This window comes from Agrobacterium sp. CMT1, from assembly GCF_037203725.1.
GTDB lineage: Bacteria > Pseudomonadota > Alphaproteobacteria > Rhizobiales > Rhizobiaceae > Agrobacterium > Agrobacterium pusense.
Genome location: NZ_JBBCAR010000011.1, coordinates 115,344 through 173,014, shown reverse-complemented (window position 1 = coordinate 173,014; position 57,671 = coordinate 115,344). Strand labels below are relative to the sequence as shown.

Annotated in this window: 50 protein-coding genes, 1 pseudogene and 1 riboswitch (2 of these 52 cut by a window edge); of the genes and pseudogenes, 38 read left to right on the top strand and 13 right to left on the bottom strand. The window is 60.3% G+C overall.

Annotation, left to right across the window (positions count from 1 at the left end; genetic code table 11):
- The 3 genes in view from WA845_RS14780 to WA845_RS14770 are tightly spaced (at most 3 nt apart) and all read left to right on the top strand, a layout consistent with a single transcriptional unit that may run on beyond the window.
- Positions 1-650, top strand: partial view of an NAD-dependent epimerase/dehydratase family protein gene (locus WA845_RS14780; RefSeq protein WP_044459759.1) — the 3' portion only. The gene continues 331 nt to the left of window position 1, outside the view; 650 of the gene's 981 nt are visible here — the last part of the coding sequence; its start codon lies beyond the left edge, outside the window; it ends in the stop codon at positions 648-650.
- A complete protein-coding gene (locus WA845_RS14775) occupies positions 578-2,329 on the top strand; it encodes an SMP-30/gluconolactonase/LRE family protein (RefSeq protein WP_174151624.1) in 1,752 nt (583 codons plus the stop codon). The genes WA845_RS14780 and WA845_RS14775 overlap by 73 nt, the downstream gene beginning before the upstream one ends.
- 3 nt (positions 2,330-2,332) lie before the next feature.
- Positions 2,333-3,094, top strand: coding sequence for an SDR family NAD(P)-dependent oxidoreductase (locus WA845_RS14770; protein WP_034498395.1), 762 nt, complete (start codon positions 2,333-2,335; stop codon positions 3,092-3,094).
- 93 nt (positions 3,095-3,187) lie between these two features.
- Here WA845_RS14770 and WA845_RS14765 read toward each other — a convergent pair whose 3' ends face one another.
- Positions 3,188-4,414: an MFS transporter gene (locus tag WA845_RS14765; RefSeq protein WP_112555489.1), complete on the bottom strand. Its 1,227-nt coding sequence runs from the start codon at positions 4,412-4,414 to the stop codon at positions 3,188-3,190.
- 120 nt (positions 4,415-4,534) lie between these two features.
- Here WA845_RS14765 and WA845_RS14760 point away from each other — a divergent pair, with 120 nt between their 5' ends.
- A complete protein-coding gene (locus WA845_RS14760; RefSeq protein ID WP_004438189.1) occupies positions 4,535-5,128 on the top strand; it encodes a TetR/AcrR family transcriptional regulator in 594 nt (197 codons plus the stop codon).
- 39 nt (positions 5,129-5,167) lie between these two features.
- Here WA845_RS14760 and WA845_RS14755 read toward each other — a convergent pair whose 3' ends face one another.
- Both WA845_RS14755 and WA845_RS14750 read right to left on the bottom strand, forming a co-directional pair.
- Entirely contained in the window at positions 5,168-7,276 is a 2,109-nt protein-coding gene (locus WA845_RS14755) for a sensor histidine kinase (RefSeq protein WP_112555490.1), read from the bottom strand.
- The gene (locus WA845_RS14750) at positions 7,273-8,013 is read right to left on the bottom strand and encodes a response regulator transcription factor (RefSeq protein WP_112555492.1); all 741 of its coding nucleotides are present in this window, start codon (positions 8,011-8,013) and stop codon (positions 7,273-7,275) included. The genes WA845_RS14755 and WA845_RS14750 overlap by 4 nt, the downstream gene beginning before the upstream one ends.
- Positions 8,014-8,252: 239 nt before the next feature.
- On the opposite strand from WA845_RS14750, the gene WA845_RS14745 reads away from it, so the two are divergent.
- The 12 genes from WA845_RS14745 (at position 8,253) to WA845_RS14690 (ending at position 23,171) form a co-directional block, all read left to right on the top strand.
- Positions 8,253-9,251, top strand: coding sequence for an ABC transporter substrate-binding protein (locus tag WA845_RS14745; RefSeq protein WP_037091000.1), 999 nt, complete (start codon positions 8,253-8,255; stop codon positions 9,249-9,251).
- 114 nt (positions 9,252-9,365) lie between these two features.
- Positions 9,366-10,391: an ABC transporter substrate-binding protein gene (locus WA845_RS14740; protein WP_003503939.1), complete on the top strand. Its 1,026-nt coding sequence runs from the start codon at positions 9,366-9,368 to the stop codon at positions 10,389-10,391.
- 85 nt (positions 10,392-10,476) lie between these two features.
- A complete protein-coding gene (locus tag WA845_RS14735) occupies positions 10,477-12,708 on the top strand; it encodes an ABC transporter permease (RefSeq protein ID WP_006698675.1) in 2,232 nt (743 codons plus the stop codon).
- Complete coding sequence (locus WA845_RS14730) at positions 12,705-13,766, top strand: ABC transporter ATP-binding protein (protein WP_034498388.1); 1,062 nt, start codon at positions 12,705-12,707, stop codon at positions 13,764-13,766. Before WA845_RS14735 ends, WA845_RS14730 begins: the two co-directional genes overlap by 4 nt.
- Positions 13,767-14,072: 306 nt before the next feature.
- Entirely contained in the window at positions 14,073-15,110 is a 1,038-nt protein-coding gene (locus WA845_RS14725; protein ID WP_004438202.1) for an NAD(P)-dependent alcohol dehydrogenase, read from the top strand.
- 374 nt (positions 15,111-15,484) lie between these two features.
- Positions 15,485-16,369, top strand: a complete 885-nt coding sequence (locus WA845_RS14720) for an AraC family transcriptional regulator (protein ID WP_004438205.1) — start codon at positions 15,485-15,487, stop codon at positions 16,367-16,369.
- 97 nt (positions 16,370-16,466) lie between these two features.
- Complete coding sequence (locus tag WA845_RS14715; RefSeq protein WP_004438208.1) at positions 16,467-17,378, top strand: ABC transporter substrate-binding protein; 912 nt, start codon at positions 16,467-16,469, stop codon at positions 17,376-17,378.
- A gap of 71 nt (positions 17,379-17,449) precedes the next feature.
- Positions 17,450-18,952: a sugar ABC transporter ATP-binding protein gene (locus tag WA845_RS14710; protein WP_112555494.1), complete on the top strand. Its 1,503-nt coding sequence runs from the start codon at positions 17,450-17,452 to the stop codon at positions 18,950-18,952.
- Positions 18,942-19,919 carry an ABC transporter permease gene (locus WA845_RS14705; RefSeq protein ID WP_004438211.1) on the top strand — a complete coding sequence of 326 codons (978 nt, stop codon included), beginning with the start codon at positions 18,942-18,944 and terminating at the stop codon, positions 19,917-19,919. The genes WA845_RS14710 and WA845_RS14705 overlap by 11 nt, the downstream gene beginning before the upstream one ends.
- Positions 19,920-19,958: 39 nt before the next feature.
- On the top strand, positions 19,959-20,690 hold the full coding sequence (locus tag WA845_RS14700; RefSeq protein WP_004438213.1) for an SDR family oxidoreductase: 732 nt from the start codon (positions 19,959-19,961) through the stop codon (positions 20,688-20,690).
- Positions 20,691-20,778: 88 nt separating this feature from the next.
- Complete coding sequence (locus WA845_RS14695; protein WP_112555495.1) at positions 20,779-22,389, top strand: FGGY-family carbohydrate kinase; 1,611 nt, start codon at positions 20,779-20,781, stop codon at positions 22,387-22,389.
- A gap of 56 nt (positions 22,390-22,445) precedes the next feature.
- Complete coding sequence (locus WA845_RS14690) at positions 22,446-23,171, top strand: SDR family oxidoreductase (protein WP_337322436.1); 726 nt, start codon at positions 22,446-22,448, stop codon at positions 23,169-23,171.
- A 104-nt stretch (positions 23,172-23,275) separates the two neighbouring features.
- On the opposite strand, the gene proP is transcribed toward WA845_RS14690, so the two are convergent.
- Both proP and WA845_RS14680 read right to left on the bottom strand, forming a co-directional pair.
- Complete coding sequence (gene proP / locus WA845_RS14685) at positions 23,276-24,796, bottom strand: glycine betaine/L-proline transporter ProP (protein WP_004438219.1); 1,521 nt, start codon at positions 24,794-24,796, stop codon at positions 23,276-23,278.
- Positions 24,797-24,960: 164 nt separating this feature from the next.
- Complete coding sequence (locus WA845_RS14680; RefSeq protein ID WP_004438228.1) at positions 24,961-25,257, bottom strand: PRC-barrel domain-containing protein; 297 nt, start codon at positions 25,255-25,257, stop codon at positions 24,961-24,963.
- Positions 25,258-25,489: 232 nt separating this feature from the next.
- Here WA845_RS14680 and WA845_RS14675 point away from each other — a divergent pair, with 232 nt between their 5' ends.
- The 4 genes from WA845_RS14675 (at position 25,490) to WA845_RS14660 (ending at position 30,391) form a co-directional block, all read left to right on the top strand.
- The gene (locus tag WA845_RS14675; protein WP_035208568.1) at positions 25,490-26,329 is read left to right on the top strand and encodes an inositol monophosphatase family protein; all 840 of its coding nucleotides are present in this window, start codon (positions 25,490-25,492) and stop codon (positions 26,327-26,329) included.
- A gap of 48 nt (positions 26,330-26,377) precedes the next feature.
- A complete protein-coding gene (locus tag WA845_RS14670; RefSeq protein WP_006698666.1) occupies positions 26,378-26,986 on the top strand; it encodes a dual specificity protein phosphatase family protein in 609 nt (202 codons plus the stop codon).
- Complete coding sequence (locus WA845_RS14665; protein ID WP_112555497.1) at positions 26,980-28,665, top strand: metallophosphoesterase family protein; 1,686 nt, start codon at positions 26,980-26,982, stop codon at positions 28,663-28,665. Before WA845_RS14670 ends, WA845_RS14665 begins: the two co-directional genes overlap by 7 nt.
- An 82-nt stretch (positions 28,666-28,747) precedes the next feature.
- Positions 28,748-30,391: a Na/Pi cotransporter family protein gene (locus WA845_RS14660; protein ID WP_112555499.1), complete on the top strand. Its 1,644-nt coding sequence runs from the start codon at positions 28,748-28,750 to the stop codon at positions 30,389-30,391.
- On the opposite strand, the gene WA845_RS14655 is transcribed toward WA845_RS14660, so the two are convergent.
- The gene (locus WA845_RS14655) at positions 30,388-31,374 is read right to left on the bottom strand and encodes a LacI family DNA-binding transcriptional regulator (protein WP_044459769.1); all 987 of its coding nucleotides are present in this window, start codon (positions 31,372-31,374) and stop codon (positions 30,388-30,390) included. The two genes, WA845_RS14660 and WA845_RS14655, sit on opposite strands and share 4 nt — an antisense overlap.
- 504 nt (positions 31,375-31,878) lie before the next feature.
- Here WA845_RS14655 and WA845_RS14650 point away from each other — a divergent pair.
- The 7 genes from WA845_RS14650 (at position 31,879) to WA845_RS14620 (ending at position 40,008) form a co-directional block, all read left to right on the top strand.
- Complete coding sequence (locus WA845_RS14650; protein ID WP_112555501.1) at positions 31,879-33,732, top strand: ABC transporter permease; 1,854 nt, start codon at positions 31,879-31,881, stop codon at positions 33,730-33,732.
- The gene (locus WA845_RS14645) at positions 33,732-34,865 is read left to right on the top strand and encodes an ABC transporter ATP-binding protein (RefSeq protein WP_035208474.1); all 1,134 of its coding nucleotides are present in this window, start codon (positions 33,732-33,734) and stop codon (positions 34,863-34,865) included. Before WA845_RS14650 ends, WA845_RS14645 begins: the two co-directional genes overlap by 1 nt.
- A gap of 33 nt (positions 34,866-34,898) precedes the next feature.
- On the top strand, positions 34,899-36,023 hold the full coding sequence (locus WA845_RS14640; RefSeq protein ID WP_086132794.1) for an ABC transporter substrate-binding protein: 1,125 nt from the start codon (positions 34,899-34,901) through the stop codon (positions 36,021-36,023).
- Positions 36,024-36,046: 23 nt separating this feature from the next.
- The gene (locus WA845_RS14635; protein ID WP_113381957.1) at positions 36,047-37,186 is read left to right on the top strand and encodes an ABC transporter substrate-binding protein; all 1,140 of its coding nucleotides are present in this window, start codon (positions 36,047-36,049) and stop codon (positions 37,184-37,186) included.
- 83 nt (positions 37,187-37,269) lie between these two features.
- Complete coding sequence (locus WA845_RS14630; protein ID WP_161794453.1) at positions 37,270-38,358, top strand: ABC transporter substrate-binding protein; 1,089 nt, start codon at positions 37,270-37,272, stop codon at positions 38,356-38,358.
- A 61-nt stretch (positions 38,359-38,419) separates the two neighbouring features.
- Positions 38,420-39,349 carry an inositol monophosphatase family protein gene (locus WA845_RS14625; protein WP_162719230.1) on the top strand — a complete coding sequence of 310 codons (930 nt, stop codon included), beginning with the start codon at positions 38,420-38,422 and terminating at the stop codon, positions 39,347-39,349.
- Positions 39,350-39,381: 32 nt separating this feature from the next.
- A complete protein-coding gene (locus WA845_RS14620; RefSeq protein ID WP_006698657.1) occupies positions 39,382-40,008 on the top strand; it encodes a dual specificity protein phosphatase family protein in 627 nt (208 codons plus the stop codon).
- 115 nt (positions 40,009-40,123) lie between these two features.
- Here the strand turns inward: WA845_RS14620 and WA845_RS14615 are convergent, their stop codons facing one another.
- The 6 genes from WA845_RS14615 to argE all read right to left on the bottom strand — a co-directional run bounded on the left by WA845_RS14615 (position 40,124) and on the right by argE (position 46,765).
- A complete protein-coding gene (locus WA845_RS14615) occupies positions 40,124-41,581 on the bottom strand; it encodes an NAD-dependent succinate-semialdehyde dehydrogenase (RefSeq protein WP_112555505.1) in 1,458 nt (485 codons plus the stop codon).
- Positions 41,582-41,596: 15 nt separating this feature from the next.
- The gene (locus WA845_RS14610) at positions 41,597-42,640 is read right to left on the bottom strand and encodes a tartrate dehydrogenase (RefSeq protein WP_111813441.1); all 1,044 of its coding nucleotides are present in this window, start codon (positions 42,638-42,640) and stop codon (positions 41,597-41,599) included.
- 13 nt (positions 42,641-42,653) lie between these two features.
- Positions 42,654-44,117 carry an aldehyde dehydrogenase family protein gene (locus WA845_RS14605; RefSeq protein WP_035208479.1) on the bottom strand — a complete coding sequence of 488 codons (1,464 nt, stop codon included), beginning with the start codon at positions 44,115-44,117 and terminating at the stop codon, positions 42,654-42,656.
- A gap of 191 nt (positions 44,118-44,308) precedes the next feature.
- Positions 44,309-44,665 carry a cupin domain-containing protein gene (locus WA845_RS14600; protein WP_004438300.1) on the bottom strand — a complete coding sequence of 119 codons (357 nt, stop codon included), beginning with the start codon at positions 44,663-44,665 and terminating at the stop codon, positions 44,309-44,311.
- A 30-nt stretch (positions 44,666-44,695) separates the two neighbouring features.
- The gene (locus WA845_RS14595; protein WP_112555507.1) at positions 44,696-45,619 is read right to left on the bottom strand and encodes a 2-hydroxyacid dehydrogenase; all 924 of its coding nucleotides are present in this window, start codon (positions 45,617-45,619) and stop codon (positions 44,696-44,698) included.
- A 21-nt stretch (positions 45,620-45,640) separates the two neighbouring features.
- Entirely contained in the window at positions 45,641-46,765 is a 1,125-nt protein-coding gene (argE, locus tag WA845_RS14590) for an acetylornithine deacetylase (protein WP_035208573.1), read from the bottom strand.
- 224 nt (positions 46,766-46,989) lie between these two features.
- On the opposite strand from argE, the gene WA845_RS14585 reads away from it, so the two are divergent.
- From WA845_RS14585 to WA845_RS14565, 5 genes are all read left to right on the top strand, one after another.
- Positions 46,990-47,868, top strand: a complete 879-nt coding sequence (locus WA845_RS14585; protein WP_337322435.1) for a GNAT family N-acetyltransferase — start codon at positions 46,990-46,992, stop codon at positions 47,866-47,868.
- A gap of 125 nt (positions 47,869-47,993) precedes the next feature.
- Positions 47,994-48,227, top strand: a riboswitch (cobalamin riboswitch).
- 159 nt (positions 48,228-48,386) lie between these two features.
- Positions 48,387-49,418, top strand: a complete 1,032-nt coding sequence (locus WA845_RS14580) for an ABC transporter substrate-binding protein (protein ID WP_112636668.1) — start codon at positions 48,387-48,389, stop codon at positions 49,416-49,418.
- Positions 49,415-50,443 (top strand): FecCD family ABC transporter permease, encoded by a 1,029-nt coding sequence (locus WA845_RS14575; RefSeq protein ID WP_004438311.1) that lies wholly within the window; start codon positions 49,415-49,417, stop codon positions 50,441-50,443. Before WA845_RS14580 ends, WA845_RS14575 begins: the two co-directional genes overlap by 4 nt.
- Complete coding sequence (locus WA845_RS14570; RefSeq protein WP_112555511.1) at positions 50,440-51,237, top strand: ABC transporter ATP-binding protein; 798 nt, start codon at positions 50,440-50,442, stop codon at positions 51,235-51,237. Before WA845_RS14575 ends, WA845_RS14570 begins: the two co-directional genes overlap by 4 nt.
- Positions 51,234-51,686 (top strand): pseudoazurin, encoded by a 453-nt coding sequence (locus WA845_RS14565; protein WP_006698648.1) that lies wholly within the window; start codon positions 51,234-51,236, stop codon positions 51,684-51,686. The genes WA845_RS14570 and WA845_RS14565 overlap by 4 nt, the downstream gene beginning before the upstream one ends.
- Positions 51,687-51,831: 145 nt before the next feature.
- On the opposite strand, the gene WA845_RS14560 is transcribed toward WA845_RS14565, so the two are convergent.
- Positions 51,832-52,656: a class I SAM-dependent methyltransferase gene (locus tag WA845_RS14560; protein ID WP_112555513.1), complete on the bottom strand. Its 825-nt coding sequence runs from the start codon at positions 52,654-52,656 to the stop codon at positions 51,832-51,834.
- 113 nt (positions 52,657-52,769) lie between these two features.
- Here WA845_RS14560 and WA845_RS14555 point away from each other — a divergent pair, with 113 nt between their 5' ends.
- From WA845_RS14555 to WA845_RS14530, 6 genes and pseudogenes are all read left to right on the top strand, one after another.
- Positions 52,770-53,903 (top strand): ABC transporter substrate-binding protein, encoded by a 1,134-nt coding sequence (locus tag WA845_RS14555; RefSeq protein ID WP_111813432.1) that lies wholly within the window; start codon positions 52,770-52,772, stop codon positions 53,901-53,903.
- 98 nt (positions 53,904-54,001) lie between these two features.
- Entirely contained in the window at positions 54,002-55,141 is a 1,140-nt protein-coding gene (locus tag WA845_RS14550) for an ABC transporter substrate-binding protein (protein WP_112555515.1), read from the top strand.
- Entirely contained in the window at positions 55,138-56,205 is a 1,068-nt protein-coding gene (locus WA845_RS14545; protein WP_113731641.1) for a FecCD family ABC transporter permease, read from the top strand. Before WA845_RS14550 ends, WA845_RS14545 begins: the two co-directional genes overlap by 4 nt.
- A complete protein-coding gene (locus tag WA845_RS14540) occupies positions 56,199-56,951 on the top strand; it encodes an ABC transporter ATP-binding protein (RefSeq protein WP_174151621.1) in 753 nt (250 codons plus the stop codon). The genes WA845_RS14545 and WA845_RS14540 overlap by 7 nt, the downstream gene beginning before the upstream one ends.
- Positions 56,952-57,031: 80 nt before the next feature.
- Positions 57,032-57,238 (top strand): annotated as a pseudogene (locus tag WA845_RS14535) (hypothetical protein); the annotation flags it as partial.
- A 14-nt stretch (positions 57,239-57,252) separates the two neighbouring features.
- Positions 57,253-57,671: the 5' end (the start) of a type I secretion system permease/ATPase gene (locus WA845_RS14530; protein ID WP_174151620.1), read on the top strand. The gene runs 1,429 nt beyond the window's last position; 419 of the gene's 1,848 nt are visible here — the first part of the coding sequence; its start codon is at positions 57,253-57,255; its stop codon lies off the right edge, out of view.

Genomic DNA, 57,671 nt, shown 5'->3' with positions numbered 1-57,671 from the left:
CGGAAAACCGCCCCGAATTCCTGCCGGTCACCGAGGATCATCCGCTTCGCCCCAGTTCGCCCTATGGCCTGACCAAGCTTCTGGGCGAGGAACTGGTTCGCTTTCACCAGCGGACTGGCAGCATGGAAACCGTGATCCTGCGCTTTTCTCATACGCAGGATGCGGCTGAGCTGCTGGATCAAGACAGCTTCTTCTCCGGCCCGCGTTTTTTCCTGCGACCGCGCATTCGGCAGCAGCGGAATTTCGGGAACGTTGCGATTGCCGAACTGCTACAGTCCCGGGATATCGGCGAAGCGTCACATATATTGGCGCGTAATGAAAACGGCCGGCCATACCGCATGCACATAACCGATACACGCGATATGGTGGCCGGGATCCTGCTCGCCCTCGATCACCCTGACGCGGCGGGCTGCATCTTCAATCTCGGCGCGGATGAGCCATCCGATTTCGCCGAGCTTCTGCCGAAAATGGCCGCGGTGACCGGCCTCCCCATCGTGACTGTCGATTTTCCCGGCGACGGCGTTTATTACCATACGTCTAACGCGCGGATCAAAAACACCCTGGGGTTTGAGGCACAATGGACGATGGACCGGATGCTGGAAGAGGCGGCCGCCGCAAGGCGGCAGCGTCTCGCGAAGGAGACGCGATGAAACCCGAGACACCGGGCGGCACCGCTGCGCTGGCGAAGGGGTTGACCCTTCTCGACATGGTGGCCGATGCGCCGGAGCCGCCGCGTTTTGCGGAACTGTTGCGCGCATCCGGCCTGCCCAAGCCGACTTTTGCCCGCATCCTGCGCACCCTCATAGCCTATGGGCTCGTCCGTCAGGATGAGGCGCGTGGAACCTATGTTCTGGGCCAGCGCTTTCTCGAAATGTCCCACAAAGTCTGGGAGAGCTTCGATCTGGTATCGGCCGCGACACCCGAACTCGAGAGGTTGGCTGCCGAACTGGGCGAGACCGTAGCGCTCTGCCGGCTGGACGGCATCATGACGCAATATCTTGCGGAACGTTCTCCAAACGGTCTCTCCGTGCGGGTAGAAGTGGGACGCCGGGTTCCTTTGCATTGTACCGCGCCGGGCAAGGCGCTGCTTGCCTTTCAGGACCCCGCTGTCGGCCGTTCCCTGCTCGATCGGCTGACGCTGGATGCGCAGACGCCGCGGACGATTACCACGCTCGATGCACTTCAGGCCGATCTGACGCTGACGCGGGCGAGGGGTTACTCGATCTCCTATGAGGAGCACCTGCCAGGGGTGAATTCCGTTGCCGCACCCGTCATGGGCCGTGACAATACGCCGATGGGTGTGCTTGTCGCGCTCGGGCCGTCGTCGCGGCTCGATGCGTCCAACATTCATCCTGCCGGGCGCGAACTGATTGCCGCTGCACGCCGGATTACCGGCGCCGCCGGGGCTGTCGCCATCAGCTCGCGGCCACGACCGCGTTCGGTAACAGGACGCCCCAGCGCCGAACTCAGCTGCATTCTTCCCTGGGGGGCGCAGCTTGGGGAAAGCCCGGTCTGGCATGAAGGCGAAAACGCGCTCTACTGGGTGGATATTCTGCACCCCGCCGTCCATCGTTTCGATCCCGCCACCGGCCGTAACGAAACCTGCGAGACAGGTAAGCTGGTCAGTGCCGTCATTCCAGTCTCCGGAGGGCGATTGCTGGTGGCGTCGCAGGATGGCGTCGAATGGCTGGACTTCACTTCGGGCCGGCTGACACCCTTCGTCAGCCCGGAGGCTGGCATTGGCGATAACCGCTTGAACGATGCCAAATGCGGGCCGGACGGCGCCATCTGGGTCGGGTCGATGCGCATCGATGCCTCCAAGCCCACCGGCGCGCTTTATCGGATCAATGCCGATGGGGCATTCGAACGCAAGGAAGGCGGCATCGTCGTCTCCAACGGTCTCGGCTGGAGCCCCAATGGCAGGACCTTCTATTTCGTCGATACGGTGCCCGGCCTTATCCATGCCTATGATTGTGATCCGACGACGGGCGCCCTGTCGCAGCGCCGTGAATTTGCCCGTATTCCCGTGGCCGACGGCCGTCCGGACGGCCTCGCCGTGGATGCGGAAGGCGGGGTGTGGTGTGCGATCTGGGACGGCTGGTGCGTGCGCCGCTATCTTCCGAACGGCAAGCTGGATCAGGTGATCGAGATGCCGGTGCCGCGCCCGTCGAGTGTGGCCTTCGGCGGGCCGGACCTGTCGACGCTCTTCATCACCAGTGCCCGCACGCGCCTGCCGGCATCCACGCTCGCCGACGCCCCGCTGTCTGGTGGCCTGTTCTCCTGCCGCCCCGGAATTGCCGGCGCGCGCATTTCACTGTTCGAAGGATAAATTATGCGTCTTGAAAGCGTCTTTGGTTTGAAAGGCCGCACGGCGCTCGTCACCGGTTCCAGCCGCGGCATAGGGGCGGCCATAGCGGAAGGGCTGGCGGGGGCCGGCGCGCATGTCATCCTGCATGGCGTGAAGCCGGGTGCGACAATCGCCGTGCGGAAACGCATCGCGGACGGCGGTGGCTTGGCCCAAGAGCTGGCCGGTGATCTCTCCGAACCGGGCGCCGGGCGCGATCTTGTCGAGCGCGCTGAGACGGTCGCACCGGTTGATATTCTCGTCATCAATGCGAGCGCCCAGATCAATGCGGTACTGTCGGAGCTGAACCCCGATGATCTGGCGTTTCAGCTGGCGGTCAATCTCGGGTCGACAGTGGACATGCTGCAGACGATCCTGCCGCGCATGGCGTCGCGAAAATGGGGAAGGGTGGTTTCCATCGGCTCGGTCAACCAGTTGCGGCCGAAGGGCATCGTCACCGCCTATGCCGCCACCAAGGCTGCGCAGCATAATCTGATCCAGAGTCAGGCGCGCGACTATGCGAAGGACAATGTTCTCCTCAACACTCTAGCGCCCGGTCTGGTCGATACGGATCGCAATGCCCATCGCCGGGACGAAGACCCCGAAGGCTGGGCTGAATATGTCCGGACCCTGAACTGGATGGGACGAGCCGGTCAGCCGGAGGAAATGGTGGGCGCCGCCATCTTCCTGTCTTCGCAGGCCTGCAGCTTTATGACCGGCGAGAGTATTTTCCTGACGGGCGGTTATTGACTTCTCCGCATATCCTGCGCGGAGAAGCGTTTTTGAAGCGTCTACTCATGAGAAGCGGTGCGGTCCGTTCGTTTCAGTGTCCGCCAGCCCGGATCATTCGGCGGGCTGCGCTGCCGGAGACCCACCCGGATGCCTTCGCTCCGCCGAGAGGCTGCGCTGACCAAGCCCAATGATCGTCACCGTTGAAAGGCTTGCGGCGACCGACACCCAGAAGCCATTGTCCGGGCCGAAATTGTCGATCACCCATCCCGAGACGAAAGCGCCCAGCGCCATGCCGATACCGATACCGGTCATGACCCAGGTCACGCCTTCCGTCAGCATCGATTCCGGCACCCGGCGTTCAATCAGGCCGAAAGCGGTGATGAAAATGGGAGAGATTGCCACACCGCTGAGGAACACGGCAAAGGCAAGCAGGGCGACACTGGATGCCGCGACGAGGAGCGGCAGCGCCGTCAGGGCAAGAACGCTGACAGCGATCAGCAATTGCCGGTGCAGCGGCGTTTTCGGGTTGAGCGCACCAAGAAGCAGGCCGACGACGAAAGAGCCAATGGCATAGACGCCGATGACGAGGCTGGCTGCTTCCGGCTGGCCGAGTTCCTTGGTGATGGCGACGGCGCTCACCTCGGCGGTGGCGAAAGTCGAGCCGACGAAGATGAGTGCGACCGTGATGATCTGTACCGGACGCAGCCATATTGCAGAACGCTGCCGACGGCCGCCCTCGACCGGGCGCACTTTGGGTTCTGTGGATCGCTGCAGAAGAAAGGCAAATGTTCCGACCGCCAGAAATGCCGTGCTGATCATCATGCCCGCTTCTGGAAAAAGCGAAACCGCAAGCCCGACGGAAAGCGATGCACCCGCAATGTAGACAAGTTCGTCAGCCGCGGATTCGAAGGCAAAGGCCGTATTCAGTTCCGGCCGGTCCCGAAAGAGTTCCGTCCAGCGGGCCCGCATCATGGCGGGGATGCTTGGCATGGCGGCGGCGAGGAAGGCGGAAAGAAACAGCGTCCACGCCGGCCATCGCTGATTGGTGGCGATGATCAACGCCGCAAAGGCGAGGACGGATAGAATGGTCGCGGGGATGAGAACGCTGCTTTGGCCCCGGCGGTCCACCAGCCGCGAGATTTGCGGCGCGACGGCGGCATTGGTCAGCGCGAAGGTTGCTGATACGGCGCCTGCCAGCGAATATTCGCCATGCGTTTGCGACAACATGGCCACGATGCCGATCGGCGCCATGGCGATGGGGAGGCGGGCAAAGAAACCTGCAGCTGAAAAGCCTTTGGCGCCTGGAACCCGGAAAATTTCTCTGTATGGATTAGACATCGGATGCACCTTGTTTAGGGAGTATCCACCACACACATACGTGGCGTATGTAAATGAAATAATTGCATACGCGGCGTATGTCAACTAATATACGCGACGTATGTGGATGCTGGAGCAAAAATGCGCAAACCTCGCAGTGAAATGATTGCTGAAACGCGGGCAAAGCTGCTGGCTGCCGGACGCAGGGCGTTTGGCAGTATTGGTTATGCTGAGGCCTCCATGGATGATTTTACCGCCGAGGCAGGGCTGACCCGTGGTGCGCTCTATCATCATTTCGGGGACAAAAAGGGTTTGTTGCTGGCGGTGGTGGCCGAGATCGACGCGGAGATGACAAAACGGCTTTGCGAGATTTCTTCGAGAGCCTCGACGCGTTGGGAAGGGTTCGTCGAGGAGAATGTCGGCTATGTCCGTATGGCGCTTGAACCGGAAATCCAGAGGATCATGTTTCGCGATGGACCGGCCGTACTTGGCGATCCATCCCGCTGGCCAAATGCCAACGGCTGTATTTCCGCTGTTTCGCGCAGTCTCGATGCGCTCAAGCAGGAGGGAACGATCGCCGATATCGATTCCGAGGCGTGTGCCCGTTTCATCAATGCGGCGAGCAGCAGCGCCGCCCAGTGGATTGCCAATTCTGACGATCCGGAAACAACGTCGGAACGGGCCGTAAGGAGTTTCCGGACCTTTCTGGATGGATTGCGCATCAGCAAGGGCTGATCCCCGGGCGCCAGTGCCCCGACACCCGATCCTGCAATGTTATCTCGCCTGCCCGGCATGAATCGGGAAAAGCAGCTGCACCCTTGCGCCCTCACCGGGCTTTGAATGGATGTGGGCTTCGCCACCGCTCTGGCGCACGAAACCATAGACCATGGCAAGTCCCAGGCCTGCGCCTCCATGGTCCCCCCGGGTGGTGAAATAGGGTTCGAAGGCCTTGTCCACGGCCTCCGGCGTCATGCCGATGCCCTCGTCCGAGACGGTTATCACCAGAGTATCCTTCTCGCAGGCCGCCTCGATTGAAATCAGGCCGCCCTCCGGCATGGCGGCCGCGGCGTTGAGGCAGAGATTGAGGATGGATTGCTCGAAGAGGGCGGGGTCGAGCGGGATGGCGGGAAGATCATCATCGAGATCGAGTGCAATACGGCATTTGGGGCCAACCGCGATCTCGAGAATATCGGCCATGCCGCGCAGGAGATTGGCCACGTTAATGCAGCTTGGATGGATGGGCTGCTGGCTGCCGATGGTCAGCATGCTGCTGGCCAGGGAGCGGCCGCGATCAGCTGCCTTGCGAATGCGGGCAATATGCCGGTTCTGGCGGTCATTGAAACCGGCCTCTCGCTCCAGAAGGCCGAGGCTGCCGGTGATGATGCCGATCATGTTACCCACCTCGTGGCTGACCTGGTGGGTCATGCGCATGATGCCGTCCAGCCGCTGGGCCTTGACTGCTTCCGCCTCCTGCCGGTCTAGCGCGGTCACATCGCGGGCAAGCAGCACGATGCCGCCATCCGGCTGGCGCGACATCGATATTTCTATAACCCGCTGGTCGGCGGTTCGATGCCGCACCACGGCGCGCTCCAGCAGGTTCCCATGCCCACCATCGAAGGGCAGCAGCATCGAATCGATTTCGGGAATGGGCTCGACGAACCGGCGGATCGGCAGCTTTCGGGACGAGCCGGAACGCCCGACAAGTTCGATGATGCGGCGGTTCATGGTGATAGGCCGCCCGGCCGGATCGAACAGCGCTATTCCCTCATTCATGTTGCGGAATGTGGAGCGGATGGTGCGGGCTGCGGCTTCGGCCGTACGCCTGAGGCGAGAGACGCGGTCGACGCTGTCGTGGAAGGCGCGAAACGCGTCGAGCAGGCGGATGAGCTCCGTCTCGGGACCCGTATAGGAGGGCGGCCCGACATCCGTTTCCCCCTTGGCGAGGGCATTCATGCCGTTGGAGAGCGTCACGATCCCGCGCGAGACACGCATCACCGACCGGATCGAAAAGATCGCCACGATGAGAACCAACAGCGAGGCAACGGCGACAATGATCAGCAGCCGGTTGAGAGCATCGGAGGTGGAGATAAGGTCTTCGTTCAGACTGCGCGCGACCGCGTCGCCCTGCGTTTCGGTCACATGCGAAAGATCGCGCGAGACGGTGTGAAGGCGCGAGACCGAGGCGCGGATCGCGAACATCTCCAGAAGGTAACGGCTCTGGGCCTCGAAAACCCGCTCATAGGGCTGAAGCTCGGCAATGGGCAGGCGCTCGCCCGGATAACCCTGCTGACGCGCCGTTGTTTCCGCCACATAGCGGCGGCGCAGTTCGCCAAGCTGAAAAAGACTGTCGGACGCGGACGCGGCCTGTACGATGCCGTTCATCCGCCGGCGCAGCTCCGGATCGAGGATACCCTGACCGGTGGCGATTTCGCCAAGCGCGGCTGCCGCCTCCGCCTTGTGGCCCTGCGCGGCATCGGCATCCTTAGCGAGATCGAGTGTCTGCGCTCGGATACGCTGCAGCAGTTCAACGATACGCTCACTCGCAAAGCCGCGTGCTGCTCGCTCGCCGCTGCCCGGCTCTGTCATCTGCAGAAGCAGATCGACCTGCTGGACAACGGAGCGGCTTTCGCTGGAAACGCGATAGGGCGAGGCGGCATTCATCAGGAAAGGTGCACTGGAGACGAGATCGGAGACCTGCCGCGAGACCAGCGAGGCCTTGGCGAGACTGGAGAAGGCCTGCAATCCATAGGCCGCCATTTCATCGCGGGCGCGCTGCAATCCGTAAATCGCGATGGCGGACAGGCTAAAGACGAGGACGCAGGTAAAGACGATCGCAAAGGGCAGGCGAAAGGCGATGGAGGAAAGGAAGGAGCGGCTGATCACGGGTAGGGCTCGCCCTCATCGGTGTGGAGCACGTAACCCTTGCCGCGCCGGGTCTTGATATGGCGCGGCAGATCGGGGTTTATCTCGATCTTGCGCCTCAGCCGCAGCACCAGCACGTCGACGTTTCTGTCGATATAACGGTCGCTCTCCGAACCCAGCCTGTCGAGAATCTGGGAACGGCTGACGGCCTGGTTGGGCGTCTCGGCAAGAATTTCCAGAAGCGCGAATTCGGCGCTCGTCAGTGTCCGGCTGCGGTCCGCGAGGCAGACAGCGCGGCGTGCATCAAGATCGATCGCCCAGTCGCCAAGCCGCAGCGCCGCGCGCCCGTGGTCACGCTCGCTGTCCTTCTCCTGTTTTAGCGAGGGAATTGTCCGGCGCAGGACGGCCTTGATCCGCGCCGTGAGCTCGATTGGTTCGAAGGGTTTGACTACGTAGTCGTCGGCGGCGGTCTCCAGGCCGAGCACCCGGTCGGCGGCACTTCCGGCGGCGGTGACCATGACGATGCCGATGTCGATCTGGCTGCGCAGCCGCTGGGCGAAGGTGCGCCCGGACGTGCCAGGCAGATTGTGATCGACGAGGACGAGCTGCATCCTGTCCTTTGCCAGTATCTCGTCGGCCTCCTCTGCGGAGCGCGCACAGGTGGGCAGCCAGCCCTCAGCCTCGACGAGATCCGAGATAAGCTCGGCCATATCCGGATCGTCCTCGACGATCAGAATGCGAACCTTCTGATTAAGCACTGCAACTTCCTCCCGCCACCATCATAGGCATGGTGGCGGCTATCTTCAAAGGCTCGCTGGTTATCTCTCCTGTCATAATTGTAATATCTGTAATCTTGTTCGGCAGTGCGGTGAAAGATTGGTAACCATTCTTCGATTGCGGTGCGAACAGGATGTGACATGCTGTTGATGGAGACTGGAACGGGGAGGTTCCAGGCAGGGAGGCTTAATTGAAAGCATTGACCGCACTTGCGGCGAGCATGGTCCTTTGGCTGTGCGGCGCAGGGCATGGCATGGCCGAACCGAAGTTGAACGTCCTGTGCGGCGTCGATGAGGCCTGGTGCGTGACCATGCAGCGGGCATTCGAAGCCAAGACCGGACTTGAAATTTCGATGGTTCGCAAAAGCACCGGCGAAATTCTCGACCAGATTCGCGCCGAGCGATCCCATCCGACAGTCGACGTGTGGTGGGGCGGCACCGGCGATACACATTTGCAGGCAGGTTCCGAAGACCTGCTGGACGAATATCGGCCCGCCAATCAACAGGATCTGTTGCCCTGGGCGCAGAACTTCAATGCGATGTCCGGGTCGAAATCGGCTGGAATTTATGCTGGCGCGCTTGGTTTTGCCTATAATTCGGAACTGCTTGCCAAAAACAGCTTACCCGCTCCCACCTGCTGGAAGGATTTGGCCAAGGACGTCTATCGTGGCCATATCCTGACCGGCAATCCGAACTATTCCGGCACGGCCTTCACCATGCTCGCCACGCTTGTGCAGCTGTTCGGCGAGGAAGAAGCCTTTGGTTTCATGACGAAGCTGAACCTCAATGTCGTGGGTTATACCAAGGTCGGTTCGGCACCCGTCAAGGCGGCGGCGCGGGGTGAGGTTCTTATCGGGATTTCCTTCATGCATGATGCCGTGACCCAGAAGATCGAGGGTTTCCCGCTGGTCATCGTCGCGCCCTGCGAGGGCACCGGCTACGAGATCGGGGCGGTCAGCATTGTCAAGGGCAACCACAATACGGCGCTTGCGCAGACCTTCGTGGAATTTGCGCTGAGCCCTGAAGGACAGGAAACCGGCGCCATAGCCGGCCAGAACCAGGTGCCGTCCAACGCCCGGGCGACATTGCCGCTGACGGCACCTGATATATCGATGATCAAGATGGTGGATTACGACTTTGCCACCTTCGGCCAGCCGGAAGAGCGAAGTCGATTATTGAGCCGCTTCGACAGCGAGATTCACCCGAGCCAGACCCAGTAGGGCCAAATACCAAAAACCCCGAAACGACAGCACGCGCGCCACAAGGTGCCGCGACCGGCAGCGCCATGTCTGCGCGTGACCCGAAATTCAGACGCAAGCTACAGGAGGATAACCATGCGACTGACGATACTTTCCACTCTGCTTTTTGCCGGTACGGCACTAAGCGCCGTTTCCGCGCAGGCGGCCGGCGAACTGAACCTGATCTGCTCGGCCGATGTCGTCATCTGCGAACAGATGAAGGGCGATTTTGAAAAGTCTCATGACATCAAGGTCAATATGGTGCGCCTGTCTTCGGGCGAGACCTATGCCAAGGTGCGCGCGGAAGCCCGCAACCCGAAAACCGATATCTGGTGGGCCGGTACGGGCGACCCGCACATGCAGGCAGCCTCGGAAAACCTGACGCTCGAATACAAGTCGCCGATGCTGGACCAGTTGCAGGACTGGGCGGTCAAGCAGGCGGAGAGCACGGGTTACCGGACTGTCGGCGTTTATGCCGGTGCGCTGGGCTGGGGCTACAACACCGAGATATTCAAGTCCAAGGGTTACAAGGAGCCAAAGTGCTGGGCCGACCTTCTGGCGCCGGAACTCAAGGGCGAAATCCAGATCGCCAATCCGAACTCTTCGGGTACCGCCTATACCGCGCTTGCCTCACTTGTGCAGATCATGGGCGAGGATCAGGCCATCGATTACCTGAAGAAGCTCAACGCCAATATCTCGCAATATACCAAGTCCGGCTCGGCACCGGTCAAGGCGGCGGCGCGCGGCGAGACGGCGCTCGGCATCGTCTTCATGCATGATGCGGTGGCCCAGACCGCGGAAGGTTTCCCGGTCAAGTCAATCGCTCCGTGCGAGGGCACGGGTTACGAGATCGGCTCCATGTCGATCATCAAGGGCGCCCGCAACCTCGACAATGCCAAGACCTGGTACGACTGGGCGCTGAAGCCGGAGGTCCAGTCGCGCATGAAGGACGCCAAGTCCTTCCAGCTGCCGTCCAACAAAACGGCGGAAGTGCCGAAAGAGGCACCGAAGTTCGAGGACATCAAGCTCATCGACTACGACTTCAAGACCTATGGCGATCCTGCCAAGCGCAAGGCGCTGCTGGAACGCTGGGATCGCGAAGTTGGTGCGGTCGCCAACTGATCTGAACTCCGGCGATCGGCATCCCGGCTTTTGAAGCCGGGGTGTCCGCCACTCTTTCATCGGCATGAAACAAGCGAGGTCGGCCATGACACGTGGCAATCGCAGGCTGGACATCGTCCTGGCGTTCGGGGCTTTCGCCCTCATTCTTCTTCCCTGGTATCGCATCGAAGGCGGCTTTTACAGCTTCCGCTGGCTGTCCGGGTTTTTCTCCTCCGCCAGCAATGCGCCAGGTGTGTTGCAGATACTGTCTTATGGAAAACCATGGCTGGTCGGCATTGTCATTTTCTTCCTTGCCGCATGCCTTGTCCGGCCGATCCGTGATCCGATGCGCCGGGGCGGTTTGCTTGCATTCATTGGCGCTGCTGGTCTCGTCTTCCTCGCCTTGCAAGGGCTGGCCATCGGCTTTACCGGCTGGACCTGGACAATCAGCGAAAATCTCTTCGGCATGCTCGCCGATGGCCAGCCGTCCATGGGGGCGGGGGCCGTCGTCATGTCGTTCGTCTTCGTGCTTCTTTTTGCCTTCGGGCTTGCCGAACGTGGTGTCATGAAGGGCGATGCCTTTGTCGTCGGCGCCATTTCCGTTCTGGTTTTCCTCGTTACGGTTTTTGTCTTCTATCCGATCGGCAGTATGCTGGTTGCGTCCGTTCAGGATTTCGACGGCTCCTTTAATGCCGATGGATTCATTCGCAATATCAAGGATCCCGGCATATGGAGCCTTGGCTGCGTCGTGGGTGAGGAGCGCTGCGGTGTTGCCTGGCGCACGCTCTTCCTCGCGCTGATGACCGCTTTCGGTTCGACCGTGCTCGGCCTTGGCTTTGCCCTGATCGCCACCCGCACGCGCTTTCCCTTCAAGAAGGGACTGCGGCTCCTGACGGTGCTGCCAATCATAACGCCGCCTTTCGTTATCGGTCTTGCCCTGACGCTGCTCTTCGGCCGCGCCGGCGTCGTCACCGAATGGCTTTCCTATCTCTTCGGCATCGAGCCGGGTCGCTGGCTTTATGGCATGACCGGCATCTGGATCGCGCAGGTTCTTTCGTTCACGCCCATCTCGTTTCTGGTGCTGATCGGTGTAGTCGAAGGGGTAAGCCCCTCCATGGAAGAAGCCTCTCAGACGCTGCGCGCCGACCGCTGGCGCACTTTCTGGCGGGTTTCCCTGCCGCTGATGAAGCCCGGTCTCGCCAATGCCTTTCTCATCGGCTTCATCGAAAGCATGGCGGATTTCGGCAACCCGCTGGTGCTTGGCGGCACACACGGCGTCCTGTCGACGGAAATCTTCTTTGCTGTCGTTGGTTCGCAGAACGATCCGTCGCGCGCCGCGGTCCTGGCGATCATCCTGCTGTGTTTCACGCTTTCGGCCTTCCTTGCCCAACGCTTCTGGCTGGCAGGCAAGAATTTCGCCACGGTGACGGGAAAGGGCGACAGCGGCGCGCATATCGCGCTTCCGCGTGGCCTGTCCATCGGCGTTCATGCCGTTGTCGTGCCGTGGATGGTCTTCACAATCGTCGTTTATGGCATGATCCTTGTGGGCGGTTTCGTGAAGACCTGGGGTCTCGACAATTCCCTCACCTTCGACCATTACCTCCGCGCATTTTCCGTGAGTTTCTCCAACGGCTCCATCGCGTGGACCGGCGTTGCCTGGAACTCGTTCTGGACGACCATGAAGATCGCGCTGATTTCCGCTCCGCTCACCGCCGCAGTCGGTCTCCTGACGGCCTATATCATCGTGCGGCAGAAATTTGCCGGGCGGAACCTGTTTGAATTTGCGCTGATGATGAGCTTTGCCATTCCCGGCACAGTCATCGGCGTCAGCTACATCATGGCCTTCAACCTGCCGCCGGTAGAAATGACCGGCTCGGCGCTGATCCTGATCGCCTGCTTTGTGTTCCGCAACATGCCGGTCGGTGTGCGCGGCGGCATTGCGGCGATGAGCCAACTCGACAAGAGCCTCGACGAGGCCTCGCTGACGCTGCGGGCCAACAGTTTCCGCACCATTCGCAAGGTCATCCTGCCGCTCCTGAGGCCCGCGATCACGGCCGCACTGGTCTATTCCTTCGTGCGCGCCATCACCTCCATCAGCGCCGTCATCTTCCTCGTCAGCGCCGAATACAACATGGCGACGTCCTACATCGTCGGCCTCGTCGAAAACGGCGAATATGGGGTTGCGATTGCCTATTCCTCCATGCTGATCGTGGTGATGATCACCGTCATTGCCGGCTTCCAGTTCCTCGTTGGCGAGCGTCGGCTGCGGCGCGAAAACCGCGTCGCTGGCCTACCATCCGCTTCCCCCGTTCCTCTTGCCCAGGAGAAAACCGCATGATTTCCGTTAAGCCCGGCTCCGTTACCTTCAAGAATGTCCGCAAGACCTTCGGTGCTTTCACCGCCATACCGGACCTGTCGCTCACCATCGAACCAGGCACGCTGGTAACTCTGCTCGGCCCATCCGGCTGCGGCAAGACGACGACGTTGCGCATGCTGGCGGGCCTCGAACACCCGACGTCCGGCCGCATTCTCATCGGCGATCAGGATGTCACGATGCTGCCAGCCAACGAGCGCGATGTCTCGATGGTCTTCCAGTCGTATGCGCTGTTCCCGCACATGACGGCGCTCGACAATGTTGCCTATGGCCTGCAATCCTCCGGGCTACGCAAGGCGGAAGCGCGGGAAAAGGCGGAAGAGGGGCTGAAGCTTGTCGGCCTTGCCGGCATGGGGCATCGCCTGCCTGCCGAACTTTCCGGTGGGCAGCAGCAGCGTGTCGCGGTTGCCCGTGCCCTGGTACTGGAGCCGCAGGTGCTGCTGCTGGACGAACCTCTTTCGAACCTCGATGCCCGCCTTCGTCGCCGGGTCCGCACCGAAATCCGTGAATTGCAGCAAAGACTTGGCTTCACTGCGGTTTACGTGACGCATGATCAGGATGAGGCGCTCGCCGTTTCCGACCGCATCATCGTGATGAAGGATGGAGAGATCGCCCAGTCTGGCGCCCCCCGCGAGCTGTATGAGGCTCCAGCCTCCGCCTTCATTGCCGATTTCATGGGTGAGGCGAATGTCGTGGGCTGCGAAGTGATAAGGCTGGATGGGCCGGACGCAATGGTCCGCGTTGGGGGCATCGATTATCGGCTTTCCGCAGGCAACGCCAGGCTGGGGCCGGCGAAGCTTGCGGTTCGCCCGGGCTCGATTTCAATCGGTCAGCCCGGCGGGCAGGGGGTTGCCGGGCGGGTGCTGCACAGCGCCTATCTGGGCGGCCACGTGGAATACGAGGTGGAAACCGAGATCGGCACGCTTTTCATCATCGATCATATGGCGGAAACCGGCCTGCCGCCGGCAAGCGACGTCACACTCGGCTTCAGGAGCCGCGGTATCGCTTTGATCCAGGCCTGATCCCCAGGCAAGCCAGATGCGGTTCCGGCCTGCTTCTGGCTGTCGACGCGCTGTCAGCACGCCGCATTCCAGATCGCCGCCGTGCCGGGCGAATAGCTCCGGCAGACGAATCAGTCCTCATGTCCGGCTCGGGAAAGGACACGACATCGCGGCAGTGATGAGAAATTGCAGGCTCCTCGATACAGTTTTTCCTGTGCGAAGAAAAACCGGTTGTTCCGGCGGATTTCTGTTTACTTTTGCCGAGGTTACGCGCCATCACGCTGACTGAATTCGCTGCCAGGCGTATCGTAAACCACGGAGGATGAGATGAAGGCACTGGTGCTGGAAGAAAAAGGGAAGCTCGCGCTCAGGGACTTTGACATTCCCGGTAAACTCGGACCGAAGGATGTGCGTATCCGCACCCACACGGTCGGCATTTGCGGCTCCGACGTCCATTATTATACACATGGCAAAATCGGACATTTCGTCGTCAACGCCCCGATGGTGCTCGGGCACGAGGCCTCTGGAACGGTGATCGAAACCGGCGCCGAGGTAACGCATCTCAAGGCTGGCGACCGTGTTTGCATGGAGCCGGGTATTCCCGACGCAACGTCTCGCGCGTCGAAGCTCGGCATCTACAATGTGGATCCGGCCGTCCGTTTCTGGGCGACGCCCCCTGTGCATGGTTGCCTGACGCCGGAAGTCATTCATCCCGCTGCTTTTACGTACAAGCTGCCGGACAATGTGTCCTTTGCGGAAGGCGCCATGGTGGAGCCCTTTGCCATCGGCATGCAGGCGGCGCTGCGTGCCCGCATCCAGCCGGGCGATGTCGCCGTGGTAACAGGCGCCGGTCCGATCGGCATGATGGTGGCGCTTGCCGCGCTCGCGGGCGGCTGCGCGAAGGTCATCGTAGCCGATCTTGCCCAGCCCAAGCTCGATATCATCGCCTCTTACGATGGCATCGAGACCGTCAATATCCGCGAGCGCAACCTCGCCGAAGCGATCGCTGAGGCGACGGACGGCTGGGGCTGCGATATCGTCTTTGAATGCTCGGGCGCTGCCCCTGCCATTCTTGGCGTTGCCGCCCTCGCACGACCGGGCGGCGCAATCGTGCTCGTCGGTATGCCGGTCGATCCGGTTCCGGTCGATATTGTCGGCCTTCAGGCCAAGGAACTTCGGGTCGAAACGGTTTTCCGCTACGCCAATGTCTATGATCGCGCCGTAGCGCTCATCGCATCCGGCAAGGTCGATCTGAAGCCGCTGATTTCTGCGACCATTCCCTTTGAAGACAGTATTGCCGGTTTCGACCGTGCGGTGGAAGCGCGGGAAACGGACGTCAAACTGCAGATAGTGATGCCGCAATAAGTGCCAGACATTCGCTCGCTGATGCATAAGCGGCGAAAGGTGCGCGGAAAAGTATAAGTAGGGTCTGCCTGTGGCAGGCAGGCCCTACTCCAAAAATTCATCACAGATCGCCTCCTGTTGAGAATTGTTTGGGCGCATCACGGCAAATTGAGCAAAAAAAACAGGCTCTCCGCAACGTTGGCTGTCAATCACGTTGAGGCACTATTCAATTTCTCGCAAAAAACAGTCAAAAAAGTATCGGTAATTTCTCCGGCGTGATGTGGATGTTTTGCCGCGGCCCGCCCTATGCTCCTCATCAACGCCTGGGACGAGCCATAAAGAGGAATGGCTTCGCTTCGCAAATGCGGCGGACGTGACTGATGGGAGGAACCATGATGCAGCCCGATCTGGAACTGGTGCACATCCGCAAGGGCGAATCTTTCGCTGCCTGGCGGCATGGCTATCCGTTCCGTACCGTGCGCTGGCATTATCATCCCGAATATGAAATTCATCTGGTCGTCGCGACGTCAGGCACCTTCTATATCGGTGATTTCGTCGGCCGTTTCGGCCCCGGCCAGCTCATCATGACCGGCCCCAATCTCCCCCAGAACTGGATCAGCGAGATCGAGCCGGACGAAATCGTGCCGACGCGTTCCCTCGTGATCCAGTTTCCGGAGAGTTTTATCGAGGATGCCTGCGCCTCCATGTCCGAGATGGAAGTGGTGCGCGGCCTGCTGGATCGCAGCCGTCGCGGTATTCTCTTTGACGACGAGACGAGCGATCGCGTTCGTCCGCTGATCCTTCGGCTTATCGAGGCGCAGGGCCTGACGCGTCTGGCACTTTTCTGGGAAATTCTCGATCTCTTGGTCAATGCGCCGACATCCGAGGTGCTGGCAAGCCTCAGCTACGAACTGGATCTGACCGGGATTGGCGACAGCGGCATCAATCGCGCCCTCTCTCATCTGCGCGAGCATCTGACCGAACAGGTGGAGGAAATCGATCTCGCCGACATGGTGGGCCAGAGCCCGAGCGCCTTCTCCCGGGCCTTCAAGCGTCATACCGGCACGACGCTGGTGCGCTATCGCAATCAGTTAAGGATCGATCTTGCCTGCCAGATGTTGCTGGCGGATCAGGATGTGAAGGTGGCCGAGGTCTGCTACGATGTTGGCTTTTCCAATCTTTCCAATTTCAACCGGCATTTCCTGAAACTCAAGGGAATGTCACCGTCGAGGTTCCGAACCATTTTTGCGGCCCAGAAGGCAGCTGTTATGGCGGAGTAAACCAGCGACACATCGCCGATTTTTACCAATTCGGGCAGAGGTCTGTCCGGAAACGGGCACTTGTTGCCCCAACTTTCCTAATGGGAGGAAGAGTGAGATGAAAATGAAATCCAAGTTTCTGATGGCGACAGCCGCAATTGCAATGATGGCCGCTCCGGCGCTGGCGCAGGAAAAGCTGAAGATCGGCATGACCTTCCAGGAGCTGAACAACCCCTATTTCGTGTCGATGCAGGAAGCGCTGAAGGAAGCTGCGGCAAGCATCGGCGCTGACGTTGTCGTGACCGATGCCGGCCACGATGTGGCAAAGCAGATTTCCGACGTTGAAGATATGCTTCAGCAGAAGATCGACATCCTGCTTCTCAACCCAACCGACAGCGCCGGCATCGAAGCCGCCGTGCACGCTGCCAAGGCTGCCGGCGCAATCGTCGTTGCGGTTGACGCCAACGCCAATGGCCCGGTCGATACCTTCGTCGGCTCGAAGAACCGTGACGCGGGCTACAAGTCGTGCAAGCATCTCGGTGACGCGCTCGGCGGCAAGGGTGAAGTCGCGATCCTCGACGGTATCCCGGTCGTGCCGATCCTTCAGCGCGTCGAAGGTTGCAAGGCCGCACTCGCCGAATTCCCCGAGATCAAGCTGGTCGATACACAGAACGGCCGTCAGGACCGCTCCGTCGCTCTGGGCGTCGTTGAAAACATGATCCAGTCGCGTCCGAACCTCGCCGGCATCTTTTCGGTGAATGATGGCGGTGCGATGGGCGCTCTGGCTGCTATTCAGGGTTCCGGCAAGGACATCAAGCTGACCTCGGTCGACGGTGCTCCGGAAGCTGTGAAGGCGATTGCCGAGGGTGGTCCTTTCATCGAAACCACCGCGCAGTTCCCGCGTGACCAGGTGCGTGTCGGCCTTGCCATGGCGCTCGCCCAGAAGTGGGGCGCTCGCGTCGTGCCGAAGGAAGTCCCGATCGACGTTATGGTCGTCGACAGCAAGAACGCCGGCGAGTTCAGCTGGTAAGAACTCCTCCCAGGCTCCGTCCCCGCTTTATGCGGGGGCGGGGTTAAATCCCGACCATTGAGGAGGGTGAAATGCTGGAACTGAATGGAATAAGAAAAAGCTTTGGCAAGATCGAAGTCCTGCGTGGCGTCGACCTTGAGGCGCGCGCCGGCGAGGTGCATGCGCTTCTGGGCGAAAACGGCGCCGGCAAGTCGACTCTGATGAAGATCCTGAGCGGCATCCTGCAGCCCTCGGAAGGAACGATCCGCATTGACGGCAAGGATCGCCGCTTCGCCAATTACGATGAGGCGATTGCCGCCGGTGTCGGCATCGTGTTTCAGGAATTCAGCCTGATCCCTTATCTCAACGCCGTTGAAAACATGTTCCTTGCCCGCGAAATCCGCGGGCCGCTGCGCCTTCTGAACAAGGGCGCGATGCGCAAGCGCGCAGCCGAAATCATGGGCCGGCTCGCCGTGGATGTTCCGCTTGACGTCCCGGTGCACCGCCTTTCCGTCGCCCAGCAGCAATTTGTCGAAATCGCCAAGGCCTTGTCATTGGATGCCCGCATTCTGATACTGGACGAACCCACCGCCACGTTGACGCCTTCCGAGACGGAGCACCTTTTCAAGGTCATGCGCGAGCTGCGCCGTCAGGGCGTGGCAATCATCTTCATTTCGCACCACCTCGAAGAAATATTCGAGATTTGCGACCGCATTACCGTCCTGCGCGATGGCGAGCTGATCGGCTCTTGCCTGACGTCGGAGGTCGACAATGACCGCCTGGTTGAAATGATGGTCGGCCGGCGCATCGAAGCCAGCTTCCCGCCGAAGCCGCAACTCGATCCTTCCGCCGCGAAGGTGATCGAAGTCGAGGAGCTGCAACTGAAGAAGGGCGGCCCTGTTTCGCGTTTCGCGCTGCGCAAGGGCGAAATTCTTGGTTTTGCCGGGCTCGTTGGTTCAGGCCGCACGGAAACAGTTCTCGCCATGCTCGGCGCGCATTCCGCGACGCGCCGAAAGATCAAGCTCGATGGCGTCGATACGCGTTTGTCAGGCCCCGATGATGCGCTGACGCGCGGCATTGGCCTGCTGCCGGAAAGCCGCAAGGAGGAGGGACTGATCACCAGCTTCTCCATCCTGCAGAATATCTCGCTCAACAATTACGGCAAATACCGCAAGGCGCACTGGTTCCTCGATCTCAAGAAGGAACTGGAGTACACGACAAAGGCCATGGCGCAGGTGCAGGTGAAGGCACAAGGGCCTTACGCCCGCGTCGACACGCTGTCCGGCGGCAACCAGCAGAAGATCGTTATCGCGCGCTGGCTGAACCACGACATGCGCGTGCTGATCTTCGATGAGCCGACACGTGGCATCGATGTCGGAGCGAAGGCAGAAATCTATTCGCTGATGCGCGAATTTGCTGCCAGGGGCCATTCGATCATCATGATCTCCTCGGAACTGCCGGAAGTCATCGGCATGTCCGACAGGGTCTGCGTTTTCCGGTCCGGCGGCATCGTTGCCACGGTCGAGGGAGACGACATCAATTCAGAAACAATAATGACAAACGCCACCACCGGGAGAGTTGAACATGTCGCTTGATGCAAACACCGGCGTTGCCGCGAAAACGGGCGGTTTCAGTCTCAGTGCCATGCTGCGCTCGCCGCTCGCCCTGCCGCTGGCGGGTCTGATTGTCGTATCCATCCTGATGGGGCTTGCGAGCGACAATTTCTTCAGCCTCAACAACATCATGAACGTGCTGCGGCAGGTTTCCGTCGTTGGCATTCTGGCCGTTGGCATGACTTTCGTCATTCTGACCGGCGGCATCGACCTGTCGGTCGGGGCGGTCATGGCGCTTATCGGAACGCTTTCCGCTGGCCTGATGGTGAACACCGGCCTCTCGCCTGCAATTGCGCTGCCGGCCGGCCTGTTCATCGGTCTCGGTATCGGCATCTTCAACGGGGCGCTTGTCGCCTGGGGCAAGATGCCCGCCATCATCGTCACACTCGCCACCATGGGCATGGCCCGTGGCCTTGGCCTTATCTATTCCGGCGGCTACCCCGTCAGCGGTATTCCGAGCTGGATTTCCTGGTTCGGTGTCGGCCGTATCGGTGTGGTTCCCGTCCCAGTCGTCATCATGGTGGTGATCTACGCCATCGCCTGGGTGCTGTTGCAGCGCACCGCTTTCGGCCGCCACGTCTATGCGCTCGGTGGAAACGAACTGGCAGCCCGTCTTTCGGGCGTGAAGACCCAGCGCGTCAAGCTTGCCGTCTATGGCATCTCCGGCGTCACGGCAGCATTTGCGGCACTGATCCTCACCGGCCGCCTGATGAGCGGTCAGCCCAATGCCGGTGTCGGCTTCGAACTCGATGCCATCGCGGCCGTTGTTCTCGGAGGCACGGCGATTGCCGGCGGCAGGGGCCTCATTCTCGGCACGCTCATCGGCGCGGTGCTGCTCGGCATTCTCAATAACGGCCTCAACCTGATGGGCATCAACCCCTATCTGCAGGATGTCATCAAGGGCGGCATCATCCTGCTGGCCATCTATATCGGACGGGAATGGCGCTGAGCCGGCCCGGAAATATCTTCATAAACGCAGGAGAATTAAATGTCTGAATCGCTGCAAGGCAAGATTGCGGTCATCACCGGCGCCGCATCCGGCATCGGGCTTGCCACCACAGAAGCGCTGTTGGAACAGGGCGCGACAGTTGTGATGGTCGACTGGAATGAGAAAGCCCTGAACGATCTGGTCGCCAAGCTCGGCGACCGTGCCATCCCGCAGGTCACCAATCTGCTGGATGCCGACAGCTGCAACGCGATGATCCCTGAGATCCTCAAGAAGGTCGATCATATCGACATTCTCTATTGCAACGCCGGCACCTATATCGGCGGCGATCTCACCGAAACGACCCCTGAAGCCATCGACAAGATGCTCAATCTCAATGTCAACGCCGTCATGAAGAATGTTCATGCCGTCGTGCCGCACATGTCGGAGCGCAAGACGGGCGATATTATCGTCACCTGCTCGATTGCCGGCCACTTCCCGACCTATTGGGAACCGGTCTATTCGGGCTCGAAATGGGCGATCACCAGCTTCGTGCAGGGCATGCGCCGTCAGATGATCCCGCACGGTGTGCGCGTTGCCCAGGTCTCTCCCGGTCCTGTCGTTTCTGCACTGCTGGCCGATTGGCCGGAGGAAAACCTCCGCAAGGCCAAGGAATCCGGCAGCCTGATCGATGCGAGCGAAGTGGCCGATGCCGTCGTCTACATGCTGACGCGCAAGCGGACCGTCACCATCCGCGACATGCTGGTCTTGCCGACCAACTTTGACCGCGTTTAAAAACGTCTGGAGCGGCGGGAAGCCTGAAACGGTTCCGCCGCTCAAATCTGTTCAAGCACCGGATGATCCGCTCCGAGGAGTATCGCAAATGGCTTCCTATCTTGTTGGCGTCGATGTCGGGACCGGCTCGGCGCGGGCCGGTGTCTTCGATGCGGCGGGTAAGCTCCTGGCCACCGCCAAGCGCCCGATCAGCATGCATCGAGAAGACGGCGGCATAGCCGAGCAATCGAGCGCAGAGGTTTGGCAGGCGGTTTGCGATAGCGTGCGGGAAAGCGTTTCGCGCGCTGGTATCGATCCGGCTGAGGTCGCCGGCATCGGTTTTGACGCAACCTGCTCGCTCGTTGTCCGCGGGCCAGATGATGAGACCCTGCCGGTCGGCGCTGCCGATCATCCCGAACGCGATATCATCGTCTGGATGGACCACCGCGCCGTTGAACAGGCGGAGCGCATCAATGCGGGCGAACATGCCGTCCTGAAATATGTCGGCGGCCGCATTTCCCCGGAAATGCAGACGCCCAAGCTGCTGTGGCTCAGCGAAAACAGGCCGGAAATCTATACGCGCGCCGAGCATTTCTTCGACCTGACGGATTTTCTGACATGGAAGGCTTCCGGCGCGCTCGATCGTTCCGCTTGCACGGTGACTTGCAAGTGGACCTATCTCGCCCACGAAAACCGCTGGGATGCGGAGTATTTCGCCAAGATCGGCCTAGGAGATCTGGCGGAGCAGGGCTTTCGCCGCATCGGTGAGAGCGTCGTCCATCCCGGTACGGCGCTGGGCGCTGGGCTAACCGAAGATGCGGCAAAGGCTATGGGGCTGGTTGCTGGTACCGCCGTTGCGGCGGGCCTCATCGATGCCCATGCCGGTGGTGTCGGCACGGTGGCTGCCGGTGGTGATGCTTCGAAATGCCTTGGTTATGTCTTCGGCACTTCCTCCTGCACCATGACCACCACTGCCGAACCCGCTTTCGTGCCGGGTGTCTGGGGTCCTTATTACTCCGCGATGGTTCCCGGCGCATGGCTGAATGAGGGCGGTCAGTCCGCTGCCGGTGCGGCCATCGATTATCTGGTTCAGCTACATCCGGCAGTCCCCGAAGCGAAAGTGCTTGCCGAGAAGGATGGCAAAGCCTTACCGGTCTGGCTTGCCGACCGCGCCCTCGGCCTCGCCGAATCCGCTTCCGCCGCAGCAAAGCTTGCAGAGGATTTTCATGTGGTGCCGGAATTTCTCGGCAACCGCGCACCCTTCGCCGATCCCCATGCCCGCGCGGTGGTTGCCGGGTATGGCATGGAAACCGGCGTGGATTCCCTTGTCGCGCTTTATGTGGCCGGGCTTCTCGGCCTTGGTTACGGGCTTCGTCAGATCATCGAAACGCAGGCCCGCAACGGCGCGCCGGTGGAAACCATCAGTATCAGCGGCGGTGCGGGTGCCCACCCGCTTGCACGGCAGTTGTTGGCCGATGCGACCGGGCTTCCCGTCGAATTGACCGAATGCGAGGAGCCGGTGCTGCTTGGTTCGGCCATGCTGGGCGCCGTCGCCGCCGGAACCTATCCGGACCTGATGGCGGCGATGCCCGCGATGTCGCGTATCGCCAGCTGTGCGGCTCCCGATCCCGCTTTCCAGAAGGTTCATCAGGCACGCTACGACGCCTTTCTTGCGTTGCAGAACGCAGCGCGCGCCATTCGCGCCGCCAGCCATTCCTAAGCCGCGTCACAAGCTTAGATCATCCGGCCGCATTGGCCGCAAATAACGAGGATTCCATGCAGTTTTCCGGAAAATCCGTCATCATCACCGGCGCAGGCAAAGGCATTGGCCGCGCCTGCGCGCAGCTGATGGCCGCACGTGGTGCGGAGGTCGTGGCGATCAGCCGCACGCAGTCCGATCTCGACAGCCTCAGAAGCGAAATCGGCGGCCGTTCGATCCGAGCCGATCTTGCCGACGTCGCCGCCACCCGCGCCGCCATGGCCGAAGCCGGCACCTGCGATTTCCTGATCAACAGCGCCGGCATCAACGTGCTGGAAAGTGTGCTTGACATGAGCGATGCAGGCTACGAGGCCGTGCTGGGCATCAATCTGCGCGCAGCCATCGTCACCTGCCAGGAATTCGCCCGCGCGCGTGTTGCAAGGGGCGGCGGCGGCGCCATCGTCAACATCACCTCGATTGCAGGGCATCGCGGCTTTCAGGATCACCTGTGTTATGCGGCGTCCAAGGCCGGGCTTGAGGGCGCAACCCGCGTGCTTGCCAAGGAACTTGGCCCGCATGGTATTCGCGTCAATGCCGTCGCGCCCACCATCACACTCACTGAACTGGCTGCGGAAGCGTGGAACGATCCGGTCAAAAGCCAGCCTATGATGGTGCGTCATCCGCTCAATCGCTTCGCAGAAGCGGAAGAGATGGCGCAGAGCATCGCGCTGCTGCTTTCCGATGACAGCAAGATGATTTCCGGCGCCGTATTGCCAGTGGACGGCGGCTTCCTCGCCGTTTGAGCAAAACAACAGCTGCTCTCGGCGCAGGCCTATTGAAACCTGAAAAAATCGATGCGCGGGGTGCGATACGCATTGCCCGCGCATTTCATCTATGACGGATGGAGTTAGTTCAGGTCCGGGTGCCGGCCGACGAGCTGACTGCGTTTCGCCTGCAGAATTTCCTTCTGCTGTTCCAGTTTGAGAAGCTCCTCGTCAATCTCTTCAACGCTTTTTTCGATGTGCAGATATTGCGCGGCGAGAAGCGATTTCGCCTCCTTGCGGCTGGAGGCGTTGGGCGTATCGCCATAGAGAGGCCGGTTCGCCGTCTCTTTCAGAAAGAAGGTCGTGACAATGCCGAAGACAGCGGCGACCATGAGGTAATAGGCCGGCATATAGATGTTGTCGGTCGCTTCCACCAGCCAGGCCGTGGCCGTTGGAGTCAGGCCGGCGACGATGATCGAGATGTTGAACGCGATCGCCAGGGCGCTATAGCGTATGCGCGCCGGGAACAGGGCGGGCAAGGTCGAGGCCATGATTCCGATCAGGCAGTTCAGCGCGACGGCGAGAATAAGCAAGCCGAAGAAAATCTGGACCACCTGCCCGCTGGCGATGAGATGGAAAGCCGGTAGCGAGAGAAAAAAGATCGCCGTGCTGCCGACAGCGAGGAAAGGTTTGCGGCCTATCCGGTCGCTCAAAAGCCCGATGGCCGGCTGGACGAACAGCATACCCACCATGACGGCGATGATGATGAGGACGCCGTGATCCTCGCTGTAATTCAGCGTCTTTGACAGGTATGTGGGCATGTAAGTCAGCAGCATGTAGTAGGTGACATTGGTGACGAGAACCATGCCGATGCAGATTGCCAGCGAACGGAGATGTTTGCTGGTGATCTCCGCGATGGGGACCATGGGCCGTTCCTTCAGCGACTGACGGTCCTCCTCTTCAGCGCGGTGAAGGCGTTCGGTGAAAGCCGGCGTCTCCTCCGCGGCGTGGCGAAGATAAAGGCCGATCAGTCCGAGCGGAGCGGCAAGGAAGAACGGAATGCGCCAGCCCCAGTCAAGAAATTTCGCCTCACCCATGGCGGTGCTGAGCAGCACCACCAGCCCCGCGCCAAGCACAAAACCGGCAATCGAGCCGAAATCGAGCCAGCTGCCGAGATAACCGCGTTTGCGGTCGGGCGCATATTCCGCCACGAAGATGGCCGCACCGGTATATTCCCCGCCCACGGAAAAGCCCTGAACGAGCTTGCAGAGCAGCAAAAGGATAGGGGCCCAGATGCCGATGGTCGCATAACCCGGAATGAGGCCGATGCAGAAGGTGCTGGCCGCCATGATGATAATGGTGAGAGAGAGGACTTTCTGCCTCCCGAACCTGTCGCCCATCGCCCCGAAGAAAACGCCACCTAGCGGACGAATGAGAAACGGCACCGAAAATGTCGCAAGTGCCGCCACTGTCTGAACGGCGGGGGCAGCCTCCGGAAAGAAGACCTTGCCAACGGCGTAGGCGACAAAGCCGTAAACACCGAAATCGAACCACTCCATGGCATTTCCGAGGGCGGCTGCCGTCACGGCTTTTTTGACCTTCTCGTCATCGATGACGGTCACGTCGTCAATGCTCAGTGGGCTGGCCTGAATCTGACTGTTCAATTGTTGTCCCCTTGAATGCCTTGCAACCATTTATTGCGCGACGTGAAAATGCGTGACATGCGCATGTGTTCCATTTGCAGGCGGAAGCGGTGCGGGGCGGGGTGTGCCCCAATAAACGAACGCCCGGCAATGGCCGGGCGCTTCTGAAATCTGGTGGGATGCATTCAGTGACGATGCTCGGGCATGTCCTTCAACTGATCCTTCGTCCATGAGGTCACTGCGTGGACATCGCCGTCCTCATCGCGCATGAAGTCAAGGTCGCTGAGCGGAACTGCGACGGGCTTTGCGCCGATGCCGAGAAAGCCGCCGACATCGATGATCGCCGTGCTGCCGGCGCCGACGCCGTGTACGTGGTCAACCTTCCCGACCTTGTGGTCATCGGCGCCATAGACGGTCGCGCCTTCTAGAACCGACGGCGTCAGTTCGGTTTCAACCAGACGTACGTGATTGCTATGATCCATTTTTTCCTCCTGTCGTGGTTTACAGGAACGAAACTCCCGCGTTGCAAAACCGTTCCATTGGCTGTTGCTCGCAGTCATTGCGCTGCCTCGCGAACAGACCTGCAAGCTTCCGGAATGAACATGCCGATACTTTGTCATTCGATAGTCATGTTTGACCGAGAAAACCCTCTTGAAATTAATGAACGCGTGTGCAATATGAACACGCGTTCACTCAAAAGAAATGGTTTTGCGCATGGACTCGATGCCCTATCCGGATACATTGGCAGCTCGCGCTGAACTGTGCCGCAGCGTTATTTTATCCGCCGGCGAACTGGTGCTCAAAGGTTTTCAGGGTGAGGCGACACGAAGCTTCTCCATGAAGGGGCCGCAGGATTTTCTGACTGTGACCGATGCGGCTTCCGAGGCGCATATTCGCGGGGCGATCTCGGCTTGTTTCCCAGACGATAGTTTCTTTGGTGAAGAAGGCGGCGGTGAGATCGGCGATCGGGTGTGGGTCGTCGATCCCGTTGACGGCACCGCGAATTTCGCGCGTGGCATCCCGCATTTCTGCATCTCCATTGCTTATGTCGAGAAGGGGCGAACGGAAATCGGCGCGATCTATAATCCTGCGCTTGACGAGCTTTATTTCGCGCGTCGCGGTGAAGGAGCAACGCGCAACGGGCAGCCGATTCAAACCGCGGAAACGACGCGCTTTGATGCGTCATCGATCGAGATGGGCTGGTCGACCCGGGTCGCGAATTCCACATATCTCGATATCGTCAGGAACCTGCTCGATATGGGCAGCAATGTTCGTCGTGCAGGCTCTGGAGCGCTGGCACTTGCCTATGTGGCCGACGGTCGTTCCGACGCCTATCTCGAATTACATATGAATTCATGGGATTGTCTTGCGGGCTTGCTACTCGTCAGCGAAGCTGGCGGCGATGTCTGCCCATTTCTGGAGATTGGCAGTCTTCGGGATGGCGGGCCTGTTCTGGCTGCGGCCCGCGGTGTTGCCAGAGGCGTCAGCCAGGCAGCGAATATACCCCTTGCCGAAAGGACGCCGTCGGACCGGCAGCGCGCCGCCTCGGCCTGATTTCAGGCGAACACCTGTTCGGGGTGTTCGCGCATGTGGAGGAATGAAATGGATGGACCCGTTTATGCCCGCCCGGCAATCAGCCTGATTGCGGAAGGGCTCGGTCCGCATAATGCCGCCCTTTACATCGGCGGCAGCGATGGTGCTGGCGACCGGGAGCTTCTGCGCCGGCACGGCATTACGACCGTCGTTAATTGCGCCGTCAATCTTGATATCAATCTCGTGCAGACGATGGCCGAAGAAGGCGACCGGCGGGCTGTGGGTTATGGTGACATCCGCTATTACAAGCTTGGCCTGATCGACGGCGATGGCAGCCCTGACACCATGATGCTGGGCGCTTATTACATACTCGATGGCGCACTTCGCCAGACCATGCCTAAGCGGGAGACTTATCCCTTTGTCGATGGCGGCAATGTGCTTGTCAACTGCCGCAGCGGCCGCAGCCGTTCCGTCTCGCTGGTGGCGCTTTTCCTGCACAAGCAGCAGCCCGACCTTTATCCGACACTCGACGATGCGCTGGCCGTGATCCGCACGAAACGGGAATTGCGGCCTGACGAATGGTTCGAGACGCCGAAACCGATGCTTTATGCCGCCGCCCGCCGTGCTTCCGAATGGATCGACTTGGTTGAGGGCAGAAAGATCGCGCAATCATGCTGACACATATGCTGCCTTCCGTTGCCGTCATTGCCGATGCGCATTTTCATGATACTTCAGCGGATTTCGGGTTTCCCGGCATCGAAATCGAAGGCGAGCGCATCACCATGCGTAGCTGGTCGGAAACGCGTGAATCCACCCGGGTTTTCAACGAGAGCGCGGATGCATTGCATGCGGCGCTGGAAGAGGTGCGCCAGCGTGGCATTCGCCATGTGGTGCTGCTCGGCGATTATACCGATGACGGCCAGCGGGTGACGACTGAAACGCTGAAGGGCATTCTGGAGCGCCATCGCGATACCCATGGCACCGCTTTTTATGCGCTGCCCGGGAACCATGACATTTTCGGCCCTTGCGGCCGAAATCACACCAAGGAATTCCTGACGGAGAACGGCAGAGGCGTCCTGGTTTCCAGCGATGCGCGCCGCACCGGGGAAGGGGTCGTCATAACCGACCGCATGTACTGCGAAGGTTATCCCGCCGGCCTCGATCCGATGGGGGCTTTCGGTTATTTCCGCCAGCCGGATTATCTGCATTGGGAGACGCCCTTCGGCGCGTCCGACGCGCCGGAAGACCGGCTCTACGACGTGCGCTCTCCCGATGGGCGGAATGTCTATCGCTTGATGGACGCCTCCTATCTTGTCGAGCCGGAAGAGGGCCTCTGGCTACTGATGATCGATGCGAATATTTTCGAGCCGCTCGACGGTGTCTTTCAGCGAGGTGAGGAAGCCGCCTTTACCGACAGCACTTCGGGTGGCTGGAACGCGCTCCTGCGTTGCAAGCCCTTCATCATTGACTGGATTGCCGACGTGCACCACAGGGCGGAGCTGTTCGGCAAGACCTTGCTCGGCTTTTCCCATTATCCGGTGCTCGATCCCTTCGACGGAGCAAGCCGTGCCGAAGGTGCCCTGTTCGGTGAAACCAATGTCGTGCGCCGTACGCCACGCAAGGCGGTGGAAGACGCGCTGGTGCGGGCTGGGTTAACCGTCCATTTCAGCGGGCACCTGCATGTCGAGGGCGTGACGCAGGGTGGGAAGGGTGATAGGCCGCTCACCAATATTGCCGTCCCTTCGCTCGTCGCCTTTCCTCCCGGATTCAAGGTCATCCATCCAGCCCGGCAGGACATCAGCGTGGAAACGGTGGAAATGACCGCTCTGCCGGTCAATGACCGTATTTGCCAGGGTTACGCGCAGGAGACGGTACTGGCAGGTGAAGAGGACGACCCGTCTTTTGCAGCCGGTGATTATGGTGGGTTCCTGCTTGGCCACAAGCGGGCGCTGATCAGACATCGCTATTTCAGCAAGGAATGGCCGGCAGAGATCGTTGCGGCAATCTCCGACAAAACCGTGCAGGAGGTTCTCCTCCTGCTTGGGCAGGATGGCCACGAACTGTCTGATGGACTTGCGCTGTCATTCGAATTGCCCATGTTCGAGCTGATCGCCGACTGGTATTGCCTGCGACAGGCGGCGGGTCTAGCCCTGCCGCATATCCCGCATGAGCGGCTCTGCCTCTATCGGAAATTGGCGCAGCGTTTCGGCCGCGCGCCGGATCGTCACGACGGGTCCGTCAGGAGTTTTATCGAAATCTTCCTCGGAGCGCTCGGCCTGTTTCTTGAGCGCGCAGAAGGCAGCCCGCGCGACATTACGCTTCGGCTCGGGTCGCAGCGTGAACGCGTTGCAGTTTGATCCGACGATTTGCGGAAGGGGCGGTCTATCATGGCTGGGTTGATTGCTGTCCGGCCGCCGGGACGGCAGGCGGGGTGATTGAATGGAATCGGTCGTTGTCGGCATCAACCTGTTCGGCGCCGTGGCTTTGCTGCTTTTCGGGCTTGCGCAGATAAAGGATGGCATGTCACGCGCCTTTGGTGCGAGGCTCCGCATCGGTCTGGCCGCCGGCACGCGCGGCCGGTATCGTTCCTTCTTCGCTGGTCTCGTGGCGACAATCGCCTTGCAGAGTTCCACTGCCACCGCGCTGATGGTCGCCTCTTTCGTCGAGAAGGACCTCATCGCGCCGGCCATGGCGCAGATCGTCCTGCTCGGCGCCAATGTCGGAACTGCGATGACGGCGTGGATTGTCGCTCTCGGGCTTGGCTGGCTGTCGCCGTTGCTCATCCTTGCGGGTGTCATCCTGTCGCGTGGCAAATCGGTGCAGCGGCAGGGAGGCGGGGCGGCGGTGGCCGGTGTCGGTCTCATGCTGCTGTCCCTTCATCTTCTCTCGGCTGCAACTGATCCCATCAGGCAGTCGCCAGCACTGGGTCTCTTTATCGGCATGCTCGGTGATGCCTGGCCTGTGGCGCTGATCTTCTCCGCCGTCCTTGCTGTTCTTGCCTCCTCCAGTCTCGCCATCGTCGTTCTGATCCTGTCGCTTGCCGCCAGCGGCGGCATGGAAACGAGCCTCGTGATCGTTCTGGTGCTCGGCGCCAATCTCGGCGGCGCGGTGCCGCCGGTACTGGCGACGCTGAAAGCCCCGATCGCGGCACGCCGGGTGACGGTGGGAAATCTCGTCGTCAGGGCCATCGGCTGCCTCGCAGCGCTGCCGCTCGCCGGATATGCCGCGGCCCTGCTGGACATGTCACCCTTTTCGCATGCGAATCTAACGGTGGATGCGCATCTCGCCTTCAATTTCGCTGTTGCCGCCTTCGCGTGGCCGCTCTCGCCAGTGCTTCTGCGAGTAACGACGATGCTGCTGCCGGACAGAGAGAGCACCGAAAACAATCACAGCTATCTCGACAGTCACGATCTCGATCAACCGGTTGCGGCGCTTGCCGGCGCAAGCCGCGAGGTGCTGCTGGTCGGCGACCTGATCGAGCTTATGCTGCGGCAGGCGAGTGAGGCCATGCGGGATAGTGATGCCGCAAAGCTCAACGATATCAGCAGCCTGGAGGGCCGGGTCGACCGCCTGCAGCATGAAATCAAGGTTTATGTCTCGAAGGTCGGACAGAATGGCCTGGCCCGCAAGGACCAGCGCCGTGCGATGGATATTGTCGAATATGCCATCAATCTCGAACATATCGGCGATATCATCGAGAAAGGCATCCGTCCGGAGATTGCCAAGAAGATCGATCTCGGCCTCCGCTTTTCCGATGATGGGAAAAGTGAACTTGAGCGTCTTTTTGCCGTCACGCTCGATAATATCCGCATGGCACAGTCCGTTTTCGCCACTCGCAACGCCGATCTTGCCCGTCGGTTGGTGGAAGTGAAGGAAGATGTGCGGCGGCTGGAAAAACAATCGTCAGAAAGCCATCTCCAGCGCCTGCGCGACGGCCGGGTTGACAGCATTCAGACCAGTTCGGTGCATCTGGACATGTTGCGCGATCTCAAGCGCATCAACGCCCATCTTGCAGCCGTTGCCCACCCGATCCTCGATGAGAGCGGGCTGCTGATCGAAAGCCGGATCCGGCAGGCGGGTTAGCGTGCGGTAATGCGCTCCACCATGGAAACGGGCACGACCTGGAGCCGCGTTTCCGGCTCATCGCTGTCAAGAGCGGTCAGGACCTTCTCCGTCAACGCGTCGAAGGACTGGGCAACGGTCGTCAGCTGGTAGCTTTTCCAGCCCGCCTGCGGAATGTCGTCGAAGCCGACGATCGAAATGTCTTCCGGCACCCGGCGGCCCATTTCAAGACGCGCGGCGTCCATGAAGCCGAGCGCGAGCAGATCGGTCACGCAGAAGGCGCCATCGATGGACTTGTCCGCCAGCAATTCGCAGCCGGCCTGATAGCCGCTGTCATAGCTGGTCGGACCACCGGACCACGGCACGACCTCGATACCTTCAACCGTCATGCGCTGGGTGAAGGCACCGGCGCGGCGCAGCTGAGCCGGCGTCTGGCTACCGCTGGAAACGACCGCGACTTTCCTGCATTTCGCCGCCACAAGCCGCATGGCGGCAAGATCGGCGCCATGGGAATCGTCGCTCAACACCATATTCGTGTCGGTGCGATCAAGACGCTGATTTATGAGAATGAGGCGCACGCCATTGGCGATGCATTCATCGACGATCGAGGCCGGCGGTTCGCCGGAAAGGACAACGATGGCCTGCGCGCGGAATTCGAAGAGAAGCTCGATCAGCGGCGCAATGTCCTTGCGGGCATCTGCCGCATTCAGCAACAGGCATTGCAAGCCCCGGCGCAGGAGGCCGATGCTGAGGAGATCGAGCTGTTTTGAAATAAATGGGGAGCTGAGATTGGCACCGACGACCCCGATGAGATTGGAGCGGTCGTTGTTGAGACCCTGCGCCAGACGGTTGACGCGGTAGCCGAGTTCCTGTGCGGCTTTCAGCACCTTGCGCCGGACGGCCTTCGATACGCTGCCGCCGGGTGTGAAGGTACGAGAGACGGCGGAGCGTGAAACCCCGGCCTTTTTCGCCACCTCTTCGGCCGTCACGAACCCTCTTGCCATCCGACTCCCCCGGTTCCGAAATCCAATGCCTGATATCACAGGCTACGGGATGTCGGCTATTCCAATTTCACCAGCACCCCGTCACCCTTGAGAAAAGCTCTCTGGCGTTTCAGGAAATATCCAATCCGTTCCACAGGCGTCGGGACAGGAAAAAAAATTCCTGCCCGGCGCCGTTCAAAAATTACAGTTTTGTGACAAAAACACGTTTGAAAACAAATAAATAACTTAATGATCACGTGTGCATTTTTTCATTGACAAAATGTCGTTTAAGACGGATCATGCATTCCAAGGTAGAGCGAGATATGGAATTTTTATTCCATAATCGCTTTGCCGGCGATGTTTTCGGGAGGAGCTGGGATCATCGTTGTGAGTGGGTGAATCGCCCGCTTCTGAAGCACTGATGCATTGCTGAAGGTTACGCACGCGCCGCCTGTTCTACGGGTCGCGCGAAGGCAGGTTTTTGCCGGCGCGTGAGGGCAAAGCGTGGCCATATGGGGAGAGAGAATGGCTCTTTTAAGCGAATCGACGAAGGCGGAGGCGCTGGGAAGTCCCCCGACGACCGCGCCTTCGGCATGGCAGGCCTGGCGGTATCGTCTCAAGGTCGCACTCAGGGAGCCGACGACGCTGATCGGCGTTCTGACGGCTCTGCTTTTCACCTATCTGATCGTCGTTCCGATCATTTCGATCATTCTCGATGCCGTCCGCGTCCAGTTCGGCCACGAACGGCGCCTCGGCAAGGATGTCGGCGATCTCACGCTTTATTATCTCGACAGGGCGTTTTTTTCGCCCGTTGCATCGGATCTTTTCTGGCGTCCGCTCTTCAATACGTTGACCGTCGCATTCGGGGCGATTGCGCTTTCGCTCGTCATCGGCACCGTTCTTGCCTGGCTTATCAGCAGAACGGACATGTTCGGCCGCCGCTGGTTCGCCACCGCCTTGATCGTGCCCTATATGCTGCCGGCCTGGACCTTCGCGCTCGCCTGGACGACGTTGTTTAAAAATCGCACCGTTGGCGGCCAGCCCGGCTGGTTCGAGGCGATAGGCCTCACGCCGCCGGATTGGGTGGCTTACGGGCGTTTCCCGATCACCATAATCCTTGCCCTGCATTACACGCCTTTCGTCATCCTGCTGTTCGGCTCGGCGCTTCGCCGCTTCGACTCGCAGCTTGAAGATTCCGCCCGCATTCTCGGTGCCCATCGTTATCAGGTCGCCTTGCAGGTCATCCTGCCGCTGATGCGCCCGGCGCTATTGTCCTCGATGGTGCTGATCTTTGCGAAATGCCTTGGCGAGTTCGGCGTACCCTATGTTCTCGGGCTGCCCGTGAAGTTCGAGGTTCTCTCCACATCGCTGTTCCGCAGCATTGCGTCGCGCCAGACGGGTGTTGCCGGTGTCGTCGCGGCCTCGATCATGCTCATCGGCATCATCACGCTCATGATCGACGCCCGCCTCGTTCGCGAAGCCCGCCGTTTCGTGACCATTGGTTCGAAAGGCTCGATGAACAGACAGAGCCGTCTCGGCAAGATGCGGCTTCTGGCGACGGGCTTCGCGGCTGCCATCTTCGTTCTCAGTGTCGGCCTGCCGCTTCTGACCCTGGCGCTCTCGACGGTCATGAAAATGCCGGCCCGCTTCACGTTCGACAACTTCACCCTCGATTACTGGATTGGCAGCAACCTCAATACCGTCGCCTTGCAGACCGGCGTGCTCCTGAGCCCCGACCTATGGGCTGCAGCAAAAAACACGATGATGATCGTCGGGCTTGCCTCGCTCACATCGGGCATTCTTGGCCTGCTCGTCGGTTATGTCGTCATCCGCACGCCGGTGCGTGCCCTGTCCGTCTACCTGCGACAGGTGACGTTCCTGCCCTATCTCGTGCCCGGCATTGCCTTTGCCGCCGCCTATCTGTCGCTCTTTGCCGTTCCGCGTGGGCCGATGCCGGCGCTCTATGGTACGGTGACGATCCTCATCCTGGCGCTGATCGCTGACCAGATGCCCTACGCTTCGCGAGCCGGCATTTCCGCCATGACGCAGCTTGGAAAGGACCCGGAAGAGGCTGCCCAGATCGCCGGTGCAGGTTGGTTCCGCCGCATGATCTCGATCGTCATCCCGATCCAGAAAGGATCGCTGGTGACCGGGGTTCTCCTGCCCTTCATTTCGGGCATCAAGGGTCTCAGCCTCTTCGTGATCCTCGCCGTGCCGAGCACGGATGTTCTGACCACCTATTCGCTGCGGCTGGTCGACTACCACTACACGCAGGCTGCCAACGCCGTGGTGCTGATCATCGCCGCCATTGCCTATTTCGGCACGCTGTTGGCCCAGAAGCTGACCCGCACAAATCTTGCAGAAGGACTTGGAAGCTGATGCCTACCATCAACCTGCGCGGTGCGCAGAAAAACTACGGCGTGAATTCCGCGAATGCGGTTTCTGATCTCGATCTCGAAATCCGCGACGGCGAGTTCATGTGCCTGCTCGGGCCTTCCGGCTGCGGCAAGACCACCACGCTTCGCATGATAGCTGGCCTCGAAAACCTCTCGGGCGGAGAGATCCGCGTCGGCGACCGGGTGATCGATTCCGTGACCGAAGGCATTTTCGTGCCGCCGGAAAAACGTGAAATGGGCCTTGTTTTCCAGAGCTACGCGCTATGGCCGCATCTGACCATCGAGCGCAATACCGATTTCGGCCTGCGCCTGCGCAAGCTGCCGAAGGCCGAGCGTGAAGCCCGTGTCGAGCGCGTCATGCAGGCGCTCGACATCGCCAAATATCGCGACCGCTATCCGTCGCAGCTTTCCGGTGGTCAGCAGCAGCGTGTGGCGCTTGCCCGCATGCTCGCCGTCAATCCGGGCGTTCTGCTTCTCGATGAGCCGCTCTCCAATCTGGATGCCCGGCTGCGGCTTGAAATGCGCGCCGAGCTGAAGCGGCTGCACAAGGAATTCAAGACGACCATCGTCTTCGTGACGCATGACCAGTGGGAAGCCATGACACTTGCCACCACCATTGCCGTCATGAACGAAGGCACGCTGCAGCAGATGGGCACGCCGAACGATATCTACGACCGTCCGGCCAATCGTTTCGTCGCCGAATTCGTCGGCAGCCCGCCGATCAACATACTGACTTTCGGCCAGCCCGGGGTGTCGGACATAGCGGACAGGGCGGAAGCCTATTTCGCAACCCGTTATCCGCAACTGCGCGGCATTGCCTCGATCGGCATGCGGCCGGAAGCCATGGGCTATGTGATGAAGTCCGAGGATGTGCCGCAAGGCAGCTTCGCCGGCGAGATGACGGTGACCGGCGTGCTGCCGACCGGCGGCAGCTGGATTCTCGAACTCAGAAGCGAGAACCACACGCTGTTCCTGACCACCCACTCCCTGCCGCGTATCGACAGCGGCGACCGCGTGTTCTTTCACGTGCCGCCCGAAGCCCTTCACGCCTTCGATGCCAGGGGGCAGAGGATCACCGAGGCGGACGCCGTTCTGCGCCACAGCACCTACAACTGAAAACGCCGCCGAGACGGCTGAAGGAGAAGCAGGATGAAGCGGACAATAGCGGGCCTGAGCCGGCTCTTATGCGCAACGGCGATTGCCGCAACGCTTGGCGGCGTGGCGAAAGCGGGAGAGCCTTTCGACCTCAATGCCCTGATCGAGGCGGCGAAAAAGGAAAAACCGATCACCGTCTATGACAGCACGGGAAAGATCGTTGAAATGGCGAAGAACTTCGCCGCGAAATACGGTGTCGGCGCTGAGGGCGCGAAGGTGAAGGCCTCCGCCCAGCTGGAGATGATCATCCGCGAGGCGCGCGCCAACAATATTCAGGGCGACGTCTCGATCATCAGCGATGCGCCAGCCGCGATGGCGCAGCTTATTCCGCTCGGTTTTGTCGAAAGCTGGCTGCCGCCGGATATGGCCGGCAATATTCCGCCGGAGTATCAGGACCCGCTGACCGTCGTCACCAGCGCCAATGTCTGGGCTTATAATAGCGAACTCTTCGACAAATGCCCCGTTTCCAATATCTGGGAACTGACCGACCCGAAGTGGAAGGGGAAGGTGGCGATGCAGGATCCGCTCGGCAAGGCATCCTATGTCGACTGGTTCAACCAGATGGCCAGCCACGGCGACGGTGAAGTGAAAGCGGCCTATAAGGCGCTTTACGGCAAGGACCTCGAAACCGGGGAAAAGAGCGCGACGGCAGCCTGGGTGAAGGCGCTTGCCGCCAATGCTCCGCTTCTGACCGACGCCGATGCGGCTGCTGCCGAAGCCGTTGGTGCTCCCGGTCAGAAAGAACCCTTCATGGGCCTCATCAGCTCGGCCAAGTTCCGCGACAATGCCGAGAAGGGCACGAAACTCGGCCTCTGCAAGGAGCTGAAACCCTGGGTCGGCTGGCTCTATCCGGGCGTTGGGCTGATCACCAAGGGCACGAACAGCCCGAATGCGGCGAAGCTTTTCATTCACTACATCATGACTGCCGAAGGCATCGCGCCGCAGGCGATCGACGGCAAAATGTCGACCAACAGGGAGGTAAGTCTGCCCGCCGACGAGCCATCGGGTATTGGCGCCGTCCTCGATAACATCCTGCCCTACAGCATGGCGACCAGTCTTGAAGACTGGGATGCGCGTGAAACCTGGCAGGACTTCTGGCGTGTGAACTACAAAAAATAATGGGGGGTCAACTCGTGACGATCATGGCTAGGAATAATAATGGCAACGAGCGCAGGCGGCGGGGGACCGCCTCCGCACTTTGCCTCGGCGTCTCGCTGGCACTTGGCGGGGCCGCGCATGCGCAGGAAGCCTTCAATCTCGATGAGCTCATCGCTGCCGCGAAGAAGGAAAAGCCGATTACGGTTTATGCGGTGACCGGTAAGATCGTGGATACCGCGCAGGCGTTTACGGCCAAGTATGGCGTGCAGGCCAGCGGCAAGAAGGTGAACGAGGCGACGCAGGTCGAGTTGATGATCCGCGAACATCGGGCTGGCAATGTCGTCGGCGATGTGAGCGTGGCCACGGATGTTGCCTCCGCCATGGGCGAGCTTCTGCCGGCAGGTATCGCTACCAGCTGGACGCCGCCTGATATCGAAGGCGATATTCCGCAGAAGCTGCGGGATCCGCTCGTGGTCGTCTCAGACCCGCATGTCTGGACCTACAATACCGAGAAATACGACACATGCCCGGTCACCAACATCTGGCAGCTAACGGAGCCGCGTTGGAAGGGCAAGCTTGCCATGCTCGATCTATTCGACAAACCGCTTTATGCCGACTGGTTCAACCAAATCGAAACCCACCACGATGCCGATGTCGCCAAAGCCTACGAGGACCTCTACGGCAAGAAGCTGGAAACGGGCGAAAAAAGCGCAACGGCTGCCTGGGTGAAAGCCTTTGCCGAAAATGCGCCGCTCTTGACGGATTCCAGTTCGGTGGCGGACGCTGCCGGTGCTCCGGGACAGACCGATCCCTTCTTCGTCATCACCTCGGTCGCGAAGTATCGTGACAATGAAGCCAAGGGGCTGAAGCTCGGTCTTTGCAGCGGTGTAAAGCCATTTTCCGGATTCCTCTATCCCGGTTTCGGCCTGATTGCCGGGCAAACGAAAAGCCCGAATGCCGCGAAACTCTTCCTGCATTATCTGATGACGGAAGAAGGCATCGCGCCTCAGACCGCTGACGGCAAGCTTTCCGGCAATATGAAAATCGCCCTGCCGGCGGATGAGCCTTCGAGGGTCGCCGATCATCTCGATGAGCTGATGGCTTTCGACGCCGCAACGGCGGCCGACGATCTCGACAAGCGCGAAGGCTGGCAGGATTTCTGGCGTGTGAATTACAAAAAATAAACGGAAGGCGGGGTGCAAACCCGCCTGTCTTTTCCTTGGGAGGGGAAACGATGCGAAAAATGAAATTGAGGGCTGCCTCGGCCATGGCCGCAGGTGCAATGATTATAGGCGCTTCCGCTCTGCCCGCCGCGGCTGAAGAGCCCTTCGATCTCGACGCTGTCCTTGCGGCGGCAAAGCAGGAGAAGCCGATCAACATCTATGACAGCACCGGCAAGATCGTTGAGATGGCGGATAAATTCAGCGCCAAATACGGGCTGAAGGCGACGGGCGTAAAGGTCTCCGCCAATAGCCAGCTGGAGATGATCATCCGCGAAAGCCAGTCGAACAATGTGCAGGGGGATGTGGTGTTGATTACCGATGCGCCCTCTGCACTTGCCCAGCTTCTGCCGGCGGGTTTTGTGGAAAATTACCTGCCGGGCGACATGACCTCGAAAATTCCGGCGCAGTTTCAAAACCCACTGGCCATTTCCACCAACGCCAACGTCTGGGCGTATAATACCGAAGCCTATGACAAATGCCCGGTGACGAATATCTGGGAACTGACCGAGCCGAAATGGAAAGGCAAGGTCGCCATGGTCGATCCGCTCAGCAAGAGCACCTATACCGACTGGTTCAACCAGCTTGAAGCCCACGGTAATGAAAAGATAGCGGCGGCCTATAAGGCTCATTTCGGCAGGGAGACGGAGGAAAAGAGTGCGGCAGCTGCGTGGATAAAGGCGCTGGCTGCGAATGGCCCGCTCGCCACCGACGGCGACGACCCGGTTGCGGAAGCGGTCGGCGCGCCCGGCCAGAACCAGCCCTTCTTCGGCCTGCTAAGTTCAGCCAAATTTCGCGACAATGCCGACAAGGGCTACAAGCTCGGCCTCTGCACCGACCTCGATCCCTGGGTCGGCTGGACCTATATCAAGCTCGGCCTGATGGCCTCCAAGACCAAAAGCCCGAACACGGCCAAGCTCTTTATCCACTATATCCTGACGGAAGAGGGCATCGCCCCGCAGATGAAGGACGGTAAGCTGCCGACCAATACCGACATCAAGATGCCGGATGATGAGCCTTCGGGGCTGATGAAGGTTGCCGACCGGCTGATGGGATACAATTCTGCTACGGGTCTCGATGATTTCGATCGGCGCGAGGAATGGCAGGATTTCTGGCGCGTCAACTACACGAAGTAATCCCGGCTGGCGCGGTCCTGGCCGCGCCGCCTCCTCCTTTTTGCGAATGAACGGAATGGACATGCCGATGCAGACCTCATTGAGCGAACGAAATCCTGGAGATGAGGGCGCATTTTCCCGCTCCGTGCGGTTGATGAAAATCGCCGAAACAGCGGCGCGTGCCGTGCGCGATCCTCTGCTTGCGGCATTCCGATCGGATATGACAGTGGACTACAAGGTCGATCTCCACGATATCGTGACTATCCACGACAAGCGCGCTGAGGTCGCCATTCGCACCATCATTCTCGAACGGGAACCCAACTCGGCCATCATGGGTGAGGAGGGCGGCCAGATCGGTAGCGGTGAGGTGCAATGGTATGTCGACCCCATCGACGGCACGGCAAATTTCGCCCGCGGCCTTGCCTTCTGGTGCGTGTCCATTGCCGCCGTTATCGACGGGAAGGTTGTTGCCGGCGTGGTTTATGACCCTGTCGCGGAGCAGATGTTTTCGGCCGATGTCCAGGCGTCTTATCTGAACGGCGAAAGGCTGCGCTCGCGTAGCGTCTCGGACGAGACACGGGCGACGCTCATCACCGGCTATCCCGTCTCGCGCGATTTCCGGCTGGATGGGCGGGAAGCGGCGCTGGCCAATTTCGGTACTCTTACTGAGACCTTTTCTACATTGCGCCGGCCCGGCAGCGCTGCGCTCAGCATTGCTCACGTCGCGGCGGGCTGGACGGATGCGGCCGCTGGTTTCGGCGTCAACGCCTGGGATGTGGCAGCCGCCATCCTCATTCTCAAAAATGCCGGCGGCACCTATGAACCTCTCACTCTTGGAAAGGTGGCGGAAGGCGCCGCCGAATTCCTTTGCCCGGGTTATATAGCCACGGGTGAGGGGGCCAACTATCCGACATTGCAGCGGGTGGCACGAGCCATATCCGCAAGCCGCAGCGCCAAGACGTCGGTGCAACACGGGCCAACCGCCGCAGAAACTGAAAAAGCAAAGATATGACGGCTGCCGTACCGGTGCCGGGGAGACATGACATGCCGCAACCGCAACAGACCATAGCCCGAGAGCAGGAGAGCGGCGAACTGCCGAAGCTCAGCCGCATCTATGAACGGCATCCGCTTTATGGTGTCGATCTCTTCATTTCGGGCAAAGAGGGTGCGAGCGATCTCAATCTTCTGCGTCAGAACGGCATCACCACCGTCGTCAATTGCGCCGTCAATCTGGACTTCAATTTCGTGGAACAGTCCGATGTGGTTTCAGATCATGAAGGCAGCGTCTATGGGCCGGGCGAAATCCGATATTACAAGATCGGTCTGATCGACGGGGCCGGAAATCCTGATACTCAGATGGTGGCAGCCCATTATATTCTGCGGGCGGCGCTGGAGCAGATTCTGCCGGAAAAACCATCTTACCCCCGCCGGGAGCGCGGCAATGTGCTCATCAATTGCCGGGGCGGCCGTTCCCGCTCTGTCGCCGTCGTCGCGCTCTTCCTCCATCTCACACTGCCAGCGGAGTTTCCGACCCTGGACGACGCGATAAGCTTCGTTCGTCTGAAACGAGAACTGCCGGAAAATGAGTGGTATAAGGCTCCGAAACCCGTCCTGGCCGAAGCCGCTCGGCGGGCTGCCGGCTGGATCGCGATGATCGACGCGGCCCACTGAAGAAGGCGCTCATTCGGGCCGCGCTTCCCATTCCGCACAGGCATCTCGTTTCTTGTCGATCTGCAAAAAAGAAGGGTCGCTGGGCGACCCTTTAGTCGGGGATGGGAAAGAAGTATCAGGCAAGTCCGCCGATATGGAACGTCTTTATTTCCAGATATTCTTCGATGCCGACCTGCGCGCCTTCGCGGCCAAGGCCGGATTGCTTGACCCCGCCAAAAGGCGCGACCTCGGTGGAAATCGCGCCGGTGTTGAGGCCCACCATTCCGAATTCCAGCGCTTCACCCACGCGCCAGGCGCGTCTGAGGCTTTCAGTGTAGAAGTAGGCCGCAAGCCCAAACGGGGTACCGTTGGCGATGGCGATCGCCTCTTCTTCCGTTTCAAAACGGAAGAGGGGAGCGACCGGGCCGAAGGTCTCTTCGCTTGCCAGACGCATGCCGGTCGTTGCGCCGATCAGCACAATGGGGGCGGTGTATTGCGGACCTTCCGGTAGAGGGCGGGGTCTGGTGATGATCTTCGCACCTTTGGCCACGGCATCTTCCACATGGGCGCGGATCTTCGTTATGGCCGGCTCATTGATCATCGGGCCGATGGACACACCGGCCTCCGTTCCGGGACCGACCCGCATGGCATCAACGCGATCCGCCAGTTTTTTTGCAAAGGCGTCATAAACGCCTGCCTGAACGAGAATGCGGTTGGCGCAGACGCAGGTCTGCCCACCATTGCGGAACTTCGAAACGAGCGCGCCTTCCACGGCCAGATCGAGATCGGCATCGTCGAAAACGATAAAGGGCGCGTTGCCGCCCAGTTCCAGCGAGAGCCGCTTTACACTGTCGGCAGCGCCTCGCATCAGGAGTGAGCCAACGCGGGTTGAGCCCGTGAAGGAAATTTTCCGCACCGTCTCATTCGCCATGATTTCGTTGCCGATATCGGTCGGCATGCCCGTCACGATGTTGATGACGCCAGCGGGAATACCGGCCCGTTCGGCGAGAACACCGAGCGCCAGTGCCGAATAGGGCGTGAATTCGGAAGGCTTGATGACGACGGTGCAGCCGGCGGCAAGCGCGGGTGCAACCTTGCGCGTGATCATCGCGTTCGGGAAGTTCCACGGGGTGACGATGCCGCAGACGCCGACCGGTTCTTTCAGCACCACGATGCGCCGGTCCGGTGTCGGTGAAGGGATGGTGCTGCCGCCAATACGGCGAGCTTCTTCCGCGAACCATTTGACGAAGGATGCGCCATAGCGGATTTCTCCCTTCGCCTCCTCAAGCGGCTTGCCCTGTTCCGTGGTCAGGATCAGCGCAAGATCGTCCATATGCTCGATCATCAGGGCGAACCATTTTTCGAGAAGGGCCGCCCGCTCGGCATGGGTCTTTTTTCTCCAGGGGCCGAAGGCCGCATCGGCGGACTCGACCGCCGCCCGGGTTTCCCCTCCGCCCATATCCGGCACGCTGCCGATGACTGCCTGCGTTGCCGGGTCGATCACGTCGACCGCCTTGCCCGATGCCGCTGCCTTCCATGCGCCGCCGATCAGGCCGGCCTGGCGAAAGAGATCCCTATCCTTCAAACCTTGCATCATCTGTCTCCGAAATCAGTCGAGCGCTGCGAGAACTGCAGCCGTTATGGCGTCCGTCTCATCCCTGCCCGGCACGGTGCCGATACCCCGGCCGGTCGTCGTTTCCAGTGCGGCCATAATCCGAGCCGCGGCATTCTTTTCCCCGAGATGCTCGAGCATCATCGCCCCCGACCAGATGGCGGCGATTGGGTTCGCGATGCCGAGATGGGCGATGTCAGGCGCTGAACCGTGCACCGGCTCGAACATGGAGGGCGCGCTGCGGTCGGGATTGATATTGGCGGAGGCGGCAAATCCGAGACCGCCCTGAATGGCCGCGCCCAGGTCGGTCAGAATATCGCCGAAGAGATTGGAGGCGACGACGACATCGAGGCTTTCCGGCGCCATCACCATGCGCGCCGCCATGGCGTCGATGTGGTAGCTGGAAACCTCGACACCGGGATATTCGGCGGCAAGCCTGTGCGTTACCTCATCCCAGAACACCATCGAATATTTCTGGGCATTCGACTTGGTGATGGAGGCCAGCTTGCCGCGACGTTTCTGCGCCTGTTCGAAGCCGAAACGCAGGATGCGCTCCACGCCCGTCCGGGTGAAGATCGAGGTTTCCACGGCCACCTCATCGTCCGTGCCCTGATGGACCCGGCCACCGGCGCCGGAATATTCGCCCTCGGTATTTTCGCGAATGCAGAGGATATCGAATCGATCCGCCTTCAACGGACCTTCGACACCGGGAAGCAATCGGTGCGGTCGGATATTGGCATATTGCACGAAGGCCTTGCGGATCGGCAGCAGCAGGCCGTGCAGAGATACCGAATCCGGAACTTCGGCCGGCCAGCCTACGGCCCCGAGGAGTATGGCGTCGAAACCGCGCAGGGTCTCAATACCGTCCTTGGGCATCATCGCGCCGGTTTCCTGATAGAAGGCGCAGGACCAGGGGAACTCCGTTCCTTCAAGCGCAAAACCGGAGGTTCTGGCGGCGGCATTGAGGACCTGCCATGCGGCATGAGTGACGCTCTTGCCGATGCCGTCGCCGGGAATGAGTGCGATGCGATGCGTTTTCAAGAAATTTCCCCTGTCACAGTCCAATCAGGACGCTCTTGCTCTTGCGGTTGGCGAGATAGGCTTCCCGTCCGAGATCCTTGCCGATGCCGGAACGTTTGTAGCCGCCGGTAGGCAGAATGTGGTCGCGCGAGCGGCCGTAACGGTTGACCCAGATCGTACCCGCCTGGATGGCGCGGGACAGGCGCATGACGCGTGAGACGTCACGGCTGAAAAGACCCGCCGCCAGACCGTAGGTCGGATGATCGGAAAGCGAAAGAGCCTCTTCTTCCGTGCGGAAGGTCTGCAGCGTCAGCACCGGCCCGAAGATTTCCTCGGTCACGGCGGGGGAGGTCTGGTCGACGTTTGCGATCAGTGTCGGCTGGTAGAAATAGCCGGGGCCGTCCATGATCGCGCCGCCGGTGAGGCATTGGCCGCCATGGGAGACCGCTGCCTGCACGATGCCGTCGATGCGCTTGCGCTGCACCTCGGAGATAATAGGCGAATATTGTGTTGTCTCGTCCCAGGTGGGCCCGGGCTTCACCGCCTTCATGCGGGCGATGATTGCGGCGGAGAGGGCATCTGCCGCACTGTCCTCCACGAGGATGCGCGAGCCGGCCACACAGGCCTGCCCGGCATTGGAGAGAATATTGCCGGCGATGGCCGTCGCCGCCTTTTCGATATCCGCATCGGCGAAGACAATCTGTGGGCTCTTGCCACCAAGTTCCAGCGTCATGGGCTTGATCCCTGTACGGGCGATATTGGCCATGATGGCGGCTCCCGCGGCGGTGGAGCCGGTGAAGCTCACCTTCGAAATCTCGGGATGGCCGGTGATGGCGTTGCCCGTGACGGGACCGTCGCCCAGCACGATGTTGATGAGGCCGGCGGGTAACCCGGCCTTGATCGCCAGCTGCGCCATGAAAATACTGGAGAAGGGCGTCATCTCCGAAGGTTTCAGCACCACGGCATTGCCTGCCGCAAGCGCCGGGCCGAGCTTCCAGCCAGCCATGGAGACCGGAAAATTCCACGGTGTAATCGCACCCACCACGCCATATGGCTCCGTCATGATCATGCCGAGGCTCGTGTCGTCGGTCGGCACCAGATCGCCGCCTTCCTTGTCGGCGAATTCGGCGAAGAAGCGGATTTGCTCGGCGGTCACGGCGATATCGCCGGCGATCAGTTGGCCCACCGGCCGGGTCGAGGACAGCGCCTCGATCTTTGCCAGCGTCTCGGCTTCCTGCTCTATCAGGTCAGCCCAGCGTTGCAGGACCCGGGTGCGCTCGCGCGGGCGCACCCCGCCCCAGTTGCTGCTTTTCAGTGCGGCCTTGGCCGTTTGCACCGCTTCATCCACCAGGGCTGCATCCGCCTTCGGGCACCCGGCATATGGGGCCCCGTCCGATGGGCGGTGCATGTCGATACCGTTTTCAGCGGTGACGAGCCTGCTGCCGATGAAGTGGCCGATTGGCAGGGACAGGCTGTCTGGATCGAAGCTGAGCGTCATGGGAAATCCCCTTTGAATATGCCCTCAAAGCTAATTCCTGTCGGCAAGCGAAATCGACCGACTGCAGCCGTGGCAGTGAACGAAAATCCCGTTTTACCGTTGCCAGACAGCGCAATCTTTGGTGCGTGCTGCCTGTGGTCTCTCGCCGGTTCCGTTGTCGCGGGCAACCTGGAAAACCGGCGAGATACGCCTCATCCGTTCACTGTGACGTAGATTTTGCGCACCGTCTCGATGGTCTTCCAGACGCCGACGAAACCGGGTTTCATTACGAAACTGTCGCCCGCCGTATAACGCTGCGGTTCGCCGCCATCAGGGGTGATTTCGATGACGCCGGCCAGAATATGGCAGAACTCGAAGGTCTCACCTTTGATGGAACGGCTTTCCCCCGGTGTCGCTTCCCAAATGCCTGTCTTCACGGTTCCGTCGCGAGCTTCGTCAAGCGCCCAGGTCTTGAACGACGGGTCGCCTGCAATGAGGCGTTCTGGCAGCGCCTTGGAGGCCTTGGGCTCGAAATCGGGGTTGGTATCGATGGGCTTGAGAAGCGGCATGGATTTTCCTTTCTGAAACAGGCGTGATGATCAATATCCGCGGCGGCGGTCGACAAGGCCGAGCGGTTGAAGACCGGACTCGTGGCGTTTGATGTTTTCGACAACGGTGCGTGCCGCGGAATGGGGCTGAGTGACGCTGGCGATATGCGGCGTCAGGAGAATTTTGGGGTGGGTCCAGAAAGGATGGTCTTCGGGCAACGGTTCGGGATCCGTAACGTCGACCACTGCACCCGAGAGCCGGCCTTTATCGAGCGCATCGAGGAGTGCGCCGTGATCGAGCTGTCTGCCACGTCCGGCGTGAACAAGTCCCGCGCCATCGGGTAAAAGGCTCAGGCGCTGGGCGTTGAGAAGTCCGGTGGTCTCGTCCGTCAGCGGCAGCAGGCAGATGAGGATGTCGCTGGTGGAGAGTATGGCTTTCAGCCCGTGATCGCCATGGTGACAGGTGACGCCATCGATCTCGCGCGGCGACCGGCTCCAGCCGGCGAGCGGAAAGCCGAAAGTTCTTAACCGCTCCAGCGCTGCGACGCCCAGCATGCCGAGGCCAAGGACGCCAATCCGGCAGTCTTCTGCCTGCCGTTGCGGCAGCGCCTTCCACAACTGCTGCCGCTGCTGTTTCAGATAGGCGGGGAGATTGCGGTGAAGGGCGAGCACGCCGAGGCAGATATATTCCTGCATCATGCGGATGATCCCCTCATCCACCATGCGTACGACTTTCACCGTCTGCGGGACCGTATCGATGTGAAACTGGTCCACACCGGCCCCGATCGAAAAGAGGATTTCGAGGTTACGATAACGCGCTATATCCTCCGGCACCGTCCAGGTGATGAGGTAACGGACTGCATCGGGATCGACCTTGGAGGCATCCATTGCGAAGGGGAGATCCGGCAATTCGTCAGCCAGGGCCTGCCGGAAGATTTCGCCGCGTCTGGCGTCGGAGTTAAAGAGAAATGTCATCTGATCCGTGGTCTCGAGGGTTCATGCCGTGCAGCGCCGGCCGAGCATTTCCAGCATCGACTGGCAGGCGGAAAGTTCGCCCGCTGTTATGAATTCGTCCGGTTTATGGGCGCGGCCGATATCGCCGGGGCCGCAGATGATGGCGTCGATGCCCGCAGCCTGAAAGAGCCCGGCCTCCGTGCCATAGCTGACGGCCGCGAGACCGGGAGTGCCGGTCAGTTCCTCCAAAAGCGAGGCAAGCGGGGCCTCGGCGAGAAGCGACAGCGCCGGATAGGCGCTCATCGGCAGCCATTCGATATCGACACCTGTCGCGGTGAGCGCCTCCACGCTACGTCGTACCGGCTCCAGCAGGTCGATTGGCGAGACACCTGAAATAGCCCTTGCCTCCAGTTCGATGGCGCAATGATCGGGAATGATGTTGATCGCCTGTCCGCCGTTGACGGTACCGATCTGCAGGGAAGAGTAGGGCGGCTCGAAGGTCTTCTCTAAAGGACCCCGGGTCAACGCGTCTGCCGCCTCCACCGCCGTCGCGATGATGCCTGCCATCAGATGAATGGCGTTCACTCCCTGATCGGGCCGTGAAGAATGGCCTGACCTGCCACGGATGCTGACCCGCGCCGCGGCTTTTCCCTTGTGGGCACGCACGGAACGCAAATTGCTGGGCTCGCCGATAATGGCGCCCGCCGGTGGCGCGCACAGTTCCGGCAGGCGCGCGATGAGATGGGGAACACCGCGGCAACCTGCCTCCTCGTCGTAGGAAAAGGCGATATGCACGGGGCGCTGAAGCGTCATGCGCGAATAGGCAGGGGCTGCGGCGAGGACGGTTGCCAGAAAACCTTTCATGTCGGTCGTCCCGCGTCCGTAAAGCCTGTCGTTTTCCGTTCTCAGCCGGAAAGGATCGGAAGACCATTCCGGTTCTCCGGCGGGTACCACATCCATGTGCCCGGACAGAATGTAACCGGCCCGATCGGCTGGTCCGAAGGTGGCGAAGAGATTGGCGCGGTCTCCCTCCGGCCCCGGAATCACGGATACTCTTGCGCCATGGCTTTCCAAATATTCGGCAATCCATCCGGCAATGTCGCCATTGGCCGTTCCCACCACTGACGGAAAGGCGACGAGACGCTCAAGGATTTCGATTGCGTTCATGGTCGTCCCCGTTGGCCCGTTATGATGGCCGCATTGCTCATTGCAAAAGCTTAGAACGGCCGAAGGCGTTTATCTGCTGAAAAGCGAGGTATTTCGGTAGATTGTTGTGTCCTTCCAGTGCTTTCAGAAAATTCGTGCTGGCATGGCTCGTTATCCTCGGACGTCATGGCTTGGACGCCGGGAACGCTGGTTCCCCGCGCTGGAGGGAGTGAGAGCCGTTTGCGATGGAGCTGCTCAAAGTCGATAGTTTCGAGTTGCGGACCGTGGATATTGCCGATGTGGAGGCAGATCGTCTGCACGCCCTCTCCATGGCGGTCGGATGGCGCTATCACGCCAATGAATGGTGTTTCCTGCGGCAATGCGGTGTCGGTCTCGCTGCGCTGGACGAGATCGACCGTGTTGTCGCGACAGCGATGCTCTTTCCCTATGATCAGGGTTTCGCGACGCTCGGCATGGTCATCGTATCGCCACGTCTGCAGGGGCGTGGCGTGGCGCCCTGGCTGGTGCGGCAGCTTCTGGCAAAATACCCGTCAACCGTCTTGCGGCTGAACGCCACCGACGTTTCACGTCGTCTTTTTGCAGGGCTAGGCTTTTCCGGAGATGCGGAAAAGGTGCAGCTGTTTCGGGGCAGGGCGCGCTCCCCCGTGCAGACACCGGGGCTTGGCAGAAAGCAACGGATCGAGCCCCTCTCGGAAGATCATTTGTCGGCGGTCGTGACGATTGACCGGGTGGCTTTGGGCGTATCGAGGCGGAGCGTGCTGCAACGTCTTCTGCGCGACAATACTGGCTATGGCCTTTTCGAGGTCGATCGTTTGGTGGCTTTCGCGCTGCGCCGGGCGGCCGGGCGAGGTCACATCGTCGGTCCGGTCGTCGCAGTTGAGGAGAAAGATGCGGTCGCGCTGGTGAGTCGGCATTTTGCCGATCTGGACGATCAGCTCGTCCGTCTGGATGCCGTGCAAGACCAGGGCGTATTGACCGATTTTCTGACTCAATCCGGCCTGGTCGTGATCGAAACTCTTACCACCATGTCGAAACAGGCGCCGCAGCCTGCGGGTTCGGGTCCGGCGAGGATTTTCGCCCTTGCGGGTCCATCGCTGTGCTGAAGCGCAGTTTTGAACCGCCTCAATTCGACTGATTATGTGGTGGTCCTGTTTCGGGCGTCGCTCGACGCGATGCGTTCCGCTGCGCTGGAAACATGCTTTGATGATTGACGCACTGCCCCTTGACCCTTATGTGAGAAAGCGACGGTTCCTGCAGCCGAAAGGCGAAGGGATTAATAGGGAACACGGTGCGGGCGATGATTATCGCCCAATGCCGTGGCTGCCCCCGCAACTGTAAGCGGATTGCCGCTCATCCTCGTGACGCCGATGGCGTCATGCCACTGCATTCTCCGGAATGCGGGAAGGCAGATGAAAGGCGCAAATCCGTGAGTCAGGAGACCTGCCGTCAAAATATAAACCATCGTTACGGGCGGGGAAGCCCGGAAGAGGAGATTGTAATGTTATTTCATAACATTTGGTTTGCGTCCTGTTACCGTTCTCCGTACAAGACGTTCCGTGGTTGCTGCGCGTTCTGACGCCGCTGCTCTGGAACAAGCGATTTCATTTCGATTGGAGAACACATGTTTCATTCTGGACGCCTGCCGGTCCGCGCCGGCTTTCTCGCTGCTGCGCTTGCAGTTCTGCCCGCCGCCACCGCCAATGCCGCGGAAACGGCATATCCCTTGACAATCAAAAGCTGCGGTCACGACATCACTTTCAGGCAGCCGCCCGCCCGCGCCGTCTCCGTCGGCCAGAGCACGACTGAGGTTCTTTATCTGCTCGGGCTGGCCGACAAGGTCGTTGGCACGGCCCTGTGGATCGGCCCGGTCCTTGCGGGCTATGAGGAGGCCAATTCCAGGGTGGAGCGTCTGGCCGACAATGATCCAAGCTTCGAGGCCGTCGTCGGAAAGAGGCCGGACCTCGTCACAACGCAGTTCCAGTGGCAGATCGGCCCCGAGGGCGTTGTCGGTACGCCGGCGCAATTCGCCGAACTCGGCATTCCTGTTTACACCTCGCCGGCAGATTGCGTGGGCAAGGACAATTCCGGGGGCGGCGACGGCGTGCGCAAGACCGGCTTCACAATGGATTTGATCTATCAGGAAATCCGCGACCTTGCGCAGATTTTCAACGTCCAGGATCGCGGCGAAGAAGTGGTCAATGATCTCAAGAAAAGGGAAGAGGCTGCCCGCGCAAAGATTGCTTCCGCAAACGGCAAGCTTTCCGCCGTCTTCTGGTTCTCCAGCGCGGAACTGGATATCGATCCCTATGTGGCGGGCCGCAACGGCGCGCCCGGCTACATCATGTCGGCGCTCGGCCTGAAGAATGTGATCGAGAGCGACGAAGAATGGCCAACGGTCGGTTGGGAAACCATCGCCAAGGCCAATCCTTCGGTGATTGTGGCCGGAAAGATGGACCGCCGCCGTTTCCCGGCTGACGACATCGCCGTCAAGCAGAAATTCCTCGCAACCGATCCCGTGGCCAGCATCATGCCAGCTGTCAAGGAAGGTCACGTCTTCGAGATGGACGCCCAGGCGATGAACCCGACCATCCGGACGATCGAAGGCATTGAAACGCTGGCTGAGGCAATTTCGGCTGCCGGTCTCGCCAAGTGAGCGGGTTTTCAATCCATCTCGGCAGAGGAGGGCTGGTTTTTGCCGCGCTCGCCCTGCTGCTCGGCGCGCTGATGGCCGGGGCGGCCATCGGCGAAACCGCCATTCCATTCGATGTGGTGGCGAAAACCATCGCCAACCGGGTGTTTGACGCCGGTTATCCGCTGGAGCCGCTGGATGAGGGAATTGTGTGGAGCTATCGTCTCAGCCGCGCCGTCGTGGCCGCCTGCTGCGGGGCTTCACTGGCGCTTGCCGGCGCGGTTCTGCAATCGCTGCTGCGCAACCCGCTTGCCGACCCCTATATCCTCGGTATTTCCGCGGGCGCCTCCACCGGAGCGGTGGGCGTGGCCCTTCTCGGCTTTGGGGCGGGCTTTCTGACAATGCCGGCGGGGGCACTGATCGGTGCCTTCGTCGCATTCTCGCTTGTCAGTCTTCTGGCGGTGCGTGCAGGGCACGGCAACAGTGCCATCATCCTGGCCGGTGTGGCCGGTTCGCAACTGTTCAATGCCATGACGTCCTTCATCGTCACCAAATCCGCCAATGCCGAACAGGCGCGCGGTATCATGTTCTGGCTGCTGGGGAACCTCTCGGGCGTGCGCTGGCCGGATGTGTGGCTGGCCCTGCCGGTCAGTGTTGCCGGTCTTGCGGTTTGCCTCTGGCACGCCCGGGCGCTTGATGCTTTTGCCTTCGGCGGGCAGGCGGCCGCCTCGCTCGGCATTCCGGTGCGGCGGACCTATGCAGTACTGATCTCGGTTTCGGCGATCATGACGGCGGTGATGGTCTCGCTGGTCGGGTCCATCGGCTTTGTCGGCCTCGTCATTCCCCATGCGGCACGCATCTTCGTCGGCGTCCGCCATGGACTGCTGCTGCCGGTGACAGCATTGACCGGTGCGGTATTCATGATCATCGCCGATATTTTCTCCCGCATTGTCATTCCCGGGCAGGTGCTGCCCATCGGCGTTATCACCGCGCTTGTCGGCGCGCCCGCCTTCGCCTTCATCCTCGGACAGAAGAGGGGACGTTCGTGAAGCTATCCGCTCATGACCTGAAATTTCGCGCAGGCAATATCGACATCGTACGCGGTGTCTCGCTCGATGTCGGCTCCGGAGAGTTTCTCGGCATAATCGGCCCGAATGGGTCCGGTAAAAGCACGCTGCTCTCCATGCTGGCCGGCATCCGCAAGCCGCGCTACGGTCACGTTATGCTCGGCGGCGATCCGCTCGCCTCCCTCGGACGGCGTGAACTCGCTCGCCGGCTGGCTTTTGTGGAGCAGCAGGCCGAAACCACCGAGCGCATCACGGCACGACAGGCGGTGGAATTGGGGCGCACGCCCTATCTCGGTCCACTTTCGGCGTGGTCTGTGCATGACGACGCGATCGTCGAGGCCGCGCTCGATAATGTCGACATGGCCGACAAGGCGGAGCGCAGCTGGCACCACCTTTCCGGTGGTGAGCGCCAGCGACTGCATATCGCCCGCGCATTGGCGCAGGAGCCCAATATTCTGCTGCTGGACGAGCCTACCAATCACCTCGACATCGGCCACCAGATCGGCTTGCTCGATCTGGTGCGCCGGCAGGGATTGACCGTTGTGGCGGCCCTTCATGATCTCAATCACGCCGCCATGTTCTGCGACCGCATCGCCATTATGCATCGCGGTGAGATCATCGCCATCGGCGCGCCGCGCGAAGTCCTGACGCCGGCAACGATAGCGTCCGTCTTCGGAGTGGAATGCGTTGTGACGGTTGATGGAAGCGGCTTTTCGCACATTCGTTTTCTGCCGGCCCACGGACGGGCCGATCATGCAAGAAAGGTCATGGCATGATGAAATTGCTGAGGCTTGCAAGAGTTGCAGGCGTTGCCGTGCTCATGGGGTCGGGTTTATCCGCACATGCCTCGGCAGAAACCTTCGAGGTGAAAATGCTGAACAGGGGCGAGAAGGGCCCAATGGTGTTTGAGCCCGATTTTCTGGAGATCACCGCCGGTGATCGCGTGCGCTTCGTGCCGACCCACAAGAGTCACAATGCCGCGACCGTTGAGGGGATGGTTCCTGAAGGTGTGGAAGGTTTCAAAAGCCGGATCAATGATGAATTCGAGACCGGTTTCGACAAGCCGGGTTTCTACGGTATCAAATGTTCACCGCATTATGGCATGGGCATGGTCATGCTGATCAAGGTCGGCGATGCGACCCTGCCGCAGAGCTACCGGACGGTCGATATGCCGGCTCGGGCAAAACCGCGCTTCGAGGAACTTTTCGAGCGCGCGGAAAAATGAGGTGCCGGTCAGTCCGTGCAACAGGGCAGGGAATGATCCGCCCCCAGTCACCGTTGCGCATTTGTCATCAGAAGACCGTCTTCTACGGTCAGGGACTTGACGCTCTAGATCTTTCGATCTGGCCTGAGGACACACAGACGGAGCCTCAGGTTTTGCCTGTGATGTCCGGCTTCACCGCGCAGACTGCATAACGATGCTGCAGCCCCCGGAGTATACCTTTCAGCAGGCTGAAATTTTTCGCCTGGGCGCGGTGAATGGCCTGGAGTTCCTGATCGATTGCAACAGGTTGGAAACCCGTCTGTCGCAGAAGCGCTGCAACTTCGCCGGCTCTCGCACCGTTTGAAAAATAGACACGCGACAGGATGCTGGTGAAGGTGTTTTCCGGATCAGCTGGCTTGTGCGGCTGATCCTGTTTGACCAATCCCAAGCCTTCGAGACTTGCCGCAAGTTTCTTTACCAGTTTTTCGCGCCAGCTGGTATTGACGAAATCGCCATCCACGATCAGCAGGCGTCCACCCGGTTTCAGCACTCGGAACCACTCCGCGAAACTTGCCCGCGGATCGACCAGCGTCCAGACCAGATGGCGGGTGATGATGACATCGGCGCTCTCATCCGGCTCCATCGTGTTTTCGGCATCGCCGACGAAGAAACGGATGCTACGCCCACGGCTTTTTGCTTTTTCACGGGCAAGCGCCAGCATCGTTTCGGACCAGTCCATGCCGGTAACCTGAAATCCGAGATCGTCCATGAGGTGAGAGATGACGCCGGTGCCGCTGGCAAGATCGAGCGCGCTGCGCCCCTCACCCGGACCAAGATGTTTCAAGATCAGCGCGTGCCACGCCTCTCGCTCCTCTTCGGAGAAAATTTCATGGCCGGGGGACAGGTCGAAAGTCGCCGCCCGGCCGGACCAGTAGGCTTTGATTTCGTCTCTCAGGCTGTCGTTTTTGCCATATTCTATGGTGTCGATCATTGGTCTTCAGCTCATGTACCGGTCAGTTAAGAATGGCTCTAAAACATAAATGTTGACTAGTATAGTCAGAAAATAATACAGCCGCGCCAGTCAACACTGGAGAGCAATATCCGATGCGCATCTCAGCCAAATCTGCGGCATTTGCCCTTGGCCTTCTCGTATCTGCGGCATGGCCGGCATTGGCCGAAAAGGTCACCGTCAAGGATGTGACCGGCCGGGATGTCGAAGTCAACGTTCCCGTTTCGCACGTCATTCTCGGCGAAGGCCGGCAAATTTACTTCCTGGCGGCGCTCGACAAGGAAAACCCTTTCCAGCACGTGGTCGGCTGGCGTGACGATCTGTCGAAGGCCGATCCGGAAACCTACGACGCCTATCTCGCCAAATACCCCGATATCGCCAAGCTGCCGACTTTCGGCGGCATGAAGGACGGCACCTTCGATGTCGAGCAGGCCGTTGCCCTGAAGCCCGACGTCATTCTGATGAACATCGACGCGAAGACGGCGACCGAAGAGGCAGGTTACATCGAAAAGCTCGCAAAGGTCGGCATTCCGCTGGTCTATGTCGACTTCCGCGAAAAGCCGATGGAAAACACCGAGCCGAGCATGCGTCTGATGGGCAAGCTGATCGGCAAGGAAAAAATCGCGGAAGACTTCATCACGTTCCGGGCGGAATCCATCGCGAAGGTAACGGACACGCTTGAAAAGGCAAATCCGAAGAAACCTGTTGTGTTCATGGAGCGTGCCGGCGGTTACTCCGACGATTGCTGCATGTCTTTCGGCAACGAGAATTTTGGCAAGATGGTGGAGCTGGCGGGCGGCATCAACATGGCCAAGGATATTATTCCGGGCACCTTCGGCACCGTCAATCCTGAGCAGATCATCGCTTCCAACCCGGAGCAGATCATCATCACCGGCGGCAACTGGAACGGTTATGTTCCCGGCGGCAACTGGGTCGGCGTCGGTTACGGCGCGGATGTGAAGGAGGCCCGTCGCAAGCTGGAAAACCTGACCAAACGCCCGGCTTTCACAGGCGTCCAGGCCGTGAAGGATGGCAATGTCCACGCCATCTGGCACCAGTTCTATAACAATCCCTATCAGTTCGTGGCCATTCAGGAAATCGCCAAGTGGCTGCACCCTGATCTCTTCAAGGATCTCGATCCCGAAGCCACGTTCAAGGAACTTCACGCCCGCTTCCTGCCGCTTGACTACAAGCCCGGCTACTTCGTTTCGCTGAAGGATGGGAAATAAGACAGGGACGGTGAAGGAGGAGCGCCGGTCCACTCGATGGATGAAGCCGCAGCCACGCGGCTTCATCGTTTTGTTTTGAACTTGATGAGGACCTTCTCATGCGGCTCAGCGCCCTCAGGCATCTTGCGATGCTGGCCTTCTCCCTTCTCGCCGTCCCGGCTCATGCCGGGGAGATCACCGATGTCACCGGACGCAAGATCGAGCTGGACCTGCCGGTCAAGCGTGTCCTCGTTGGCGAGGCGCGTCAGGTTCACGTCATCGCGGTGCTGAAGGGCGACCAGACTTTCGATACTATTGTTGGGTGGCGTGACGACCTGCTCAAGAAGGACCCGGACAGCTACGCCGCCTACGTCGAGCGTTTCCCCGAGATCGAGAAACTACCACGCTTCGGTTACGTGCCACAGGGGGATTTCAGCCTCGAGTCGGCCATCACGCTTTCGCCTGATGTCATCACACTCAATCTCGAAGCGGAGAAATCAGCCAAGGAAAGCGGTTTCGAAGAAAAAGCCGAAGCTGCCGGTATCAAGGTCGTCTATCTCGATTTTCGCATCGATCCCGAAAAGAACAGTGAAGCCTCGGTCGAAATCCTCGGCAAACTCTTCGGCGCCGAAGAGCGCGCGAAGGAGTTCATCGCCTATCGCCGTGCCGAAATCGCGCGTGTGACCGACCGGCTCGCCAGCGTCAAGGACTTGAAGCGCCCTAACGTCTTCATTGAGCGTTCGCCCGGCATTTCTGGTGAAAACAACTGCTGCCGCACTTTTGGCCCGGCCAATTTCGGCGCCATGGTCGATCTCGCCGGTGGTCGCAATATTGCGGATGGCATCATCAAGACGACCTTTGGCGACCTCAATCCCGAACAACTCGTCGTTGCCGATCCCGAGCACGTGATTGTCACAGGTTCGAACTGGGCGGCTGAATCCGACATCAATCAGTTCGTTCCCGTAGGACGCGGTGCGGATATGGCTCTTTCCCGTGAGCGACTGGCCAACCTGATGAAGCGCACGCCGTTTCCGGAACTGACGGCCGTCAAGCAAGGCAACGTGCACGCCGTCTGGCACCAGTTCTATGGTGCGCCTTACGAGTTTTTCCCGATCCAGCAATTCGCCAAGTGGTTTCACCCGGACCTCTTCGCCGATCTCGATCCGGAAAAGAATTTCGAGGAGTTTCACCGGAAATTCCTTCCCGTCACCTACAAGCCGGGCTATTTCGCCTCGCTCGAAAAAGGTTTGAACCAATGAGTTCGCTGAATGAAAGCGCCGTTGGCGTCAGCGGGCGCGATCAATATCGCGCCCTTGCCGCGCGCAGGATCGTCATCCTCTTCGGGCTTTTCATCGCCCTGTGTTTCAGCATGGCCGCAGACATGGCGCTCGGTCCGGCTCGCTACACCCTCTCCGACGTGCTTGCGACCATCGCCGATCCGGCTGCGGTGGGAAACCAGCTGCGTGTGGTCATCTGGGACATCCGCATGCCGATCGCGCTGATGGCGGTCACCGTGGGCGCGTCCCTTTCGGTGGCGGGCGCTCAGATGCAGACCATCCTGTCGAACCCGCTCGCCAGTCCGTTCACGCTCGGCATCTCGGCCGCCGCAAGCTTCGGTGCGGCGCTGGCGCTCGTCGGCGGGGTGGCGATCTTTCCGGGCGCCGTGCACTACATGGTGCCGATCAATGCCTTCATCATGGCAATGGTAGCGGCCCTCTTCATCCATTTCGCGTCGACCCTTCGCGGTGTGACGGTTGAAACGATCGTGCTGCTTGGCATCGCACTTGTCTTCACCTTCAATGCGGCGCTGTCGCTGCTCGAATACCTCGCTTCCGAACAGGCTCTTGCCGCCGTCGTCTTCTGGACCATGGGCAGCCTGACGAAGGCGACCTGGGACAAGGTCTATGTCACCGCCGCCATTCTTCTCGTTACCGTGCCGATGTTCATGCGCAATGCCTGGGCGCTGACGGCGCTCAGACTCGGCGATGACAAGGCGGCCAGCATGGGCATCAATGTGCGCCGTCTGCGGCTGCAGACGATGCTGACGGTCAGCCTGCTGGCCGCCATTCCGGTTTCTTTCGTCGGCACAATCGGTTTTGTCGGGCTGGTGGGGCCGCACATCGCCCGCATGCTGGTGGGTGAAGATCAGCGCTTCTTCCTGCCGGGTTCGGTGATCTGCGGAGCATTGCTGTTGTCTGCAACCTCGGTCATCAGCAAGATACTCATTCCCGGCGCTGTTCTGCCGATCGGCGTCATCACGGCGCTGGTGGGCGTACCTTTCTTTTTCGCGCTTATTTTCGGTAACAGGAGACGCGCATGGTAGCCCTCGCATTGAAGGATGTTGGCGCCGCCTATGGGCGCTCCACGGTTCTCTCCAAGGTGGGCATCGATACGCTCGAAAGCGGTAGCGTGACGGCGGTGATCGGCCCGAATGCCGCCGGCAAGTCGACGCTTTTCAAGCGCATCGCCAGCCTGATCTCCGGTCCCGGGCTGGTGGAACTTTCCGATACCGCCCGTGGAGACCGCGCCATCTGCTACATGCCGCAGGACACCGGCGCAAACGCGGTACTGACGGTCTATGAATCCGTTCTGCTTTCCGCCAAGCAGGGCGGCGGCTGGCGCGTTCAGGATCATGAGCTGTTCGAGATCGACGCCATTCTCAAGGCGCTGAAAATCCATGACCTTGCCTTCCGCGGGCTTGGCGAATTGTCAGGCGGCCAGCGCCAGCTGGTCTCGCTGGCACAGGCGCTTGCCCGCAAGCCGGAGGTGCTGCTGATGGATGAGCCGACTTCCGCACTCGATCTCCACCGGCAGATCGAGGTTCTGGGCTTCGTCACCGAACTCGCGCAGAAGACAGGCATGATCGTTCTGATTGCGCTGCATGATCTCAACCACGCGCTGCGCTATTGCGAGAAGACGATGGTGATCGCACAGGGCGAAATGGTGGTGAGCGGCAGCACGGAAGCGGTGATAACATCCGACATGCTGCGCGAAATCTATCGCATTGATGCACGTATCGAACCCTGCTCGCAGGGCAGGCCGATGGTCATCGTCGACGGGGCAATCTGACGATGGAAGAACCCGGCTGCAAAAATTGCCGGGTTCCCTGGTAACTCGGGCCATGGGCCCGCGTCGGCGCACTAATTCTCGGTGATGAGGATGGTACGGACAAGCTCGATGTATCCCCCTGGGGCGCAACATCGGTGGACGATTTGTTGTGGTATGATGATAATGGAAATGCCGTTATCCTCTTGGCCACAGACACGTCCGTCTCCGTCACGCTGAACGGCGTCGATGCCAATGTACTCGACGCATCGGACTTCATTTTCGCCAGCGCATCGGCGCTTGCCGCGTAAAGGAAAAACCGGCTGTGGGCTTTCAAAACCAGCAGCAGACACCGCCGCAGTCCCTCACTGCGGCGGTCGTTTCGCCCCTCAAGACTACGTTTTTCGGCCTCACGCTGGTCAGCGGTGTCGTCAACATATTGGCGCTGACGTCGCCGCTTTTCATGTTGCAGATCTATGACCGGGTACTGACAAGCGGCAGTCTGCCGACCCTGGTCGGGCTCGCTCTTCTTGCTCTCGGGCTTTATGGTTTCCAGTGCCTGCTCGATATTATCCGTGCCCGTGTCCTGATCCGTATCGGCGAAGACTTCGACCTGCGCTACTCCCGCAGAGTGCATGATGCCGTGGTGCGCCTGCCGCTCGTCAACCGCATGCCGGGTGACGGCCTTCAGCCGCTGCGTGATCTCGACAATGTACGCGGCTTTTTATCCGGCACGGGTCCGAC

Excerpts from the sequence above, each read along its gene's own strand:
- WA845_RS14640 (WP_086132794.1), top strand. The coding sequence starts at position 34,899 with ATGAAGCGGACAATAGCGGGCCTGAGCCGGCTCTTATGCGCAACGGCG.
- WA845_RS14740 (WP_003503939.1), top strand. The coding sequence starts at position 9,366 with ATGCGACTGACGATACTTTCCACTCTGCTTTTTGCCGGTACGGCACTA.
- WA845_RS14770 (WP_034498395.1), top strand. The coding sequence starts at position 2,333 with ATGCGTCTTGAAAGCGTCTTTGGTTTGAAAGGCCGCACGGCGCTCGTC.
- WA845_RS14710 (WP_112555494.1), top strand. The coding sequence starts at position 17,450 with ATGCTGGAACTGAATGGAATAAGAAAAAGCTTTGGCAAGATCGAAGTC.
- WA845_RS14700 (WP_004438213.1), top strand. The coding sequence starts at position 19,959 with ATGTCTGAATCGCTGCAAGGCAAGATTGCGGTCATCACCGGCGCCGCA.
- WA845_RS14660 (WP_112555499.1), top strand. The coding sequence starts at position 28,748 with ATGGAATCGGTCGTTGTCGGCATCAACCTGTTCGGCGCCGTGGCTTTG.
- WA845_RS14605 (WP_035208479.1), bottom strand. The coding sequence starts at position 44,117 with ATGACGCTCAGCTTCGATCCAGACAGCCTGTCCCTGCCAATCGGCCAC.
- WA845_RS14600 (WP_004438300.1), bottom strand. The coding sequence starts at position 44,665 with ATGCCGCTTCTCAAGCCCATCGATACCAACCCCGATTTCGAGCCCAAG.
- WA845_RS14715 (WP_004438208.1), top strand. The coding sequence starts at position 16,467 with ATGAAAATGAAATCCAAGTTTCTGATGGCGACAGCCGCAATTGCAATG.
- argE (WP_035208573.1), bottom strand. The coding sequence starts at position 46,765 with ATGAACGCAATCGAAATCCTTGAGCGTCTCGTCGCCTTTCCGTCAGTG.
- WA845_RS14760 (WP_004438189.1), top strand. The coding sequence starts at position 4,535 with ATGCGCAAACCTCGCAGTGAAATGATTGCTGAAACGCGGGCAAAGCTG.
- WA845_RS14615 (WP_112555505.1), bottom strand. The coding sequence starts at position 41,581 with ATGCAAGGTTTGAAGGATAGGGATCTCTTTCGCCAGGCCGGCCTGATC.
- WA845_RS14565 (WP_006698648.1), top strand. The coding sequence starts at position 51,234 with ATGATGAAATTGCTGAGGCTTGCAAGAGTTGCAGGCGTTGCCGTGCTC.
- WA845_RS14595 (WP_112555507.1), bottom strand. The coding sequence starts at position 45,619 with ATGACATTTCTCTTTAACTCCGACGCCAGACGCGGCGAAATCTTCCGG.
- WA845_RS14670 (WP_006698666.1), top strand. The coding sequence starts at position 26,378 with ATGGATGGACCCGTTTATGCCCGCCCGGCAATCAGCCTGATTGCGGAA.
- WA845_RS14585 (WP_337322435.1), top strand. The coding sequence starts at position 46,990 with ATGGAGCTGCTCAAAGTCGATAGTTTCGAGTTGCGGACCGTGGATATT.
- WA845_RS14680 (WP_004438228.1), bottom strand. The coding sequence starts at position 25,257 with ATGGATCATAGCAATCACGTACGTCTGGTTGAAACCGAACTGACGCCG.
- WA845_RS14765 (WP_112555489.1), bottom strand. The coding sequence starts at position 4,414 with ATGTCTAATCCATACAGAGAAATTTTCCGGGTTCCAGGCGCCAAAGGC.
- WA845_RS14655 (WP_044459769.1), bottom strand. The coding sequence starts at position 31,374 with ATGGCAAGAGGGTTCGTGACGGCCGAAGAGGTGGCGAAAAAGGCCGGG.
- WA845_RS14690 (WP_337322436.1), top strand. The coding sequence starts at position 22,446 with ATGCAGTTTTCCGGAAAATCCGTCATCATCACCGGCGCAGGCAAAGGC.
- WA845_RS14725 (WP_004438202.1), top strand. The coding sequence starts at position 14,073 with ATGAAGGCACTGGTGCTGGAAGAAAAAGGGAAGCTCGCGCTCAGGGAC.
- WA845_RS14620 (WP_006698657.1), top strand. The coding sequence starts at position 39,382 with ATGCCGCAACCGCAACAGACCATAGCCCGAGAGCAGGAGAGCGGCGAA.
- WA845_RS14555 (WP_111813432.1), top strand. The coding sequence starts at position 52,770 with ATGCGCATCTCAGCCAAATCTGCGGCATTTGCCCTTGGCCTTCTCGTA.
- WA845_RS14550 (WP_112555515.1), top strand. The coding sequence starts at position 54,002 with ATGCGGCTCAGCGCCCTCAGGCATCTTGCGATGCTGGCCTTCTCCCTT.
- WA845_RS14675 (WP_035208568.1), top strand. The coding sequence starts at position 25,490 with ATGGACTCGATGCCCTATCCGGATACATTGGCAGCTCGCGCTGAACTG.
- WA845_RS14545 (WP_113731641.1), top strand. The coding sequence starts at position 55,138 with ATGAGTTCGCTGAATGAAAGCGCCGTTGGCGTCAGCGGGCGCGATCAA.
- WA845_RS14650 (WP_112555501.1), top strand. The coding sequence starts at position 31,879 with ATGGCTCTTTTAAGCGAATCGACGAAGGCGGAGGCGCTGGGAAGTCCC.
- WA845_RS14695 (WP_112555495.1), top strand. The coding sequence starts at position 20,779 with ATGGCTTCCTATCTTGTTGGCGTCGATGTCGGGACCGGCTCGGCGCGG.
- WA845_RS14735 (WP_006698675.1), top strand. The coding sequence starts at position 10,477 with ATGACACGTGGCAATCGCAGGCTGGACATCGTCCTGGCGTTCGGGGCT.
- WA845_RS14635 (WP_113381957.1), top strand. The coding sequence starts at position 36,047 with ATGGCTAGGAATAATAATGGCAACGAGCGCAGGCGGCGGGGGACCGCC.
- WA845_RS14625 (WP_162719230.1), top strand. The coding sequence starts at position 38,420 with ATGCCGATGCAGACCTCATTGAGCGAACGAAATCCTGGAGATGAGGGC.
- WA845_RS14540 (WP_174151621.1), top strand. The coding sequence starts at position 56,199 with ATGGTAGCCCTCGCATTGAAGGATGTTGGCGCCGCCTATGGGCGCTCC.
- WA845_RS14665 (WP_112555497.1), top strand. The coding sequence starts at position 26,980 with ATGCTGACACATATGCTGCCTTCCGTTGCCGTCATTGCCGATGCGCAT.
- WA845_RS14705 (WP_004438211.1), top strand. The coding sequence starts at position 18,942 with ATGTCGCTTGATGCAAACACCGGCGTTGCCGCGAAAACGGGCGGTTTC.
- WA845_RS14645 (WP_035208474.1), top strand. The coding sequence starts at position 33,732 with ATGCCTACCATCAACCTGCGCGGTGCGCAGAAAAACTACGGCGTGAAT.
- WA845_RS14775 (WP_174151624.1), top strand. The coding sequence starts at position 578 with ATGGACGATGGACCGGATGCTGGAAGAGGCGGCCGCCGCAAGGCGGCA.
- WA845_RS14720 (WP_004438205.1), top strand. The coding sequence starts at position 15,485 with ATGCAGCCCGATCTGGAACTGGTGCACATCCGCAAGGGCGAATCTTTC.
- WA845_RS14730 (WP_034498388.1), top strand. The coding sequence starts at position 12,705 with ATGATTTCCGTTAAGCCCGGCTCCGTTACCTTCAAGAATGTCCGCAAG.
- WA845_RS14580 (WP_112636668.1), top strand. The coding sequence starts at position 48,387 with ATGTTTCATTCTGGACGCCTGCCGGTCCGCGCCGGCTTTCTCGCTGCT.
- WA845_RS14630 (WP_161794453.1), top strand. The coding sequence starts at position 37,270 with ATGGCCGCAGGTGCAATGATTATAGGCGCTTCCGCTCTGCCCGCCGCG.
- WA845_RS14560 (WP_112555513.1), bottom strand. The coding sequence starts at position 52,656 with ATGATCGACACCATAGAATATGGCAAAAACGACAGCCTGAGAGACGAA.
- WA845_RS14745 (WP_037091000.1), top strand. The coding sequence starts at position 8,253 with ATGGTCCTTTGGCTGTGCGGCGCAGGGCATGGCATGGCCGAACCGAAG.